Origin of the sequence: Salinilacihabitans rarus (assembly GCF_024296665.1) — an archaeon.
GTDB lineage: Archaea > Halobacteriota > Halobacteria > Halobacteriales > Natrialbaceae > Salinilacihabitans > Salinilacihabitans rarus.
Window position 1 is genome coordinate 1,161,068 of sequence record NZ_CP100762.1, and the last position, 55,547, is coordinate 1,216,614.

At 70.1% G+C, this 55,547-nt stretch carries 53 protein-coding genes and 1 tRNA gene (2 of these 54 running past the window's edge); 26 read left to right on the top strand and 28 right to left on the bottom strand.

Annotated features, from left to right (window positions below; genetic code table 11):
• On the bottom strand, positions 1 to 932 hold the 5' portion of the coding sequence (locus NKG98_RS06140; RefSeq protein ID WP_254768781.1) for a thiamine pyrophosphate-binding protein. The gene continues 784 nt to the left of window position 1, outside the view; only the first 932 of its 1,716 coding nucleotides appear in the window; its start codon is at positions 930 to 932; the stop codon falls past the left edge of the window.
• 102 nt (positions 933 to 1,034) lie between these two features.
• Here NKG98_RS06140 and NKG98_RS06145 point away from each other — a divergent pair, with 102 nt between their 5' ends.
• Positions 1,035 to 1,895, top strand: a complete 861-nt coding sequence (locus tag NKG98_RS06145; RefSeq protein WP_254768782.1) for a UbiA family prenyltransferase — start codon at positions 1,035 to 1,037, stop codon at positions 1,893 to 1,895.
• A 63-nt stretch (positions 1,896 to 1,958) separates the two neighbouring features.
• Here NKG98_RS06145 and NKG98_RS06150 read toward each other — a convergent pair whose 3' ends face one another.
• Positions 1,959 to 2,336 (bottom strand): DUF7344 domain-containing protein, encoded by a 378-nt coding sequence (locus NKG98_RS06150; protein WP_254768783.1) that lies wholly within the window; start codon positions 2,334 to 2,336, stop codon positions 1,959 to 1,961.
• Between the two features lie 154 nt (positions 2,337 to 2,490).
• Entirely contained in the window at positions 2,491 to 2,910 is a 420-nt protein-coding gene (locus NKG98_RS06155; RefSeq protein WP_254768784.1) for a histone acetyltransferase, read from the bottom strand.
• Positions 2,911 to 3,085: 175 nt separating this feature from the next.
• Here NKG98_RS06155 and NKG98_RS06160 point away from each other — a divergent pair, with 175 nt between their 5' ends.
• The 3 genes from NKG98_RS06160 (at position 3,086) to NKG98_RS06165 (ending at position 4,846) form a co-directional block, all read left to right on the top strand.
• A complete protein-coding gene (locus tag NKG98_RS06160; protein ID WP_254768785.1) occupies positions 3,086 to 3,304 on the top strand; it encodes a hypothetical protein in 219 nt (72 codons plus the stop codon).
• Positions 3,305 to 3,443: 139 nt separating this feature from the next.
• The gene (locus tag NKG98_RS19095; RefSeq protein WP_425504407.1) at positions 3,444 to 3,713 is read left to right on the top strand and encodes a DUF7344 domain-containing protein; all 270 of its coding nucleotides are present in this window, start codon (positions 3,444 to 3,446) and stop codon (positions 3,711 to 3,713) included.
• 314 nt (positions 3,714 to 4,027) lie between these two features.
• Positions 4,028 to 4,846: a TrmB family transcriptional regulator gene (locus NKG98_RS06165; protein ID WP_254768786.1), complete on the top strand. Its 819-nt coding sequence runs from the start codon at positions 4,028 to 4,030 to the stop codon at positions 4,844 to 4,846.
• Positions 4,847 to 4,972: 126 nt separating this feature from the next.
• Here the strand turns inward: NKG98_RS06165 and NKG98_RS06170 are convergent, their stop codons facing one another.
• Positions 4,973 to 5,587 (bottom strand): class I SAM-dependent methyltransferase, encoded by a 615-nt coding sequence (locus NKG98_RS06170; RefSeq protein WP_254768787.1) that lies wholly within the window; start codon positions 5,585 to 5,587, stop codon positions 4,973 to 4,975.
• Between the two features lie 9 nt (positions 5,588 to 5,596).
• Here NKG98_RS06170 and NKG98_RS06175 point away from each other — a divergent pair, with 9 nt between their 5' ends.
• The 4 genes from NKG98_RS06175 (at position 5,597) to NKG98_RS06190 (ending at position 7,434) form a co-directional block, all read left to right on the top strand.
• Positions 5,597 to 5,842: a hypothetical protein gene (locus tag NKG98_RS06175; RefSeq protein WP_254768788.1), complete on the top strand. Its 246-nt coding sequence runs from the start codon at positions 5,597 to 5,599 to the stop codon at positions 5,840 to 5,842.
• A 73-nt stretch (positions 5,843 to 5,915) separates the two neighbouring features.
• Complete coding sequence (locus NKG98_RS06180) at positions 5,916 to 6,620, top strand: SDR family oxidoreductase (RefSeq protein WP_254768789.1); 705 nt, start codon at positions 5,916 to 5,918, stop codon at positions 6,618 to 6,620.
• A gap of 153 nt (positions 6,621 to 6,773) precedes the next feature.
• Positions 6,774 to 7,268, top strand: a complete 495-nt coding sequence (locus NKG98_RS06185) for a type II toxin-antitoxin system death-on-curing family toxin (RefSeq protein WP_254768790.1) — start codon at positions 6,774 to 6,776, stop codon at positions 7,266 to 7,268.
• Positions 7,269 to 7,293: 25 nt separating this feature from the next.
• The gene (locus tag NKG98_RS06190) at positions 7,294 to 7,434 is read left to right on the top strand and encodes a hypothetical protein (RefSeq protein WP_006087969.1); all 141 of its coding nucleotides are present in this window, start codon (positions 7,294 to 7,296) and stop codon (positions 7,432 to 7,434) included.
• A gap of 21 nt (positions 7,435 to 7,455) precedes the next feature.
• Here NKG98_RS06190 and NKG98_RS06195 read toward each other — a convergent pair whose 3' ends face one another.
• On the bottom strand, positions 7,456 to 8,634 hold the full coding sequence (locus tag NKG98_RS06195; RefSeq protein WP_254768791.1) for a redox-regulated ATPase YchF: 1,179 nt from the start codon (positions 8,632 to 8,634) through the stop codon (positions 7,456 to 7,458).
• Between the two features lie 132 nt (positions 8,635 to 8,766).
• Between NKG98_RS06195 and NKG98_RS06200 the strand changes: the two genes are divergently transcribed.
• A complete protein-coding gene (locus NKG98_RS06200; protein WP_254768792.1) occupies positions 8,767 to 9,474 on the top strand; it encodes a DUF7344 domain-containing protein in 708 nt (235 codons plus the stop codon).
• 81 nt (positions 9,475 to 9,555) lie between these two features.
• Here the strand turns inward: NKG98_RS06200 and NKG98_RS06205 are convergent, their stop codons facing one another.
• Positions 9,556 to 10,287 (bottom strand): bifunctional helix-turn-helix transcriptional regulator/GNAT family N-acetyltransferase, encoded by a 732-nt coding sequence (locus NKG98_RS06205; protein ID WP_254768793.1) that lies wholly within the window; start codon positions 10,285 to 10,287, stop codon positions 9,556 to 9,558.
• A 153-nt stretch (positions 10,288 to 10,440) separates the two neighbouring features.
• Between NKG98_RS06205 and NKG98_RS06210 the strand changes: the two genes are divergently transcribed.
• The gene (locus NKG98_RS06210; RefSeq protein ID WP_254768794.1) at positions 10,441 to 10,887 is read left to right on the top strand and encodes a hypothetical protein; all 447 of its coding nucleotides are present in this window, start codon (positions 10,441 to 10,443) and stop codon (positions 10,885 to 10,887) included.
• A gap of 33 nt (positions 10,888 to 10,920) precedes the next feature.
• Here NKG98_RS06210 and NKG98_RS06215 read toward each other — a convergent pair whose 3' ends face one another.
• From NKG98_RS06215 to NKG98_RS06235, 5 genes are all read right to left on the bottom strand, one after another.
• Positions 10,921 to 11,280 (bottom strand): DUF8055 family protein, encoded by a 360-nt coding sequence (locus tag NKG98_RS06215; protein WP_254768795.1) that lies wholly within the window; start codon positions 11,278 to 11,280, stop codon positions 10,921 to 10,923.
• A 7-nt stretch (positions 11,281 to 11,287) separates the two neighbouring features.
• Positions 11,288 to 12,964 carry an FAD-dependent monooxygenase gene (locus NKG98_RS06220; protein ID WP_254768796.1) on the bottom strand — a complete coding sequence of 559 codons (1,677 nt, stop codon included), beginning with the start codon at positions 12,962 to 12,964 and terminating at the stop codon, positions 11,288 to 11,290.
• Positions 12,964 to 14,505 carry an electron transfer flavoprotein subunit alpha/FixB family protein gene (locus tag NKG98_RS06225; protein WP_254768797.1) on the bottom strand — a complete coding sequence of 514 codons (1,542 nt, stop codon included), beginning with the start codon at positions 14,503 to 14,505 and terminating at the stop codon, positions 12,964 to 12,966. Before NKG98_RS06225 ends, NKG98_RS06220 begins: the two co-directional genes overlap by 1 nt.
• 1 nt (position 14,506) lies before the next feature.
• Positions 14,507 to 15,370, bottom strand: coding sequence for an electron transfer flavoprotein subunit beta/FixA family protein (locus NKG98_RS06230; RefSeq protein WP_254768798.1), 864 nt, complete (start codon positions 15,368 to 15,370; stop codon positions 14,507 to 14,509).
• 109 nt (positions 15,371 to 15,479) lie between these two features.
• The gene (locus NKG98_RS06235) at positions 15,480 to 16,340 is read right to left on the bottom strand and encodes a polymer-forming cytoskeletal protein (protein ID WP_254768799.1); all 861 of its coding nucleotides are present in this window, start codon (positions 16,338 to 16,340) and stop codon (positions 15,480 to 15,482) included.
• 119 nt (positions 16,341 to 16,459) lie between these two features.
• On the opposite strand from NKG98_RS06235, the gene NKG98_RS06240 reads away from it, so the two are divergent.
• On the top strand, positions 16,460 to 16,657 hold the full coding sequence (locus NKG98_RS06240; RefSeq protein ID WP_254768800.1) for a DUF5800 family protein: 198 nt from the start codon (positions 16,460 to 16,462) through the stop codon (positions 16,655 to 16,657).
• A 4-nt stretch (positions 16,658 to 16,661) separates the two neighbouring features.
• Here NKG98_RS06240 and NKG98_RS06245 read toward each other — a convergent pair whose 3' ends face one another.
• The 3 genes from NKG98_RS06245 to NKG98_RS06255 all read right to left on the bottom strand — a co-directional run bounded on the left by NKG98_RS06245 (position 16,662) and on the right by NKG98_RS06255 (position 19,468).
• The gene (locus tag NKG98_RS06245) at positions 16,662 to 17,084 is read right to left on the bottom strand and encodes a VOC family protein (RefSeq protein ID WP_254768801.1); all 423 of its coding nucleotides are present in this window, start codon (positions 17,082 to 17,084) and stop codon (positions 16,662 to 16,664) included.
• Between the two features lie 78 nt (positions 17,085 to 17,162).
• Positions 17,163 to 17,693, bottom strand: a complete 531-nt coding sequence (locus NKG98_RS06250; RefSeq protein ID WP_254768802.1) for a DUF7097 family protein — start codon at positions 17,691 to 17,693, stop codon at positions 17,163 to 17,165.
• Positions 17,694 to 17,749: 56 nt separating this feature from the next.
• On the bottom strand, positions 17,750 to 19,468 hold the full coding sequence (locus NKG98_RS06255) for a hydroxysqualene dehydroxylase (protein WP_254768803.1): 1,719 nt from the start codon (positions 19,466 to 19,468) through the stop codon (positions 17,750 to 17,752).
• Positions 19,469 to 19,687: 219 nt separating this feature from the next.
• Here NKG98_RS06255 and NKG98_RS06260 point away from each other — a divergent pair, with 219 nt between their 5' ends.
• Both NKG98_RS06260 and NKG98_RS06265 read left to right on the top strand, forming a co-directional pair.
• A complete protein-coding gene (locus NKG98_RS06260; protein WP_254768804.1) occupies positions 19,688 to 19,849 on the top strand; it encodes a hypothetical protein in 162 nt (53 codons plus the stop codon).
• 33 nt (positions 19,850 to 19,882) lie between these two features.
• Positions 19,883 to 20,236, top strand: coding sequence for a DUF192 domain-containing protein (locus NKG98_RS06265; protein ID WP_254768805.1), 354 nt, complete (start codon positions 19,883 to 19,885; stop codon positions 20,234 to 20,236).
• Between the two features lie 4 nt (positions 20,237 to 20,240).
• Here the strand turns inward: NKG98_RS06265 and hpt are convergent, their stop codons facing one another.
• A complete protein-coding gene (gene hpt, locus NKG98_RS06270; RefSeq protein ID WP_254768806.1) occupies positions 20,241 to 20,789 on the bottom strand; it encodes a hypoxanthine/guanine phosphoribosyltransferase in 549 nt (182 codons plus the stop codon).
• Positions 20,790 to 21,009: 220 nt separating this feature from the next.
• Here hpt and NKG98_RS06275 point away from each other — a divergent pair, with 220 nt between their 5' ends.
• A complete protein-coding gene (locus NKG98_RS06275; protein ID WP_254768807.1) occupies positions 21,010 to 22,512 on the top strand; it encodes a (R)-citramalate synthase in 1,503 nt (500 codons plus the stop codon).
• 4 nt (positions 22,513 to 22,516) lie between these two features.
• On the opposite strand, the gene NKG98_RS06280 is transcribed toward NKG98_RS06275, so the two are convergent.
• The gene (locus tag NKG98_RS06280) at positions 22,517 to 22,711 is read right to left on the bottom strand and encodes a hypothetical protein (RefSeq protein WP_254768808.1); all 195 of its coding nucleotides are present in this window, start codon (positions 22,709 to 22,711) and stop codon (positions 22,517 to 22,519) included.
• A gap of 96 nt (positions 22,712 to 22,807) precedes the next feature.
• Here NKG98_RS06280 and NKG98_RS06285 point away from each other — a divergent pair, with 96 nt between their 5' ends.
• Complete coding sequence (locus NKG98_RS06285) at positions 22,808 to 23,050, top strand: hypothetical protein (protein WP_254768809.1); 243 nt, start codon at positions 22,808 to 22,810, stop codon at positions 23,048 to 23,050.
• 66 nt (positions 23,051 to 23,116) lie between these two features.
• Here the strand turns inward: NKG98_RS06285 and NKG98_RS06290 are convergent.
• Positions 23,117 to 23,201, bottom strand: a tRNA-Ser gene (locus NKG98_RS06290).
• 127 nt (positions 23,202 to 23,328) lie between these two features.
• Between NKG98_RS06290 and NKG98_RS06295 the strand changes: the two genes are divergently transcribed.
• A complete protein-coding gene (locus NKG98_RS06295; RefSeq protein WP_254768810.1) occupies positions 23,329 to 24,279 on the top strand; it encodes an AAA family ATPase in 951 nt (316 codons plus the stop codon).
• A 33-nt stretch (positions 24,280 to 24,312) separates the two neighbouring features.
• Here the strand turns inward: NKG98_RS06295 and NKG98_RS06300 are convergent, their stop codons facing one another.
• The 4 genes from NKG98_RS06300 to NKG98_RS06315 form a co-directional block, all read right to left on the bottom strand.
• Complete coding sequence (locus tag NKG98_RS06300; RefSeq protein ID WP_254768811.1) at positions 24,313 to 28,134, bottom strand: glycoside hydrolase family 97 N-terminal domain-containing protein; 3,822 nt, start codon at positions 28,132 to 28,134, stop codon at positions 24,313 to 24,315.
• 96 nt (positions 28,135 to 28,230) lie between these two features.
• Complete coding sequence (gene ppc / locus NKG98_RS06305) at positions 28,231 to 30,921, bottom strand: phosphoenolpyruvate carboxylase (RefSeq protein WP_254768812.1); 2,691 nt, start codon at positions 30,919 to 30,921, stop codon at positions 28,231 to 28,233.
• Between the two features lie 116 nt (positions 30,922 to 31,037).
• Positions 31,038 to 31,361, bottom strand: a complete 324-nt coding sequence (locus NKG98_RS06310) for a transcription factor S (protein WP_254768813.1) — start codon at positions 31,359 to 31,361, stop codon at positions 31,038 to 31,040.
• A gap of 62 nt (positions 31,362 to 31,423) precedes the next feature.
• The gene (locus NKG98_RS06315; protein ID WP_254768814.1) at positions 31,424 to 32,401 is read right to left on the bottom strand and encodes a beta-ribofuranosylaminobenzene 5'-phosphate synthase family protein; all 978 of its coding nucleotides are present in this window, start codon (positions 32,399 to 32,401) and stop codon (positions 31,424 to 31,426) included.
• Between the two features lie 110 nt (positions 32,402 to 32,511).
• On the opposite strand from NKG98_RS06315, the gene yqeC reads away from it, so the two are divergent.
• The 5 genes from yqeC (at position 32,512) to ilvD (ending at position 39,847) form a co-directional block, all read left to right on the top strand.
• Positions 32,512 to 33,255: a selenium cofactor biosynthesis protein YqeC gene (gene yqeC, locus NKG98_RS06320; RefSeq protein WP_254768815.1), complete on the top strand. Its 744-nt coding sequence runs from the start codon at positions 32,512 to 32,514 to the stop codon at positions 33,253 to 33,255.
• Between the two features lie 43 nt (positions 33,256 to 33,298).
• Positions 33,299 to 35,134: an aldehyde ferredoxin oxidoreductase family protein gene (locus NKG98_RS06325; RefSeq protein WP_254768816.1), complete on the top strand. Its 1,836-nt coding sequence runs from the start codon at positions 33,299 to 33,301 to the stop codon at positions 35,132 to 35,134.
• Between the two features lie 117 nt (positions 35,135 to 35,251).
• Positions 35,252 to 37,336: a formate dehydrogenase subunit alpha gene (gene fdhF / locus NKG98_RS06330; protein ID WP_254768817.1), complete on the top strand. Its 2,085-nt coding sequence runs from the start codon at positions 35,252 to 35,254 to the stop codon at positions 37,334 to 37,336.
• Positions 37,337 to 37,379: 43 nt separating this feature from the next.
• Positions 37,380 to 38,015 carry a molybdenum cofactor guanylyltransferase gene (gene mobA, locus NKG98_RS06335; RefSeq protein WP_254768818.1) on the top strand — a complete coding sequence of 212 codons (636 nt, stop codon included), beginning with the start codon at positions 37,380 to 37,382 and terminating at the stop codon, positions 38,013 to 38,015.
• Positions 38,016 to 38,107: 92 nt separating this feature from the next.
• A complete protein-coding gene (ilvD, locus tag NKG98_RS06340) occupies positions 38,108 to 39,847 on the top strand; it encodes a dihydroxy-acid dehydratase (RefSeq protein WP_254768819.1) in 1,740 nt (579 codons plus the stop codon).
• Position 39,848: 1 nt separating this feature from the next.
• Here the strand turns inward: ilvD and NKG98_RS06345 are convergent, their stop codons facing one another.
• Positions 39,849 to 41,387 carry a TrkH family potassium uptake protein gene (locus tag NKG98_RS06345; protein WP_254768820.1) on the bottom strand — a complete coding sequence of 513 codons (1,539 nt, stop codon included), beginning with the start codon at positions 41,385 to 41,387 and terminating at the stop codon, positions 39,849 to 39,851.
• A 531-nt stretch (positions 41,388 to 41,918) separates the two neighbouring features.
• Here NKG98_RS06345 and rdfA point away from each other — a divergent pair.
• The 3 genes from rdfA (at position 41,919) to gfo6 (ending at position 45,948) form a co-directional block, all read left to right on the top strand.
• Positions 41,919 to 42,527: a rod-determining factor RdfA gene (gene rdfA, locus NKG98_RS06350; protein ID WP_254768821.1), complete on the top strand. Its 609-nt coding sequence runs from the start codon at positions 41,919 to 41,921 to the stop codon at positions 42,525 to 42,527.
• A 66-nt stretch (positions 42,528 to 42,593) separates the two neighbouring features.
• Positions 42,594 to 44,540, top strand: coding sequence for an archaea-specific SMC-related protein (locus tag NKG98_RS06355; RefSeq protein WP_254768822.1), 1,947 nt, complete (start codon positions 42,594 to 42,596; stop codon positions 44,538 to 44,540).
• Positions 44,541 to 44,847: 307 nt separating this feature from the next.
• The gene (gene gfo6 / locus NKG98_RS06360) at positions 44,848 to 45,948 is read left to right on the top strand and encodes a D-xylose 1-dehydrogenase Gfo6 (protein WP_254768823.1); all 1,101 of its coding nucleotides are present in this window, start codon (positions 44,848 to 44,850) and stop codon (positions 45,946 to 45,948) included.
• 690 nt (positions 45,949 to 46,638) lie between these two features.
• On the opposite strand, the gene NKG98_RS06365 is transcribed toward gfo6, so the two are convergent.
• Together NKG98_RS06365 and NKG98_RS06370 are read right to left on the bottom strand one after the other, a co-directional pair.
• Positions 46,639 to 47,610 carry a deoxyhypusine synthase gene (locus NKG98_RS06365; RefSeq protein ID WP_254768824.1) on the bottom strand — a complete coding sequence of 324 codons (972 nt, stop codon included), beginning with the start codon at positions 47,608 to 47,610 and terminating at the stop codon, positions 46,639 to 46,641.
• A gap of 90 nt (positions 47,611 to 47,700) precedes the next feature.
• A complete protein-coding gene (locus NKG98_RS06370) occupies positions 47,701 to 48,498 on the bottom strand; it encodes an Nmad3 family putative nucleotide modification protein (RefSeq protein ID WP_254768825.1) in 798 nt (265 codons plus the stop codon).
• A 149-nt stretch (positions 48,499 to 48,647) separates the two neighbouring features.
• On the opposite strand from NKG98_RS06370, the gene NKG98_RS06375 reads away from it, so the two are divergent.
• Positions 48,648 to 50,708, top strand: coding sequence for a hypothetical protein (locus tag NKG98_RS06375; RefSeq protein WP_254768826.1), 2,061 nt, complete (start codon positions 48,648 to 48,650; stop codon positions 50,706 to 50,708).
• A 247-nt stretch (positions 50,709 to 50,955) separates the two neighbouring features.
• Here the strand turns inward: NKG98_RS06375 and NKG98_RS06380 are convergent, their stop codons facing one another.
• The 4 genes from NKG98_RS06380 to NKG98_RS06395 all read right to left on the bottom strand — a co-directional run bounded on the left by NKG98_RS06380 (position 50,956) and on the right by NKG98_RS06395 (position 54,734).
• Positions 50,956 to 52,038, bottom strand: a complete 1,083-nt coding sequence (locus tag NKG98_RS06380) for a Brp/Blh family beta-carotene 15,15'-dioxygenase (protein ID WP_254768827.1) — start codon at positions 52,036 to 52,038, stop codon at positions 50,956 to 50,958.
• The gene (locus NKG98_RS06385; RefSeq protein WP_254768828.1) at positions 52,028 to 52,810 is read right to left on the bottom strand and encodes a lycopene cyclase domain-containing protein; all 783 of its coding nucleotides are present in this window, start codon (positions 52,808 to 52,810) and stop codon (positions 52,028 to 52,030) included. Before NKG98_RS06385 ends, NKG98_RS06380 begins: the two co-directional genes overlap by 11 nt.
• 163 nt (positions 52,811 to 52,973) lie before the next feature.
• Positions 52,974 to 53,849, bottom strand: a complete 876-nt coding sequence (locus NKG98_RS06390) for a bacteriorhodopsin (protein WP_254768829.1) — start codon at positions 53,847 to 53,849, stop codon at positions 52,974 to 52,976.
• A 213-nt stretch (positions 53,850 to 54,062) separates the two neighbouring features.
• Positions 54,063 to 54,734, bottom strand: coding sequence for a bacteriorhodopsin (locus tag NKG98_RS06395; RefSeq protein WP_254769431.1), 672 nt, complete (start codon positions 54,732 to 54,734; stop codon positions 54,063 to 54,065).
• A 216-nt stretch (positions 54,735 to 54,950) separates the two neighbouring features.
• On the opposite strand from NKG98_RS06395, the gene NKG98_RS06400 reads away from it, so the two are divergent.
• A protein-coding gene (locus tag NKG98_RS06400; RefSeq protein WP_254768830.1) for a hypothetical protein crosses the window boundary here: on the top strand, positions 54,951 to 55,547 show its 5' portion. The gene runs 12 nt beyond the window's last position; 597 of the gene's 609 nt are visible here — the first part of the coding sequence; its start codon is at positions 54,951 to 54,953; its stop codon lies off the right edge, out of view.

The following is a 55,547-nucleotide window of genomic DNA, read 5'->3' on the forward strand; positions in this document are numbered from 1 at the left end:
CCCACCAGCGGTTCGTCGTGGGCGACGAGCGTCGTGTTCGTCGAGGTGCCGACGAAAAGCAGCGTGTCCGACGACATGAGCGTCGACGCCATCGCCTCGTCCGGCGGGATCGGCGAGAGCCACGCCTCGTGCGAGCGGGGGAAGTTCACCTCGCTCGCCATGATCTCCTCGTGGACGCGCAGTCCGGCCGCCTCCGCGAGGTCGACCGCGGCCTCGACGGCCTCGGTCCCGGCGCGGGCGACGCCGTCGCCCAGCACCATGGCGGGGCCGTCGGCCTCGACCAGCAGGTCCGCCGCGCGGTCGAGCGCCGACGGATCGCCCGCGCCCGCGGTAGGGATCGGCCCCAGTCGTTCGGGTTCGGCGTCGGTCTCGGCGGTCGTCACGTCGAGCGGGAGCGCGAGGAAGACCGGGCCGGTCGGCGGCGTCAGCGCGACCCGGAACGCCCGCCGGAGCATCGCTGGCAGCGCCTCGACGTCCAGAACCTCCGCGCTCCACTTCGTGAACGGCTCGGCGAGGTCGACGACGTCGCCCGAGAGGATCGGCTCCTCGTGGCGGAAGTCGGTGCGGTGGTTCCCGGTCGTCACGACCAGCGGCGCCCCGGCGACCATCGCGCCGTAGAGGTTGCCCAGCCCGTGGGCCAGCCCCGGCGCGAGGTGGAGGTTGACGACGCCGACGGGGTTGTGCGCGGTCGGGTCGCCGTCGCCGCCCAGCGCCCCCGCCTCGACCGCGCGGTAGCGGCGGGTGCTCGCGTAGCCGGCGGCCATCCCGACCGCGACGTCCTCGTGGAGCGCCAGCCGGTAGTCGACGTCGCTCCCGCCGAGTGCCTCCGTGATCGGCAACTCGGTCGTCCCGGGGTTGCCGAAGACGTACTCGACGCCGTAGGATTCGAGCGCCTCGACGAACAGGTCCGCGCCCGTACGTTGGGATTCCATGGCGCGTCGTGCGTTCCCGCGGGACAAGAATCTGTGGCCGGAGACCGCCCGCGCTCGGTTGCGCCCCGCAGTATTATACCTCGGTTCGTGGACACGCGAGGTATGGCCCTCGCGCGTCACGGGACCGGAATCGGGGCGACGCTGCGCGCGTACGCCTCGCAGGTCCACCCCGTGTTCATGACGCCGCCGCTGGCCGCCTCCCTGTTCGGCGCGGTCCTCGCCCGCGCGGTCGACCCCGGGGTCGCGGCGGTCCACGTCGCGGCCATCTTCGCCGCGGTCTACACCGCCCACCTCAAGGACGGCTACGTCGACTTCTACGTCCGCGACGAGGACGAGGACCACCCCCTCACCGCCCGGGGGTGTCGTGCGGGCCTCGCGGCCTCGACGGCGACCGTCGCCGTCTGCTGTGTCCTCCTGTTCGCGCTCGTCGACGCCGTCGCCGTCGCGCTCGTCCTCCCGACGTGGCTGATCGCCTACCACCACGCCCCGCAACTCGACACGAACCCGGTGACGGCGACGACGGGCTACCCCGCGGGCATCGCGCTGGCGATCCTCGGCGGCTTCTACGTTCAGGCCGGCGCGCTCGCGGCCGTCCCGGTCGGCTTCGCCGCCGTCTTCCTCGTCTTGCTCTCGGGCGTGAAGGTGATCGACGACGCCCAGGACTACGTCTACGACCGCTCGATCCGCAAGCGGACGGTCGCGGTGAGCGTCGGCCCCGCCCGGGCCCACGCGGTCGCCTACGGCCTCATGCTGACCGCGCTGTTCGCCGTCGTCGCGCTCGCCGTCGGCCGCGTCTTCCCGCCGACGACGGTGCTGGCGGCGCTGGCGTTCGCGGCCGTCGCCGCCGTCGCCCGTCGAGCCGATCCCGAGATCGCGACGATGCTGCTCGTCCGGGGATCGTACGTCTTCCTCGCCGTCCTCGTCGCCGCCGTCTGGTTCGAACCGCTCGCCGGGGTCGTCTGACCCGCCGGCGCGACCCGGCAGACTCGCCAGTCGGCGCCGCGGTGGCGTCGTCGAAAGGAGCGCTCAGTCGAGGTCGAGGTTCCGAAGCTCCTCGAGTTCCTCGGTCTGTCGGAACTGGTCGAGCAGGGACTCGACGTCCGAGAACCCCGCCGCCACGACGACGTCGCCGCTGCGCAGGTCGTACTCGACGATGCCGTAGTCGGCGAGCCGCGGGAGGTGGTTGTGGACCATCGAGACGTACACGAGCTGTCTGGCCTCCTCGTCGACGGCCGCGACCGGCACCCCACGTTCCCAGGCCGCGATCTGTGGTACGAGGGCGTCGAGGTTCGCGTGGCTCTCGCCGCGCCCGGCCAGCAGATACAGCAGGAACCGCCGCTGTGGCTCCGCGAGCAGGGTACAGGCGGCATCCATCCGCTCGGCGTGCCCGACTGACCGTTGCATACCTGAGGAGAGGTCACGGGGAGTATTAGGGGCTGGTGCCAAAACAGATAGGGCCGCAACACTCGTTTTCGAGGCGTACAGGTGGGAGAAACGAACGATCAAGGTTTCCGACATCGTCGCGAAATCGCGGTCCGATAGCCGCCGCGACCCGGCCTCACTCCGACGGGTAGCACTCCAGCGCGCGACACCGGCCGACCCACTCTTCGAGGTACGTCTCGTGGCTCACGACCCGGCCCGCGAACGCCATCGGGTCCGTCACGCCCGCGTCGAGACACCAGTCGACGCACCGCGCGTACACCGCGGCGGCGTCGACGTCCGTCTCGACGGTCGCGCGGAGCGCGTCGGCGCCACAGCAGGTCGCGACGAACGCCCGCGTGTGGCCGTCGATTGAGACGTACGGGGCGTCGACGCCGAGGTCGTCGATCGGCAACTCGTCGGCCGGGACGACCGAGACGGGGTCGTACTCGGGGTCGTCGGCGTCGAACCACGCGAGGACGCCGCGCAGTTTCTCGGCGCTGAGCAGCAACTGGCTGGGCTGGCAGTCGGCGACGGGGATGGTGACCGGTCGGGTCATCGCTCGTTACGGACGGGGCGTCGAGACGTTCGTCGGACGGGACAAAAACGCTGGGTGTTCCGTGGCGACGGCGCGCGTGCGGCCGAGTGCACACCCGTTCGGTCGGCGCGGGCGAGTCGAGGGCGCGATCGGTCAGTATGCCAACGGATATGACGGAGCACGCGTATGGTCGGACGTGATCGACGAGATGCGGTCGAGTCCGCTGTTCAGCGGTCAACGGTTGGTCGCGACCGTCGGCCTCGCGTTCGCCATCTCCCTCGTGGACGTGCGCTTCGTCAACCTCGCGGGGATCGAGACGGTCGCGGATCTGTTGGGCCGGACGGTCGTCCACGGACTGGGTTTCTACCTCGGTTTCACCGTCGCGGCGCTGTTCGACGCGGAGTGGCCCCTGTAAGTAGCGTGCGACCCGATCTCGGTCACGCCGCCTCCAGTCACTCGATTAATCACTACAGCGACGGAGCGTGAAAATGTTCACGACTTAAGAGAATGGGTAGCTAAATACGGGTAATGAGGAGCACCAAATGAATGACAAGATGTTTACTGCGTTGGCCCACGCGCAGCGACGCCAATTCTTATTCGACCTGTTAGACCACAACCCGCAAGAGACCTCGGGGCCATCTCCCAGTCCGCGGGGGGACGCCACACGGGACGAGGAACTGGTCAGTAAACATCACGTTCACCTCCCCAAACTGGCCGATTACGGCTACATCGAGTGGGACCGAGACGCTGGCCTCGTAACGAAAGGGCCGCAGTTCGACGAGATCCGGCCTCTTCTCGAGTTTCTGGATGGCCGCCGGGACTGATCTCCCGCGGTAGATCGGCGTCGAGAACCGGCTTTTCTCTCCCGTAGACCGGCGAAGCGCGCTCACAGTTCTCGCGTCGCGACGCGGCCGCCGCGTAGTAAATGGCATGCCCCATCGTGGTTGGGCCGTAATGGGACACGCCACCCTAACGAACCCGCCGGAGATTGAAATAGTTTGTGTGATGATCCGAGTGAAAAATTTTCGCGGGGAGACCGCTGACGGTCCGGAGCGGCCTGACACTGGCGAAACAGGAACCTTTTCCCGTTCACGGGCTATAGCACTCACGTTCGGATCGCCGGACGCGTGGTTGGGCCATGACACAGGATACGACTACCAGCGAGGCGGTGAGTCTGCTGCAAGAACTCGGGCTGCAAGAGTACGAATCGCGGTGCTTTCTGGCGTTGACACAGCTTCCAAGCGGGACGGCAAAGGAGATCCACGAAATCTCGGAGGTCCCGCGGACGCGGGTGTACGACGCCATCCGGGTGCTGGAGTCACAGGGGCTGGTCGAGGTCCAGCACTCGAGCCCACAGCAGTACCGCGCGGTCAGTATCGGCGAGGCGACTCGCACGCTCCGCCAGAAGTACTCCGATCGGATCGATACGCTCGAAACGCATCTCGAGGCGATCGAACACCGCGAAGTCGAGTCGGACAACGACCGGGTTCAGGAAGTGTGGTCGCTGGCCGGCAACGACGCGATCGACTCCCGGACGTTCGACCTGATCGACGGCGCGGACTCGGAGATCGCACTGCTCGTCGTGGACGAATCGCTCCTGTCGGAGCCGCTCTTCGAGAGCCTCCACGACGCCGTGGAACGGGAGCTCTCGATCGTTCTCGGCGGCCAGACGAAGCAGATCACGTCCCGGCTGGGGACGGAGCTCCCGAACATCACCACGTTCGAGACCGGATTGGACTGGCTCACGGGGCCGTGGTCCGATCACGAAGTGGCGATCAGCCGGATTCTGCTCGTCGACAAGGCGACGCTGTTGATCGGATCGTACTACCCGGACAGCAACGACAGCGCGGGGAAAGAACGGGCGGTCTACGCTACGGGCCTCGAAAACGGAGTCGTCGTCCTCCTTCGCCGACTGATCTCGTCGGGGTTGGCACCCGCCAGCGATCCGGGCAAGTGAGCGTCGGGCAGTCCTCGGCGTTCGCCCGGCGGCGACCGTCACGATTCCATCGATCACGACCCAGCGCGGCCTCCGGATGCTGTCACACGGCGTCTCGGTCGCGGTCGCCGCCGACCGAGTCGGCTCTCATCGGGTGGACGGCCACCGCGTTGCGGGATACGACTGGGTGCCGCCGTGGCTGTTGCGAGCGACGAGTTCGACGGTCGCCGATCGCCTCCCCTCCCGTTGCTCGCTCGACTCCTCGTAGTACAGCACGGTGAGATCGAGACACGCGCGGAGGAGTTCGTTCGCGCCGAACCGGTGGCGGTCGCTACTCGGTCCCACCTCCGCGGGCGGCTCCGACCGGAGGTGGTGCTGGTAGAACAGCAGGCCGCCGGGTCGCAGCGCCGCCTTGATGTCGTCCAGTCGGTCGAGCGTCCGGAAGAAACTGATCGTCACCAGGTCGTACCGCCCCTCCGGATAGTCGAACTGCGTCGCGTCGGCCTGTATCGGGTCGATCCGGTCGTCGACGCCTCGCTCTTCGGCGGTCTCGGTGGCGATGCGGAGCCCCTCGATGGACCGGTCGAGCGCGTCCACCTCGTATCCCTGCTCGGCGAGGAAGACCGCGTTCCGTCCCGTGCCGCAGGCGACGTCGAGCGCTCGTCCGCCGGCCGCCTCGTCGACGTACGCACGCAACACCGGGGAGGGGTCGGGATCGGTCGGATACTCGCCGGTGCGGAACCGCTCGTCCCACGTGGTCATACGTCCACGATGGGGCTCCACCTCCGTCAATGCGTCCCCGAGTCCCGTCCCGAACCCGACGACCGCCCGCGGGCACCCACGGCTATCGTACCGACCAGGTCCGCCCGGATCAGCTACGCCGCGATCAGTCCGGCCTCGATCTTCCCGTGGATGGCGACCGTCGGTGTGATGCGCTCGCTCGGCCTCTCGGCGTTCGCCGCGTATCTGCCGTACGGATTCGTACTCGCCGTCGAACGCGTCGCCTGCGGGCAGTAGTCGGAGACGACGTGTGACGGGTTCGGACACCTACTGAACCGAACTTTATGAACGCGGCCGCGTTCGTAGTCGTATGGCCGATACGAACGTCGCGATCGTGACGGCGGCGGGACGCGGTATCGGGGCGGCCTGTGCCCGGCGACTGAGCGAGGACGGATACACGCCGGTTCTGCTGTCGCGGTCGGGCAGCGCCGTCGAGGTCGCGACCGACCTCGGCGGGGACGGGTTCGAAGGCTCGGTGACCGACCCCGAGGACCTGGCCGCCCTCGTCGAGACGACGTACGAACGCTACGGGCGCATCGACGCCGTGGTGAACAACACGGGTCACCCGGCGACCGGCGACCTCCTCGAAATCTCCGACGAGGAGTGGCACGAGGGGTTGGACCTCGTGCTGTTGAACGCCGTCCGGATGGCCCGCCTCGTCACGCCCATCATGGAAGAACAGGGCCACGGGTCGATCGTGAACATCTCCACGTTCTCGGCGTTCGAACCGTCCGGCGAGTTTCCCGTCTCGTCGGTGCTTCGGGCCGGACTCGGGAGTTTCACCAAACTCTACGCGGATCGGTACGCGGCGAGCGGAATCCGGATGAACACGGTCCAGCCCGGATTCGTCGACAGTTACGACGTAGACGAGGAAACGAGGGAGCGAATCCCGATGGGACGGCCGGCACGAACCGCGGAGATCGCGGACGCGGTCGCGTACCTGCTCTCGCCCGCTTCGAGCTACGTCACCGGACAGAACGTCCGCGTCGACGGGGGGCTCACCGAGTCCGTGTAGACGCCGCAGGCTCGCCCAGTAACGTCAGTTCGTGCTCACGATCTTGATCACTACTTCTGAGTGCACACAGTGTACACAACGGATAAATTCAGACAAAATCCGTGGACTGCAATAGCAAGGATTACCTCGGATGCAGTCTGATCGAACGAACGAATGGCAGACTCGTTCTGGTATCCGTCAGTGGGCGACATTCTCGCCATCCACGACGACATCGTATCAGAGTATTCTGACACGCACGCTGGCGTCCAGAATCGTGGCGATATCGAGTTTGCCCTGAACTACATCGAGAGTGGGAGTTTCGGAACGGTACCCGAGACGATCCACGAAAAAGCGTTTCACCTCATCCGGCTGTTGGTGGCAAACCACCCGTTCGTCGACGCAAACAAGCGTAAGCGTACTGCACTCAACACGACGGTCGTGTTCTACGTTCTCAACGGGTATCGGTTCGCGTACGACAACGAAATCAGGACGATCCTCAAGCAGTTCGGCACCGATCAGGCAACCGTCGACGAAACGGAAACTCTCGAATACCTTCGGTCTCACACCGAAGAAATCGACCTCCCAGGCGAGATTGAACAGTGGCGCGACGACCTCATCCAATACGGACTGAACGAACTGACCGACGGCTCGTCTAACCCGAACGGTTAACCGCAGTCGGGACAATACGACAAATATGGCGACCGAGGAAGGTTCTGAGTCCGGGTCTCCGCTCGACGAAGTGATGGACGACATCCGACGGGAACTCGTCCAGCGGGTAGCAGCGGCTGACCGGGACGCGAATCGAGATATCTACGACGCGCTCGAAAACGAGTAACGCGCTCTAATTCCGGCTGTATCAGTTCGTGCTCACGATCTTGATCACGTCGCCCTCGTCGAGTTCGTAGCCCTCGGCGACCTCCCGGTTCGACTTCGCGTCGACGGCGTGGAGGTAGCCGTCGCCGATGTCGGAGTGGACCGCGTAGGCGAGGTCGACCGGCGTCGACCCCGCGGGCAGCAGGAAGGCGTCGGGGAGGACGTTGCCGCTGCCGTCGGACCACTTCGAGGCGTCCTCGACGGGGTAGGCCGTCAGGTGTGCGAGCAGGTCGTAGACCGCGTAGTTCAGCGCGGCCTGGACGCCGGTGCCGTCCCAGCGTTCCATCGTCTCCGCGAGCGCCGAGAGCGCCCCGCGCTGGGCGTCGCTGACGTCGCCGGTGATCTCGACGGTCGCGTCGCCCGGATCGTAGTCGACGAGGCCGTTCTCGGCGGCCCGCCGGAGCGCGAGTTCGCCCTCCGCGGTCGTCGGGACCACGGGCTTGTCGAGGTCGAGGAGGCGCTCGACGTTCTCCTCGGGGGCGACGTCGATCTTGTTGGCGGCGACGACGATCGGTTTCGTCCGCCGGCGTACCTCGCGGGCGAGCACCTCGCGGTCCGCGTCGGTCCACTGGATGGGGTCGTCGGGGTACTCGAGGCCGCGCAGCGTCGCCGCCACGTCCGCGGGGGAGGCGCCGAAGCCGGTCAGCATGTCCGCGAGCGCGTCGTCCAGATCGAACTCCGGCGAGCGGGACTTGCGCTCGACGGACTCCCAGTTGCGCTCGACGATGCCCGCGAGCCACATGTCCATCTCCTCCTCGACGAAGTCGACGTCCTCGATCGGGTCGTGTTCGCCGGCCTCGACCGGTTCGCCCTTCTCGTTCGTCGCGCCGGAGGCGTCGATGACGTTGATTATCGCGTCCGCGTTCGTCAGTTCGTCGAGGAACTGGTTGCCCAGTCCCTTCCCCTCGTGGGCGCCGGGCACCAGCCCCGCGACGTCGAGCAGTTCGATCGGGACGTACCGCTTGCCGTCCCGACAGTGCTCGGAGTTACACCGCTCGTCGCGTTCGAGACAGGGACACTCCGTGCGGGCGTGGCTCACCCCCCGGTTGGCGTCGATGGTGGTGAACGGGTAGTTGGCGACGTCCACCTCGGCCATCGTCGCCGCAGTGTAGAAGGTGGACTTGCCGGCGTTTGGCTTGCCGGCAAGCGCGATCGAGAGCATGAGTCCCCGTAGCGTCGGTCGAAAAAACTGTCTTTCGGTTCCGCGAACCCGGCGCCCGGATACCACGATACTTAGGCGGTGGCCTCATGCCCGCGGGCCGCCTCCCGGACGGTAACCGGTACCAAACAAACCATGAGCGCGAATTCCCACGTTTCGCCCCCACAGACGATCTTCGACGCGCTCGCGAACGGCCGCCGGCGGGCCCTGCTCTCGCTCCTCCGGGAGGTCGACGAGCCGATCCACGTCTCCCGCCTCGCGACCGCCATCGCCTGCCGCGAGGCGCCGACCGCACCGGACGACGCGCTCGACGCCCGCATCGAGGAGGTACTCACCAGCCTCCGGCACGTCCACGTGCCGCGGCTCCGCGAGGCCGGCCTGCTCGCGTACGACCGACGACGCGACACCGTCCGCCGGCGGTCGACCCGCTCGCGGACCGAGGACCGCCTCGTCGCCCACGCCACCGCCGGCGACGGCCGCCACGACGCGCTGCTCGACGCGATCGCACACCCGCGTCGTCGCGCCGTGCTGTCGGCGCTCGCGGACCGCACCGACCCCCTCCCGCGGGCCGACCTCGCGGCGCTCGTCGCCGCCCGCACGTCGGGGCGTGACCCCGACGCGGTCGCACCCGCCGACCGCGAGGCCGTCCTCGTCTCGCTACACCACGTCCACCTCCCGAAGCTCTCGGAGGTCGGCCTCGTCGCCGTTGACGGCGACCGGGTGCGGCTCTCGGGGGAGGCCCCGGTCGACGCCGCGTGTTTTCGGGCCGTCTGCGAGGTGATCGGCGTCGACCCGGCCGCGTTCGGACTCGGTCGCGACGTCGTCTCGGCGCCCGGAAACTGAGAGGCCCCACCGAAGGCGCGAGCGACGACCCGAAAGGCCAGCTACCGGGGGAGTACGAGGAACTGTTCGAACTCGCCGGACTCAGAGTTCGAGCGCCATCATCACTTCGTCGACGTACTCGCCGTCGATCTTGTAGTGGTCCTCGCGGACCGCCTCGATCTCCCAGCCGTGGCCTTCGAGGAAGCCGATCGCGTCCTCGTTCGTCGACGGGACGCTGTTGTAGACCTTCTCGTAGCCGTGCGAGCCGGCCCATCCGAGCCCGCGCGAGAGCAGGTGCGAGCCGATGCCGTAGCCGCGGTACTCATCTAGGACCCCGACGGTGAGTTCGGCGGTGTGGCTCAGTTTGTCGAGTTCGGGCGCGTTGAGGTGGACCCAGCCGACGACCTCGTCCTCGACGGTCGCGACGAAGAACACCCGCGACTCGATCTCGTTGTGTCGCAACAGCGCGTCCTGGTGGTCGACCTCGTCGGCGACGCTCTCGGCGACGATGTACCGCCGCTCCTCGGCGACCCGCCGGATCGCGCCGACGATGCCCGTCAGGTCCTCCTGACGGGCCGGCCGGATGTGGAACGCGACGTCGTCGCTGCGGTACTCCTCCGCCGCGCCGCCGTCGAGCGTGACACGGAGGGTCCCGCCCTCGGTGTCGATGCGGCCGTCGCGTTTGAGGATCGCCACGTGGTGGCGAAAACCCCCCGGATCGAGCCGTAACCGGTCGCGGACCTCCTCGGGGTCGACGGCCCCGTGTCGCTCGACGTACTCGTAGATCCGTCTGCGATCCTCGTGGCCGAACTCGAGTTCCTCGCCGAACATCATGGCACGTCATAACGCGCCACAGTATATAATGGTTGTTCGTGTCCGACCCGCCGGGCATAATGGACCCACAGGTGAACCCGGGGCGGTTTCGGCCGCCGCGCTAACTTCCGGATACGCGAGTCCCCGCGTGCCGGCCCGCGACTCGCGCCAGCCATGATCGGAACGAACGTGTTCGTCGCCGCGCTCGCCCTCCCCCTCGTCGTCGCGCTCGGCACGCTCGCCCACGAGGGCGCCCACGCGCTCGTGCTCCGGGTCGGCGGCGTCGCCTACGACGTCGCCTACCTGCCCGGCCGGGCCGAGGGCACCGTCGCCGCGCTGGCGAGGCGCCCGTGGGCGGCCGTCCGCCCCCGCCCCACCGGGCGGGAACCGCCGTGGGTCGTCCGACTGGCCGCGCTCGCGCCGCTGGCGCTCGCCGTTCCGATCTTCGGGGCCGGCGCGGCAGGCCTGCTGCCGGCCGACCGGCCCGTCGCGGCCGCGGTCGCCATCGGCTGGCTCGCCTGCGCGATTCCGAGCCCGCGGGACTTCTCTGTCGCCTTCCACGCCGGCAGACTCCTCGACGAGGCCCGCGGGGCGGCGGTCCGCACATCCCGCGCCGATTGACGGTCGTCGCACGGACCGCCACCCCGGAGAACGTCACGTCCGCGCCGGCACGCCCGTCAGCAACTGGCCGACGTCGTGGACGTTCCGGGTCTCGAGGAGGAGTTCCGCGGCCTCGCGGACGGTGAACTCGGCGTCGAGGTCGACGCCGTGGCAGGCCGCGTAACACTCGAACCAGGCGTTCATCGCGCGTTCGAGCGCGCGCAGTTCCGCCGGCGAGAAGCGGGTCATCCGCCCGCCGGTGCGGCCCTCGACGTAGAGCCAGATGGCCCGGCCCGCGCCCTCGCGGAGGTACTCGGTCGCCCGGTCGGGCGAGGCCGCGTCGGGGTCGACCGCCGCGCGCTCGCGCTCGGCGCGGCGTTCGAGGGCGGCGATCCGGGGGCCGTACCGGCTCACCGCGGTCTCACCCCTGGCGGAACTCGACGCCCTTGCCGCCGCGGGGGTGTTCCCACTCGGTGTCGGCGACGATGGCGCAGGTCCCACACTCGACGCAGGGCTGGGTGTCGAGGCTGACGAGCGTCTCCTCGTCGCCGTTGGTCTCGACGGTCTCGGCGCGGTAGCAGCCGCCGCCGAAGTCCTCGGCGCTGACGGGACAGGCGTAGACCGCCGCCCCGCTGGCCTCGAAGGACTCGTCGCGCAGTCGGATGTGCGGGTTGCCGACGTCGGTGTCGTAGGTGAGGTCGCCGATGCGCTCCTCGAGACTCGGCGGTTCGACGTCGTTCTCCCAGTGGACGGTCCGGCCGCGTTCCTCGCCGAGGATCGACGGGATGGTGACGTAGCCGGTGCGGGTGTCGGGCAGCATCGACACGAGGAACGGCGAGTTGTACGCCCGCCGGAGCAGACGGTCGGCGACCGCGTTGCCCACCGCGAGGCGGCCGACCGACGAGTCGAGGACGGTCTCGACGACGTTCGTCACGGCGTCGCGCTCGCCGACGGCGCTCGCGAGGTCGTACCGTCGGGGACGGAGTTTGGCCATCGTCCCCGACTTCCCGAGCATCTCGGCGTACTTGCGGCCCGCCGCGGACGGACCGGGGTTGTCGCGGGTGGCGGCGAACGCGTCGGCCGCGAGCGCGCCCGCCGTGACGGCGTGGTTCATTCCCTTGATGATCGGCCCCTGGGCCTGCATCTGGCCGCCGGCGTCGCCGACGAGCACCAGTCGGTCGCGGTAGGGCTCGCGGTGGGCGACCTTCTTCGAGTCCGGCACCAGTTTGGCTCCGTACTCCAGTTCGTCGTACTCGTCGCCGAGCCACTGTGCCATCAGCGGGTGGGTCAGCAGCGCGTCGAGCAGTTCGTGGGGTTCCGCGCGCTCCTCGACGAGGCTGTCGAGGTGGAAGACGGTCCCGATCGAGAGCGTGTCGGCGTTGGTGTAGAGGAAGCCGCCGCCGCGGACGTCCTCGAAGAGGTCGCCCGAGAACAGGTGGGCGACGCCCTCGTCGTCGCCGACCGCGAACCGGTCTTCGATCGTCTCGGGGTCCATCTCGACGACCGCCTTGACCCCCTGGAACCACTCGTCGGGCTCCTCCCAGTCCATCAGCCCCGCGTCGCGGGCGAGTTCGGAGTTGACGCCGTCGGCGGCGACGATCAGGTCCGCCCGGATCGGGTCGAGTTCGTCGCAGGTGACGCCGACGATCTCGCCGTTCTCCCGCAGGAGGCCGTTGACCCGAACGTCCGTCAGGACGCCCCCGCCCGTCTCGCTCGTCTTCTCGTGGACGCGCTCTTCGAGCCACGCGTCCATCTCCCGGCGCAAGACGGCGTCGCACCACTCGGTGTCGTGCTCGTGGAGGTCGGTCAGGTCGTAGGTTCTGACCTTCTCGCCCGCGACGTTGTGGATGTAGTAGTCCGTCACGGGCCGCTCGGCGGCCTCCTCGCGGAAGCCGTCGAAGAGGTCGTCGATCGTGTACGGCGCGGACTCCTCGGCGTAGATCAGCCCGCCGGAGACGTTCTTCGACCCGGCCTCGACGCCCCGTTCGAGCACGAGCGTCTCGACGCCGTGGTCGGCCAGCCGCGCCGCCGCGGCCGCCCCGCCGGGGCCACAGCCGACGACGACCGCCTCGAAGTGCTCGTAGCCGTCGGCCGCCATCAGTCGTCACCTCCGGTGGCGACGGCTTCGATGTCCAGTTCGTCCGACTCGATCGCCCGGGTCAGCCGGGGCAACACCTCGAAGAGGTCGCCCTCGACGAAGTAGTCCGAGAAGTCCCGGATGCGCGCGTCGGGGTCGGTGTTGATCGCGACGATGGTGTCGGACTCGTCCATCCCGACCTTGTGCTGGACGGCACCGGAGACGCCCGCGGCGACGTAGAGGTCGGGGGCGACGACCTGTCCGGTCTCGCCGATCTGGCGCTCCTCGCGGGTGTACCCCTCGACGTGGCCCTCGAACTGGTACGAGGAGGTGACGATGCCGCGGGTGATCCCGAGCGCGGCGTCGTCGAAGGCGTCGACGAGGTCGAGGCCGAGTTCGATCCCTTCCGTCGGGTCGCGGCCGATGCCCCGGCCGAGGCAGACGACCACCTCGTGGCCCGTGAGGTCGACGCCCGCCTCGAGCCGGTCGTGCTCGGTGATCTCGACGCGGAACCAGTCGTCCTCCAGTTCCATGTCGTGCTCGACGACCAGCCCCTCGCGGTCGGGGTCCGGTTCGGGGACGTCGAACGTCCCCGGGATGACGGAAGCTCCCTGCGGGTGGAAGTCCCGGTCGGGGTTGTCCAGACAGAGGATCGTCGAGTACTCGAACCCCGAGAAGTCCGGCCGCTTCATGTGCAAGACCTTCTCGAAGGTCTTCTTGACGCCGGGTTCGCCCGTCTTCACGGGATTCGAGACCTCCTCGTTCTCGATGAACAGGTCCGAACAGTCCGAAGCGAGCCCGGAGTCCAGTTCCGCCTGCACCTTCGCCGAGAGGTCCCGGCCGTTGTTCGTCGCCGGGAACAGGACGTAGCGGGGCTCGTCGTAGTCCCGCCAGTCGGTGCTCTCGATCGCCCCCTGCCCGCGGGCCATGTGCGCCGAAATCTCCGTGTAGGGCTTGTGGAGGAACCGCTCCAGCCGCGGGTCGTCGTGGTAGACCGCGACGTCGGCGCCGTAGGCGAGACACTCCTCGGCGAGGTCCTCGCAGTCGTCGCCCATCAGGAACGCGACGACGTCCTCCTCGTCGCCGTAGTCCTCGGCGTACCCGTCCATCAGTTCGCGGGCCTTCCCGAGCATCTCCTTCGAGACGTCGAGCAGTTCGCCCGCCTGGGTCTCACAGAACACCCACATGTCCTCGTAGTGGCCGCCCTCGAGCGCGCGGACGTGGCGCTTGTCGCGGGTGGGGTGGGAGAGCCCGTCGTCTTCCTCTTCGGGCGCTTCCTCGGCCTCGGCGTCCGCATCTTCGACCTCCTCGCCTTCGGCCTCCTCGCCCACGTCCTCTTTCGTCTCCTCGTACTCGCCTTCCGTCTCGGTTCCTTCCTCGACGCCCTCGCTCTCGGCCGCCTGGTCGAGCGCGTCGAGGCGCCGGTTGATCGCCTCGCGGGCCGTCTTGCGGTCCTTGCCGGCGCGTTCGGCTTCGAGGATCGAGTTCAGTTCGTCGGCGTCGTCGATCGTCTCCAGTTCCTCCGTGAGTTCGTCGACCGTGTGTTCCTCCGGATCCACCATCTCAGTCACCTCCCGCGAACGCGTGCATCTCTTCGAGTACCTCGTTCATCCCCTCGGTGTCGTCGGGGTCGACCATCGTGGCCTCGCGCTCCGAGGGCGCCTTCGGGATCGGGTCGACCGACGAGACGATCGTCGGCGACCCGTCCAGCCCGACGTAGTCGGGGTCGAGGTTCATGTCCTCGTGGTCCCACGTCGTCAGGTGCTCGTCGTGTGCTGCCGCCCGCCGCTCGGTCTCGGCGCGTAGCCGCTTGTGGGTCAGGCGGTGTTCGGCCCGCCGGTAGGTCGGCTCGAACTCGGGGTCCGCGATGACCATACAGGGCAGCGGCGCCTCGACCGTCTCGATCTCGTCGATATCGCCCTCGACGAGCCGCTTCGCCCGCAGGACGCGCTCGTCGGGGTCGATGTCCAGCGCGAGGACGTGGGTGACGATCGGCCACTCCAGCCCCCAGCAGGTCTGGGGGCCGGTGTGGCCCGTCTCCCCGTCGGCGGTCTTGAACCCCGCGAAGATCAGGTCGACCTCGGCGACCTCCGCCTCGTACTTCTCGACGGCCGAACAGAGCGTGATCGCCGTCGCCCACGTGTCCGAGGCGGCGAGTTCGCGGTCCGAGAGCAGGTAGCTGTCGTCGAGGTAGACCGACTCCATCGACTCCTGCAGCACCTCCGCGTACCCCGGCGGCCCCATGCTCATCCCGCTGACGTGGCCGCCGTGGCGCACCTTCGTCTGGAGTGCCGCCTCCAGTGCGAACCTGTCGTTCGGGTTCATCACCGTCGGCGTCTTCCCTCGCTCCAGGTGGCCGTCCTCGTCGAACGAGACCGCCCCCTCGGAGAAGTCGGGGACGCCCTTGGTCAGTACGACCGATCGCATACCTCCCTCCGGGTGCGTGATGTGATTGCGTGTGACATTCTCGTCTCTCCCTATCGCAACTATCGCTATTAAGGATGTGGGTAAAAATCGCCGGCGGCCGGCCGGGCGCTCACTCGGGGTCGCGCTCGGTCGTCCGCATCGTGACCTCGCCGGCGGCCCGGATGGTGCCGTCGACCTCGGCGCCGGGACCCAGTTCGAGGTCGGCACAGGAGATGTCCCCGATGATGCGCGTGTCCGCGCCGACGACGACCGAGCCCTCGCGGGTCGTCAGGTCGCCGTGGATGCGGGCCCCCTCGCCGACGACGACGTCCTCGCGGGCGCGGAGGCTGCCGAAGACGTTGCAGTCGGCGCCCACGTCGATCGTCTCCGCGCGGACGTTGCCGTGTAGCCGACAGCCGTCGCCGATCCGCGCCGGGGTCGAGACCCGCCAGGCGTCGTCGCTGACGGTCGCGTTGCGCGGGATCACGAGCGGTTCGGCGTCGACCTCGGACTCCGCGCCCTCGTCGACCACCTGCGAGAGCAACCGCTGGGCGGCGTCCTCCTCGCCGATCAACAGGAGGTGCTTGAGGTAGACGAACAGGAAGACGATCGTCGGCATCGGGTTGCGGATGACGATCCAGCCGTTGGCCTCGAACCCTTCCTCGACCTCGACGTCGTCGCCGATGTCGAGGTCGCCGGCGACCTTGAGTTCGCCGCCGACGCGGACGCGCTCGCCGAGGTAGGCGTCCTCGCCGACCAGCACGTTGTCGGCGACCTCACACCACATGTCGAGTCGACAGTCGCCGTCGGCCTCGATGCTGCCGTCGAAGCGGGCGCCCTCGCCGGCGAGGACGTTCCGCCCGCGGACGCCGAACTCGACCGTCGCGCGGCCGCCGACGAAGACGTCGCCGTCGGTCACGAGGTCGCGCTCCTCGGCTTTCGTTCCCGCGGGCACGACGAGTTCGTCGAGGGGGTCCCTGCTAAACGCCACACTCCGAGACAAAACAGGGCACTGGTAATAAACCTCGCGCGGCGTCAGACGGGCGGCTGACGGCGGCCCGGCCGGTGCCGTTCGCATCACTTTTCAATCGCCGAGGTGTCCGAACCGGTATGACCACGCTCGCGTTCGACGAGGACGGCGTCGACGTCGTCTACGAGGGCACGGAGTTTCGCCTCGAACGGAAACTGATCGAGGAGGCGACGGGGAAGTCCTACCACGACGTCACCGACCACGAGGTGCTGAAGATCGTCGCTCCCCAGCCCGACCTGCGCGGCGAGCCGCGTCGGGTGGGCGACATTCTGGACTGAGCCGTCACGGCGTCTCGGGATCGAACGGCCGCGACGCGCCGCCCCAGCGCTCGTCGCCGGTCGCGCGCGTGTCGAGGTAGACCTCGACGCCGTTGCCGTCGGGGTCGTCGAAGTACAGCGCCTCGCTGATGTCGTGGTCGACCGCCGTGACGGGGACGCCGTCGGCCCGGAGCCGCCGGTAGGTCGACCGGAGCGCCGCCGCGTCCTCGACCTCGAAGGCGACGTGGTAGAGCCCCGCGCTCCCGGGCGGGGCCGGCGTCGCGTCCCGGACCTCCCGGAGCGCGAGGTCGTGGTGGGCCTCGCCCCACGAGAGGAACGCGAAGCGATCGACGCGCTCCCTGACGTCGAGGTCGAGGTACGTCTCGTAGAAGTCGACGGCGCGGTCGAGGTCCGACACGGTGAGGTGGACGTGGCCGAGAGCGGGCATACCACAACGGTGGTCCCGCCCCGGCAAAAGCGACGCGCCCGGACGAGCGCGCCGGCGACTCGCGCGGCGGAGCCGTCGTCAGCCGCCGTCGTCGCCGTAGCGGTCGGCGGCCGACTCGAAGCCCATCTCGTCGAGTTCGCGCCCGCGGCGCTCCTCGAGGGCGGCGACCGCCTCCGGGTCGGGGGCGACGTCGTCGGTGATCCGCGCCCACGAGTCGTGGACCTTGGCGTGACACCACCGGCAGAGGTAGACCGTGATCTCGTGGCCGAGGGTCTCGCCGTCGCTCGCGTACGAGAGGTGGTGTTCCTCGAGCAGCGGGCGCTCGTCCGAGTGGCCCATCCGGCGTTCTTCGAGGCCACAGCGGACGCACTCGCGGTCGCGGTTGCGCGAGCGAAAGTGCGGGCAGTCGGCCCACTCCCAGTCGGAGTCGGGGTCGACGACCGGACACGCGTAGTCGTCGGCGGCGCGCTCGCGGGCGAACGCGGGGTCGTGGCCGTAGTGATCGAACGCGTACCGGCACCGGCCCTCGCCGGTGAGGTGGTCGCAGACCCCGGCGAACTCGTAGGGGTCGTCGACGCCCACCGGGGTGCCGCGGGGCGTCTTCTCCATGTTCGACGGGGAAAGGTTAGACGGGTTCGGATTTGAATCCACCGTCGGCGCTCGACTCACTCCCGCAGGCCGAGCACCCGGGCGACGGTCGCGAACCCCGTCCGCGGCCCCTCGGTCGCCCGCCTGTACCCCCGCCAGAGGGCCGGCGCGGCCGCCCCGGGATGGGGCAGGCCGAGGCGCCAGTGGAGGGCGTCCTGTCGCCGCGCGGGTTCGAACGCCCGCGGCAGGTCGAACTCCCACAGCCCCGGTGCCGCCGAGGGGTGGCCCTCCCGTTCGAGGATCGCGGTGACGGCCCGCCGCGCCGCCTCGCTGGCCGCCTCCATGCTCGCGAGGTCGGTGTGCGTGTGGACGTAGTCGGCGGCGACGGCGAGGTTCGGGACGGCGACGTCCGCCGGCGGCCGGTACTGCAGGGTGCCGACGGTGTTGACCAGCAGGGGCTCGCGGTTGGTCAGCCGACCCGCCGCCTCGTCGTACGCCAGCGCGGGGTCGACGAACCACTCGAGCAGGTTCTCGTCCGCGAGCGCCGCGTCCGCCGGGCCGCCGTCGAGGTGGGCTTTCAGTTGCGCCCAGACCTCGGCGGCGAGTTCCTCGCGGGTGCACTCGCGGGCGGGTTTCTCGTAGACGATTCCGGGCCGGTCCCACTCGGAAATGATGACCGAGAGGACGCCGCCGACGGCGCCGTCGCCGTCGTAGCGGTCGAACTCCTCCCAGAACTGCCGCTGGGAGATCGAGGTCAGCGCCCACGGCGAGTCGTAGTAGACGCCGTGGCCCTCCACCGTCGGGACGTCCTCGGCGAGGTAGAACTGGACGCCGTTCATCCACGCGGTGTCGATCCGGTCGAGGTCGGCGAGCGAGGGGGCGGTGGCCGCGATCTCGGGCGTGACGAGGCGGCGCGCAGCCTCGACGGGGACCGCGAGGACGTAGTAGTCGGACTCGACGCGTTCCTCGCGGCCGCCGCGCTCGACGCGGACGCCCGAGACGCGCCCCTCGCGCTCGTCGAACTCGACGGCCGTCACGGTCGCGTTCGCGTGCAGCGTCGCGCCGAGGCGTTCGACGTGGGCGACCCAGGGGTCGATCCAGGCGTCGTTGGTCGGCCCGTTGAGCAGGCGGTCGGCGTGGACCGAGTCGTCGAACAGTCCGCGGAGCATCTGGAGGTAGATCCGTCCGATGGTGCGGGTGCTTGCCACCTCGGGGCGCATCGCGACCAGCGACTGGGTGACCCCGTAGGCGAGGAACTTCCGGTAGGTGTCGGACATCTCCGCGGCGTTGACGAACTCCCACCACGGGAGGCGCTCGTACTCCTCGTCGAAGCGCGCCTCGCAACTGGTCAGCAGCGTCAGCAGGCGGTCGACGAAGAACGCCGACTCGTCGGGGGGCACCTGCGCGCCGCCGAAGATCGAACCGAGTCGCTCGCGCCACCCGGCGAGCGACCGCGGGCGGTCGGTGACCATGACCCGCGAGTCGCCCGTCGTGACGGCCTGTAGCATCTGCGTCGTCCGGACGAGGTTGTCCGCGACGGTCCGGCCGGAGTCGTCCGCGAGCGGCGTCCGCTCCATCGTGTCGATCACGTGGCGGTAGAAGCCGGGGAAGAACCGGAAGCCGTGCTCGGCGGGCAGCGCCGCCCCGCCGTCGAGGCGGGGGCCGGGGAGACTTCGGGCCTTCCCGCCGAAGCGGGGGTTTCGCTCGTAGACGGTCACGTCGAAGCCGCGTTCGGCGAGTTCGTGGGCCGCGGTGAGGCCGGCGACGCCGCCGCCGAGGATCGTCACTCGTGTCATGGCTGAAAGCGGGGTCGCCCGCTCGTAGGAACGGGAAGGGCGCGGTCGACTTTACCTTTGGCCCTCACGGGGGTCGACACGGCCGGTCCGCCGGGGCTGACGATTGCTACGCGGGCCACCGTTCAGTAATATACACATGTCTAGTCGAGGTTAATTTAGCTCTTTTCCGTTCACAAAGTATTTACCGGGACGGGATCGACCGTCGATCGAACCTCTGGAATGGCGCTACTGGCCGAACTGCTCGCGCGGGTCGTCGGCGGCGACGAGAGCGACCCGAAGCGGGTTCACTACGAGTGTCGGCGGTGCGGGAAGACGCTCTCGGCACAGGACGGCGAGTGTCCGGCCTGCGAGTCGGGGGAGGTCGTCGGCATCGAACTGTGAACCTTTTTGCCCCGGCCTCACCGAGTCGGGCGCGTGCGACTCGTCCACGAATCGGCCGACGGGGCGGCGGTGATCGCGTCGAACGTCGAGACCGCCGACACGCTCCGGCGTCAGGGGCGCGGACTGATGTTCCGTCGGTCGCTCCCCGACGACTACGCGCTCGCGTTCCGCTTCGGGTCCGTCCGGAGCCGCGGCATCCACACGCTGTTCGTCCTCGTCCCCATCGACGTCGTCTGGGTCGCCGACGGCGAGGTCAGCCGCGTCGAACGGCTCCGGCCGTGGCGGGGACTCGCCCGCGCCCGCGCGGACCTGATCGTCGAACTGCCGGCGGGGGCGGCCGACGGCGTCGAGGCCGGCGACCGCCTCGTCCTCGACGACGGGGCGTGAACCGTCAGTCGACGACCTCGACGGCCCCGTCCTCGACGCGCACCCGCAGCAGACTCGTCACTTCGTGGGGCAACTCGCCGGGGTCGGCGTCGACCCGTTCGAGGACGACGACCACGTCCGCGACTTCGGCGCCGGCCTCCGCGAGGGCGGCCGAGACCGCCCGGATCGTGCTCCCCGAGGAGAGGACGTCGTCGACGAGGACGACGCGGTCGCCGGCCTCGACGCCGTTCAGGTGGAAGTCGCTCTCGCCGTAGCCCGTCCGCTGGTGGACCGCGACCTCGTCGGGGAAGCCGTAGGATCGCTTGCGGACGACGACGAACGGAACGTCGGTCGACAGCGAGAGCGCCGTCGCGTGGTGGACCCCCATCGCCTCGGGGGCGACCAGCAGGTCGACGCCGTCGAAGTCGATCCGCTCGCGGACGGCGTCGACGACCTCGCGCAGGATCGCCGGCTCGACCGGCGGCACCCCGTCGGTGACGCCGTGGACGAAGTAGTCGTAGCCGTCGCGGGAGACCACGGGGGCGTCCCGGAGGGAGCGCCTGAGCTGGTCCATACGCGCGCTTCCACGGCCCGGTAGTTGGCTCTTGGCCCGGCCCGCCGGCAATATTCCCCCGGACCGCCGGGGTTAACCCCCGTGCGGGGTACGGTGGGAATACACATGGCACGAGATACGCCCGCTGTGGAGGATAGGGGAAGTCGCCGCGAGGCGGCTGGCCGAGAAATTCTCCGGCGATGAAGTACCCCCCACTGCGGTAGACGCGACCGTCCCCGGCGTGGACGGCGATCGAACGGTTCGACTTCTCGATACGACGTTACGGGACGGCGAGCAAGCCCCGGGCGTCTCGCTCTCGCCCGACGAGAAGGTCGACGTCGCCCGCGCCCTCGACCGCGCCGGCGTCGCCGTCGTCGAGGCGGGCAGCGCCTGCACCGGCGCCGGCGAACGCGAGGCCATCTCGCGCGTGACCGACCTCGACCTCGACGCCCGCGTGACGAGTTTCTGTCGCGGGCTCCGGGACGACGTCGACCTCGCGCTCGACTGCGACGTCGACGGCGTCCACCTCGTCGTCCCGGCGAGCGACCGCCACGTCGAGGGGAAAGTCGGCACGACCCGCGAGGAGGTCCTCGAGACGACCGCCGACCTCGTCGCGTACGCGAAAGCCCACGACCTCTGGGTCGAGGTCATCGGCGAGGACGGCTCGCGGGCCGACCTCGACTACCTCGAAGCGGTGATGGAGACGGCGCTGGACGCCGGCGCCGACCGGGCCTGCTTCGCCGACACCGTCGGCCACGCGGGGCCCGAACGCACCCACGAGGCGGTCGCCCGACTCGCCGAACTGGGGCCGGTCAGCGCCCACACCCACGACGACCTCGGCCTGGGCGTCACGAACGCGCTGGCCGCGGTCTCGGCGGGTGCCGACCTCGTCCACTGCACCGTCAACGGTCTCGGCGAGCGCGCCGGCAACGTCGCCCTGGAGGAGGTCGCCATCGCGCTGGCACACGTCTACGGCGTCGAGACGGTCGCTCTCGAAGAGCTGTACGACCTCGCCCAACTGGTCTCGCGGTCGACGGGCGTCCCGCTGGCGCCGAACAAGGCCGTCGTCGGCGAGAACGCCTTCACCCACGAGAGCGGCATCCACACCGACGGCACGCTCAAGGACGACCGGATGTACGAGCCGTACCCGCCCGAGACGGTCGGCCGGGAGCGACGGCTCGCGCTCGGCAAGCACGCCGGCCGCGCCGGCGTCCGGGCCGCACTCGCCGAGCACGGCGTCGACGCCGACGACGACGAACTGGCCGAGATCGCCGCCCGGGTGACCGAACTCGGCGACCGCGGCCGCCGGGTCACCGACGCCGACCTGCTCGCGATCGCGGAGGACGTCACCGGCGACGACCGCGAGCGGACCGTCGACCTGCTCGGACTGACCGCGACCAGCGGCGGGCCGGTGCCGACCGCGAGCGTCCGGCTCTCGGTCGCCGGCGAGGAGCGCGTGGCGTCGGGGACCGGTTCGGGGCCCGTCGACGCCGCCGTCTCCGCCGTCCGCGAGGCGCTGGGGTCGGCGGCCGACGCCGACCTCGAATCCTACCACGTCGACGCCGTCTCCGGCGGCACCGACGCCGTCGTCACCGTCGAGGTGACGATGCACCGCGACGACCGCAGCGTCACCGTCGCCCGCAGCGAGGCGGACATCACCCGCGCCAGCGTGCAGGCGATGGTCGACGCGCTGGACCGGCTGGTCGACCCCGATCGGGAGGTCCCGGCGCCGGCGGACGACTGACCGGCTAGTCGAGCCCGTGGTCGAGGACGCCCCACGGGTCGACGGCGTAAACGATCGCGAGGAACGTCGCCAGCACGACGACGAACAGCCGCGCGACCTCGCCGGCGGTCGACGGCACCGCCGGTTCGAGCGTCAGCGCCATCACGCCCGCGACCGCGAGCCAGAGCGTCGCGACGATCGCCCGTCTTCGAGGTTCCATGTCCGGCCGTTCGCCCCCGCCCCCCATCAACCCGCCGAGTTTCGCCGCCCGATCGAGCGGGGAAGACTCACGTAGTCTCGGCTACTACTCTCGCCCATGACCGACTGGCTCCGCCTCGGCGGCGTCGCCCTGCTCGCGCTGCTCGCCCTCTGGCTCGCGTTCCGCCTCGTCGCCCTCCTGTTTGCGGTCGTCACGTGGGTGGTCGGGGCCGCCGTCTCGCTCGCCGTCCTCGCGGTCGTCCTCTACCTCGGCTACCTGCTGCTCAAACGACTGCTCGGCGGCTCTGGCGGCTCTGGGCCGCGCTCGCGGTCGAAGGGACGCGAGCGGATCTACGAGTAGTCGGCAGGCGCGGTGTTCGCGGACGGAGCACGCTACGCGGTGCTCGCGGCGTCGTTCGCGGAAAAGCGCCGAGAGGGAGATTTGAACTCCCGAGTCCGTGAGGACAGCAGATTTCGAATCTGCCGCCTTGGCCGGGCTAGGCTATCTCGGCTCACCCCAACCTATCCGGGTGACGATTTTATCGGTTTCGATTCGTCCGCCGCGTGCGAACCATCCACGTTCGTCGAACCTGACAGGCGAGCGGAAGAACTATGGGAGGGGGACGCGACCGGCCTCGCATGGACGTCACCCAGGCGAGCGAGGAGTGTGAGGCCGTCCTCGACGCGATCGGCGAGGCGGTCATCTGCGACCGCGAGTTCCTCGAAACCGTCCTCGTCGGCGTCGTCGGCCGCGGCCACGTCCTGCTGGAGGACGTGCCCGGGACGGGCAAGACGCTGACCGCCCGCAGCGTCGCGAACGCCCTCGGCCTGTCGTTCTCGCGCATCCAGTTTACCCCCGACCTGCTGCCCTCCGACGTCACCGGGACGCACGTGTTCAACGAGCGCGAGCGCGAGTTCGAGTTCAACGAGGGACCGATCTTCGCCAACATCGTGCTGGCCGACGAGATCAACCGCGCGCCGCCGAAGACCCAGGCCGCCCTCCTGGAGGCCATGGAGGAAGGACAGGTCACCACGGACGGCGAGACGCGCGAACTCCCGAAGCCGTTCTTCGTCATCGCCACCCAGAACCCCGTCGAACAGGAGGGGACGTTCCCGCTGCCGGAGGCGCAGGTCGACCGCTTCCTCGTCAAGACCTCGATGGGCTACCCCGACGAGGAAGGCGAGACGGAACTGCTGCGCCGGCGCGCCGGCCGCGAGGCGATGAGCCCCACCGTCGAGCGCGTGCTCGAATCGGACGCCGTGGCCGACCTCCGGCGGGTCCCCGAGACGATCACCGTCGACGAGGACCTGCTGGAGTACGTCGTCGCGCTGGTCCGCGAGACGCGCTCTGACGGCCGCGTCGAGGTCGGCGTCTCCCCGCGTGGCACCCAGCGGCTGTTCGAGGCCGCCCGCGCCTACGCGACGATCACCGGCCGCGAGTACGTCACCCCCGACGACATCAAGCGCGTCGCCCAGCCAGTGCTCGCCCACCGCCTCGTGCTCACGCCCGACGCGACGGTCAACGAGGTCCGGAAGTCACAGATCGTCGAGACCGTCCTCGAATCGGTGCCGGTGCCGACCGTCGAGTGAAGGCGACGGGATCGAGCGCCCGCCTCGTGTCCGCTACAGCGGCGTGAACGGCACCGCCGCGAGCGAGTCGGCGTCGTAGGCGAGCGCCTCGGACTGGTCGACGCCCGCTGGCGTCACGAGGTCGACGATCCGCGGGGCGTTCTCGACCGCGCCCTCCGTCGCGCCGCCGAAGACGAAGGCGCCGGCCTCGACCCGAACGGGGCGGAACGCGCCGAAGTCCTCGGAGCCGACGACCGGCAGCACCTCGGCGGCCTCGAAGTCGACGTCCGCGAGCAGGTCCTTCCCGACCGACGCGACGACGGTGTCGCCCTCGAAGTCGACGAACGTCTCCGGCGTCCCGAGGTCGGTCCCCTCGGCGTCGACGACCCCCGAGTCGAAGCCGTTGACGTCGATCCGGTAGTGCCACTCCTCTTCGAACTCGACGGTGACGTTCAGGTCGCCGAGTTCGGTCGTCCGGCCGCCCTCCAGCGAGGGGTCGCGCAGGTAGAGGACGAAGTAGTGTGGCGAGAACTCGCCGCCGAAGGCGTCGTAGAGGCTCTCGACCTCGAAACTGAACAGGTACGACGCCTCGTCCTCGTAGACGCCGACCGAGCGGAGGTCGAACGCGCCCTCCCGGAACGCGTCGTCGGTCGGGTAGACGTACTCGCCGGGGCCGTGGTCGTCGCCGCTCGGGTCGTCGAGTTCGGCGACGACGTCCCCCGGCGCGACGGTGACGGTCTCGGCGGCGAGGACGGCGCCGTCCTCGGGGTCGCGGACCGCGACCTCGTACGTGCCGAGGGAGTCGAGCGTGTAGCTCAGCGCGACCGTCTCGTCGGTCGCCCCCGGCGGTAGTCGGACGTTGTCGACGACGGCGAGGTCGCCGTCGACTTCGATCTCGACCGTGGTGCCGCCGACGTAGTCCCCGTCGTTCGAGCCGGTGGCCGTGACGAACCGCTCGCCCAGCCCGGGTTCGGCCTCGACGTCGAATTCGAGGTCCTGCTCCGGGCGCTCGTAGGCGGGCAGGTCGCGTCGCTCCCGTCCCCGCGCCGGGCGGAGGCGGACGGCGGTCCCGCCGCTGGGAGCCGTCGACGCGAGCAGCGTCGTCCCCGGGTCGACGACCGCCTCGTCGATCCTGACGGCTTCGAGGTCGGCGTCGACCCCGCCGCCGATGCCGTCGGAGTAGATCTCGGCGACGTACTTCGGCCCCTTCGGGCCGTTCCCCGGGGCGTCCCCGGACTCGCCGGCCGCGAGGAACTCGAGGGGGACGTCGATCGCACGCCCGCCCTCGTCGGTCATCGCGCCGACGTACCACTCCTCGCCGGCCCGTCTGGCGACGACCGTGTAGTCGCCGATCGCCGAGTCGACGACCCGCGTCTCGTCCCAGCCGGCCGCCGGGACGGCCTCGATGAAGTCGAACTCGGGTACCGTCTCGAAGTTCTCGTTTTCGGGCTCGTAGCCCTCGTACTCGGCCGGCAGGGGCGACGGCTCGCCGTGCTCGGTCACCGCAACGGCGTTTACGTTGAAGCCGCCGACGTCGCCCTCGAACCCGTCCGAGTCGTCGTAGCGCAGTTCGACGGCGACCTCGTTGTCGCTCGCGTCGAGTTCGATCTCGGTCGTGAACACGGCCCAGTCGTCCCAGTACTCCGTGAACTCGGGCGTGATCGTCTCGGTCGCCTCGTTCACCCGCAGGGTCGCCCGCGGGCCGCCGGCGTCGATCACGCGTTCGGCGTTGTCCCGTGGCGCGCTCGCGTAGCGCAGGTGGAGGTCGTAGGTACCCGCCTCCGGGACGTCGCGGACGACGAACGAGACCGACGACCCGCTCGGCGCCCGGTTGGGGTCGACCGCGACGTAGTTCGTCCCGAAGGCGTCGCGCCACTCGTCCTCGGTGACGAGGCCGTCGACGTCGCCGGCGGCGGCGTGGAGGACCTCGCCGACCGCGAACGTCTCGTCGACGTAGGCCTCGATCCGGTCGGCGATCATCTGGAGGCCGCTGAGATACGTCGGGTACATCGCGAGCTGTTTCGCCCGCGTCGTCTGGACCTGCCCGCCCCGGTCGTCGGTGAACGTGAGGTCGAAGATGCCGGGCTGGAAGCTCGTCGGCCCGGCGAGCATCCGCGTGAACGGGAGCGTGACGTGGTGGTCCCGGCCGAGGGTCGACGCGAGGTAGCCGAAGCCGTCGAACTCCTGTGCCCGCACGACCTCGCGGTTGGCCACGTTGGGGTAGGTGCGGATCTCACCGGTGGGCTTGATCCCCTCGTGGATCTCGAGCAGCTTGCGGTTCGTCGCGGCCGCCCGGATGACCAGCCGGTGGTGGTTGACCGCAAGCTGGTTGTGCTGGTTGTGCGTCGGCTCGCGCCCGTCGTCGGCCTCGTCGAGGCCGAGCCCCGGGTCGGAGACGTAGCCGTTCTTGATCGAGCGGACCCCGAGGTCCTCGTACTCGGCGAAGACGTCGTCCTCGGTGATCTGGCGCTCGTAGTTCGGGAGCGCCCCGGCCGTCTCGTTGTGCATCGTCATCTCGACCGGCGCGTCGAGGTCGCGCCCGAACGCGGTGACCTCGCGGACGTCGAAGTCCGGGTAGGAGTCGTCGACGCCGAACTCCATGCCGGTGCCGTCGCCGGGGAAGGTGTCCCAGCCCTCGTTCCAGCCCTCGACGAGTACGCTGTCGACGCCGTTCTCGCTCGCGAACGCCATGTACCGCTTGGCGCGCTCGGTCCGGGCGCCGTGGACGTAGCCGGCCGCTTCCTCGGGGCTGGCGAACGCCTCGTCCGGCAGGTACTCCCACTCGGCGGAGCCGGCGATCATCGTCCACCAGACGCCGACGTACTTCCGGGGCTCGATCCAGTCGACGTCCGGTTCGCCGTCGACGCTCGGGAACGCCGACTCGTCGAGCGGGTCCGCGAGCAGCGGGAGCAACTGCGACTCGATCAGGTCGCCCGGGCGCGTCCCGACCTGAATCGTCCGCCACGGCGTCGCGTGTGGCGTCGCGAGCGACGCCTTCGTCCCGTCGGGCAGCGGCGTGAGTTCGACGTCGAGCGTCGTCCCGCCGGCCGACCGGGGCGCGAGCGTCGCCGACGCGTAGTCGTCGAGGTTCGCCTCGTGGACGCTCAGGTAGACGCCGTCGTCGGTCCGCACCGTAAGCGGCGTGTGCGCGCCGTCGCGGACGGGCGTGCCGGTCGGCCGCGTCTCGCGGGTGCCGGCCGGAATCTCGCTCAGCGGCGTCTCCGCGTACTCCTGTTCGAACCGCGGGTTGACCACCTCGTTGCGAATCCACCACGCCGTGTAGTCGCCGGCGAACGCGAACGCGGTGTTCTCCGAGGTGAGCACGGCCCGGTCGGCGTTGCTCGCGAAGCCGTCGCCGAGGACGAACCGGAAGCCCAGACCGTCGTCGAAGACCCTGATCTCGAGGTTCGCCGACCGGCCGGGGCCCTCGGCCTCCGCCAGCCCGAGGGTCAGCGACTCGTAGTCGGCCGCGACCCGGTCGAACTCGCCCCAGACCGGCTCCCACGTCTCGGTCTCGGACGCGCTTTCGCTCCCGGTCACTTCGATCGGCGATCCGTCGGCGCCGTCGGCCGAGGCGCCGAACGGCGGCTGGTTCCGGAAGTCGAAGCCGAGCGTCGACGGCTCGACGCACGTCGTCCCCTCGCAGGTGACGGCGTACGTCGGCGTCCCGTCCGAGACGTCGACCGTCACCGCGAGCGAGCCGTCGGGCGAGGCGACGCGCTGGACGTCGCCGTCGGCGGCGTTCGTCACCCGTGCCGCCATCTCCGCCGGGACCGGCCGCGCGTAGGCGGCCGCCGCCAGCGCCGACGCCGCCCCACCGAGGAACCGGCGCCGGTTCGACCGTCCGAACGTGTGGTGTGATTGTTCGTCACACATGGTCGCCAACGGACCACGCGGCGACAGGTAAAACTAGCGGACGTTTCGATCGGCAAACGGGACGGCCGCCGGCGTCCCGGGAGTCGTGGACGGGACCTACCCGGTGTTTTTCATCCCGGCGGCGATGCCCTTCACCGTCAGCCGCAGGGTCCGCTCCTCGACGTCGGTGCGGTGGGTCCGCCCGAGCAGATGCGTCTGCAGCAGGTTCAGCGGGTCGACGTAAGGGTTGCGCCGTTCGAGGTTCTCCCCGAGCCAGTCGCGGGTGTGCAGCGTCTCGCGCTGGCCGATCGTCGTCACGAGGTCGACCGCGCGCTCGTACTCCTCGCTCACCCGCGGGAAGAACGCCTCGCGCAGGTCCTCGTCGGCGAGGTCGGCGTACTCCGCGGCGATTTCGAGTTCGGTCCGCGACAGCGAGAGCGCGGCGTTGTCGAGCGTCGTCCGGAAGAACGCCCACTCGTCGTACATCTCCTGGAGGGTCTCCACCGAGCCGTCGTCTTCGAGGTAGGCGTCGATCCCCTCGGCGATTGCGTACCAGCCGGGCAGGATGCACCGCGCCTGCGTCCACGAGAACACCCACGGGATCGCCCGCAGGTCCTCGACGGTGCGCTCGCCGCTGCGGGAGGCGGGCCGCGAGCCGAGGTCCAGGTTCTCGATGACCGTGATCGGCGTCGCCTGCTCGAAGTACTGGACGAACCCCTCCGACTCGAGGAGGTCGCGGTACTCCCGGCGGGCGGCGTCGGCCATCGTCTCCATCGCGTCGAGCCACTCGTCGGGGACGTTCTCGCGGGGCTGTTCGAGCGCGCGCTTTCGCGCCCGGAGCTGGGCGTTGAGCATCTGCTCGATGTTGCGCTCGGCGATCCGGGGGTTGCCGTACTTCTCCGAGATGGCCTCGCCCTGCTCGGTGAACTTCACCTGCCCCGTCACCGTCGAGTTCGGCAGCGCGAGCAGCGCCTCGTTCATCGGACCGCCGCCACGGGAGATCGAACCGCCGCGACCGTGGAACAGCCGCATCTTCACGTCGTGGTCCTCACAGATCTCCGCGAGGCGTCGCTGGTTCTTGTACAGCGACCAGTTGGCGGCGAGGAACCCGTTCTCCTTGTTCGAGTCGGAGTAACCCAGCATGATCTCCTGGGTCCGCCCGCGGGCTTCGAGCGCCTGCGCGTAGGCCTCGTTCTCGAACAGCGTCCCCATGATCCGCCGGGCGCCCGAGAGGGCGTACTCGGTTTCGAGCAGCGGGACGACGTCGATACCCGCGTGCTCGGGCAGCGAGACGATGCCCGACTGGTCGGCCAGGAAGAGCACCTCGAGGACGTGGCTTGGCTCCTCGGTCATCGAGATGCAGTAGGTGTCCACCGCGTGGACGCCGTACTCGGCCTGCCAGTCCGCGAGGCTGGCGAACAGCCGCAACACGCGCGCGGTCCCCTCCGAGAGGTCCTCGCGGTCTTCGAGGTCGATCACCGGTCCGTCCTGGAGGATCGCGTCGGTCAGCAACTCGACGCGCTCGTCCTCCGACAGGGACTTGTAGTCGACCCCCTGGCGCTCCAGCGTCTCGGCGATGGCGTCGGTGTGTTTCTGGCGGTGGTCGCGCAGGTCGAGGCTCGCCAGCGAGAAGCCGAACGTCGCCACCTGCCGGCGGAGGGGGTCGACGTGGGCCTCGACGACCGTCTCCGCGCCGTTCTCCCGGAGGCTCGCGGCGATGAGGTCGAGGTCGGCGAGCAGTTCCTCGACGCCGTCGTAGCCGCCGGGACGGACGTCGCCGACCCGTTCGAGGCGCTCGCGCATGAGCTTGAGCTTCTGGCGGTAGGGTTCGCCGGGGTAACGCTCCTCGGCCGTGCGGGCGCTGCCGGGCAGGCGCTCGCGGTCCGCCTCCAGCGAGGCCGCGAACTCGCCGCCGGCGTCGATCCGGCTACCGTCCTGACTCAGGACGCCCGAGAGGCGCTTGAGTTCGTCCCGGTACTTCTCGATGACGACCTCGCGCTGGCGCGCCAGGGTGTTCGCGGTCACCTCGGGCGTGACGAACGGGTTGCCGTCGCGGTCGCTGCCGGCCCACGAGCGGAACTCGAAGAGTTTGGGGACGTCCAGATTCGCGCCGACCTCGTCTTCGAGGGCGTCGGCCAGTTCGTCGTAGACCTCGCCGACGACGTCGAACAGCGTGTTCTCGAGGTACCACTGGACGTTGCGGGCCTCGTCCTCGGGTTCTGGCTGGCGTTTCCGTACCTGCGGGGTCTGCCAGAGGCTCGTCACCTCGGCGTCGACGTCGCGCCAGACCTGCTCGCTCTCCTTGTCGGTCAGCAGGCGCTCGTCGAGCGTCTCGAGGTGGGTCGCGACCGCCCGGAGTTTGGCCTTGACCGTCTTCCGGCGGGCCTCGGTCGGGTGGGCGGTGAACGTCGGCTCGATGAGGACGTCCTCCAGGATGCGCTCGACGGTCTCGGTGTCCTCCTCGGCGAGTTCCGCGGCGGCCTGTTCGAGGCTGTCCTCCAGGGTCCCCTCCTGTGAGTCCGCGCGGATCGACCGGACGCGCTCGCGCTCCTCGGCGAGGTTGATCAACTCGAAGTAGGTCGTGAACGCGCGCGCGACGATCCGCTGCTGGTGAGGCGAGAGCCCCTCGAGTTCGCGGGCGAGCGGTTCGCGCGAGTCGATGTCGCCGGAGCGGTAGTCGATGGCGGCGGTGCGACACGACTCGACGGTCTCGAACGCCCGTCGGGACGTCTGCTCTTCCAGTACGTCCCCGAGCAGCGCCCCGAGTTCGCGGACGTCCTGTCTGACTCCCCTGTTGTGCAGTCGCATATCACGTTCCTACGCGCCCGACCGCAAAAATCCCCGCACCGTACGAATGTTTGCCTGACTCATCGTCTTTCGTGAACGTTGCGGCGGTCCGACGGCGGAGTCGATGGAGGAAAACGTCAGCTGTACTCCCGCCAGCGGTAACCGCACTCGGTACACTTGAAAAAGCGCGTCGGCGGCTCGTCGGCGGAGGCGGTCTGCTTGATCGTGTACCACGCCTCGCCGTTCCCACACTCCTCACAGCGGACGTCGGAGGTGATGGGCTTGCCCTCGAAGTTCGCCCCCTCGTCGGACTCGATCACGTCGTCGAACGTCTGCGATTCCGTGGTGACGAACTCGGCTTCCGCCTCGCGGTCGCGGTCGATGGCGGCCCCGCAGTTCGTACAGACCATGCGGTCGCCGTCGGCTTTCATCATCGAGCCGCAGTCGTCACAGAACTGCATGCCCGCGCGTACGATCCGCGACCGCAAAAACGAACCGCCGTGCGCTCGTGTCTCGTGTCGGCTCACCCGCGCTCGCGTACGTCCGCGCCGGCGGACGCCGGCGCCGAGAGGAGTACCTCGCCGGCACAGCCGAGGTCGTCGAGCGCGTCGGCGGCGGCCGCCCGCGCCTCCGCGGCGTGGTCGGCGTCGGTGAGGCCGTAGACGACGGGGCCCCACGAGGACTGGCCGACGCCCGAGACGACCGGACACGCCGAGAGCGCCTCGACGAGTTCGCCCGCCGGCGGGCGGAACAGCCCGCCCTGCGCGTCGGCGTACCACGCGCCGTTCTTGCGGCCGATCTCGGCGGCCGCGGCGCCGAACGCCTCCAGCCGTCCCTCCGCGGCGGCGGGCAACAGTTTCCGGGTGAGCGCGCCCGCTATCTCGTCGGCGACGGCGGGGTCGGCGTCCTCGACGACCGCGCGCATGCTCGCGTCCTCGTCCTCGCCGCTGCGGCCGGGGTCGGCCTCGGGGACGACGACGAGGAAGCGCCACGACGAGGGCAGGTCGTGGCGGGCGACGACCGGCGGCACCGTCCAGTCGCCCTCTCGCGGGGGTTCCGTGGTGAACCGGCCGGTCGGGTGGCCCGCGTCGACGACGAACCCGCCGGCCTCGAAGGTGGCGACGCCGACGCCGCTGCGCCCGCCGCGACCCAGCGCCGGCGCGCGCTCGCGGGCCCGCGGGTCGCGGCCGTGGGCGCGTGCGGTCGCCGCCAGCACCGCCAGCGCGAGTTGCGTCCCCGAGCCGAGACCGACGTGGCGCGGGAGCCGCCGGTCGAGCGAGACCGCGACGCCCGGCACGTCGAGGCGGTCGACGGCGCGGGCCGCGTACTCGCGGGCGAGCGGGTCGTCGGCCTCGACGCCGTCGGCGGGGTCGGCGCGGACGGTCACCCGGGGCTCCTCGAGGCCGACGCCGATCCCGCCGTAGAGCCGTTCGCGCGCGAGCGAGAGGTTCTGGAAGCCGACGTGCAGCCGCGCGCCCGCGCTGACCGTGACCGTCGCCATGGGACGGCGTAGGGGAAGCCCCGGGAAGGGGATTTCGGCGGTGGCAACGACTGACGGCGCCGGGGTCGACGACCGCCGGCGTTTTGCCCCCGTCGGCCGTAGGCGCCGGCATGGACCTCGTGACGGCCCTCGGCGCCGACGCCGGGACGACCTGCGTCGTCGGCGCCGGCGGGAAGAAGACGACGCTGTACGAACTGGCCGGACGGCTCGACCGCGCCGTCGTCACCTCGACGGTCCGGATCCCGATCTTCGACGAGCACGTCGCCGAGGTGCGGGTCGCGGCCGACCCCGTCGCTGCGGTGGCCGACGCGGAGTCGTGGCCGCTGGGGCTGGTCCCGTCCCGGGACCGCGAGGACCGGTACGCGGGCTACGACCCGGCGACCGTGGACCGACTCGCCCGCGAGGGCGACGCCGAGCACGTCCTCGTCAAGGCCGACGGCGCGCGGACGCGCCTGCTGAAAGCCCCCGGCGACGCCGAACCGCAGGTGCCGCGGGCGGCCGACGCCGTGCTGGCGATCGCGAGCGTCGACGCCGTCGGCCGCCCGCTGGCGGCGGCACACGTCCACCGCCCGGAGCGCGTCGCGGCCGTCACCGGCCGGTCGCTCGGGGAGCCGATCGAACCCGCCGACGTCGCGGCCGTCCTGACCAGCCCCGAGGGCGGCCTGAAGGGCGTACCGGAGGGGGCGACCTACGTCCCCGTGCTCAACGCAGTCGACGACGACGCCGCCCGCGAGGTCGCCCTCGACGTGGCAGACCGGATCCGCGACGCCGACGCGGCGGCGGCCGGCCGCGTCTCGCGGGTCGTCCTCGCGAGCATGATCGCGCCGGAGCCGCTGGTCGCGGTCGTCGACTGAGTCGACCACAACCGCTTTTCGGCCTCGGGCCGACCGATCAGCCATGGGACGAGCGCCCGCGCCCTCGCCGGCGCCCGACGTCGTGCGAGTCGACCTCGGAGACGGCTCGGTCGCCCGCGAGCCGATCCCGGAGCGTCGGCGCCGGCGGTTCCTCGGCGGGAAGGGGCTTGCCGCCCGCTACCTCTACGACGACGTCGGGCCGGGCGTCGACCCGCTCGCGCCGGGGAACGCCCTCCTGTTCGCCCTCGGCCCGCTCTCCGGGCTCGTCCCCGGCGAGCCGCGGGTCGCGGTCGTCACGAAGTCGCCGCTGACCGGCGCGTTCCTCGACTCCTACTGCGGCGGGACGGTCGCCGCGCGCCTCCCCGGCGCGCTCGGGGCGACCGTGCTGTCGATCACCGGGCGGGCGCCGGAGCCGACGGCGCTCGTACTCGACGCGGGCGAGGTCCGCCTCCGGAGCGCGACCGACCTGTGGGGCGCGGACGCCCGGGCGACCGACGAGGCGTTCCCGGACGCCGCGGTGGCGTGTGTCGGCCCGGCCGGCGAGAACCGCGTCCGGTACGCGACGATCGCCGCCGACGGCGGCGACCACCACGCCGGCCGCGGGGGCGCCGGCGCGGTGATGGGGGCAAAGCGGCTCAAGGCGCTCGTCGTCCGCGGCCCGCCGCCGGACGAGCGCCTCGCGGACGCCCCCGCCGCCGTCCGCGAGTTGCGCGCGCGCACCCGCCGCCGGTTCGCCGAGTCGGAGACGGGCCGGTGGCTCGGCGCGAGCGGGACGATGGAGACGATCGACGCCGCGGACGAGGCGGGCGTGTTGCCGACCCGGGGCTGGCGACGCGGCTCGTTCGAGGGCGCCTCTGACCTCGGCATCGACGCCGTCCGGGAGGCGAGCGCGGGCCGCGAACGGCCCGCCGACTCGACGCCCGGCGACTTCCGGGTCGCGGGCCGGGACGGCGAAGTGGTCCCCCGCGGGGGGACGCCCATCGCCCTCGGGGCCGGCCTCGGCATCGGCGAGTTCGACGCCGTGGTCGAACTCGGGGAGCGTTGCGACCGTCTCGGCCTCGACGTGATCGGCGCCGGGAACGCCGTCGGGTGGGCGCTCCGTGCCGCCGAGGAGGGGTCGCTCGACCCCGCGCTCCTCGACGGCGTCGCGGACGGGGCGACCTTCGGCGACCCCGAGACGGCGCGGGCGCTGATCGACGCGGTCGCGACACGGGAGGGGCGCCTCGGCGACGCGCTGGCCGACGGCGTCGCGGCGGCCGCGGACCGCCTCGGCGCGGCCGACCTCGCGCCGACGATCAAGGGGATGAGCCTCGCCTCGTACGACCCGCGGGGCTCGCCGGCGATGGCGCTGGCGTTCGCCACGAGCGACCGCGGCGCCTGCCACCGGCGTGCCCGCCCGGTCTTCCGGGAGGCGGTCGACGGCCGCGGCTGGTCCGACGCCGAGCGGGTCGCGACCGTGCGGGCCGAGCAGGACCGCCGGTCGGTCCGCTGGTCGCTGGTCGTCGACGACTTCGTCGGCGAGGTACTCGACGACGACCTCGTCGCGGCGTGGCTCGCGGCGGTCGGGGTCGACCCCGACGGCGACCTGCGGACGGTCGGCGAGCGAGTGTGGACGCTCACGCGCCTCGTCAACGTCCGGGAGGGGTTCGACCGCGCGGACGACTCGCTGCCGGCGCTGCTCACCGACGGGCGCGAGGACGGGACCGGGCGCGGCCTCGACGGCGAGGCGTTCGACCGGCTGCTGTCGGCGTACTACGCGGCGCGAGGCTGGAGCGAGGACGGGATGCCGACGGCCTCGCTGCTCGACCGGCTGGGGCTCGGGTCGGTCGTCGACGCGGCGACGCCGGTCGCCCGCGACCGGCCGGCGCGGGACGGCTGACGGCGCCCGAACCGGAACGTCAAACCCGCGATTCTGACCGCCTCAACCAGTCTCCGAGCCGGAGACTACCCTCCGTCCGACCAAAGACTCATGACGCTATTGAACCGTCTAGTACGTATGGGAGCAGACGAGCGCGGCGTACACACGATCTGTCCGTACTGCGGTGTCGGCTGCGGGCTCACGCTCCAGCCGGGCGACGAGGACGGCGAAGTCTCGTTCGCGCCGTGGTTCGACGCGCCGGTCAACGAGGGCCCCCTCTGCGTCAAGGGGAGCACCGCGACCGAGGTCGTCGACCACGAGGATCGGCTCACCGAACCGCTGATCAGGGAGGGCGACGAGTTCCGCGAGGCGACGTGGGAGGAGGCCCTCGGGCGCGTCGTCGACGAACTCGACCGCGTCCGCGAGACGTACGGGCCCGACGCGGCGGGCTTTTTCGCCTCCTCGAAGGTGACCAACGAGGAGAGCTACCTCGTCCAGAAGCTCGCACGCCGGTACGGGACCAACAACGTCGACAACTGCGCGCGGCTCTGTCACGCCTCGACGGTGTACACCCTCCGGAACAGCCTCGGCGCCGGCGCGATGACGAACAGCATGCAGGACCTGCGCGACGACGCCGACGTCTTCTGGATTCAGGGGGCGAACCCCGCCGAGCAGCACGTCATCGCCCACAGCAAGTACTTCCGGGCGGCCGCACGCGACGGCGCGACCGTCGTGCAGGTCGACCCGCACGTGAACAAGACGAGCGACGACGCCGACCTGCACCTGCAGCTCAAACCCGGCACGGACATCCCCCTGCTGAACGTCGTCCTGAAGACGATCATCGACGAGGGGCTGTACGACGAGGAGTTCGTCGAGGAGCGGACGCGGGGGTTCGACCACCTGCAGGCGACGCTCGCAGACCTCGACGTCGAGGCGGCGGCCGAGACGTGCGAGGTCCCCCTCGAAAAGATCCGGGAGGCCGCACGCATCTACGCGGAGGCCGACAGCGCCGCCATCTTCACGGGCATGGGGATGAGCCAGCACACCTGCGGCGTCGACAACGTCCAGAACGAGGTGAACCTCGCGCTGATCACGGGCAACCTCGGCCGCCCCGGCACCGGGGTGAACCCGCTGCGGGGCCAGAACAACGTCCAGGGGACCAGCGACGTGGGCGCGCTGCCGAACGTGTTGCCGGGCTACCTCGACGTCGAGGACGACGAGGCGCGCGCGTCCGTCGAGGAGGTCTGGGACTTCGAGGTTCCGTCCGAACCGGGGATGACGAGCGTCGAGATTTCGAACGCGCTCGGCGAGGACGTCCACGCGCTGTACGTCGTCGGCGAGAACCCGGTGATGAGCGAACCCGACGCCACCGCGGTCGAGCGCCGCATGGAGGACCTCGAATTCCTCGTCGTCCAGGACATCTTCATGACCGAGACGGCCGAGTTCGCCGACGTCGTCCTCCCGGCGACGTCGTGGGCCGAACGCGGCGGGACGGTGACCAACACCGACCGCCGGGTCCAGCGGATGCGCCCCGCCACGACGGTCCCGGGCAACACCCGCCACGACCTCGACATCCTCCGTGCGGTCGGCACGCGGCTGTTCGGCGAGGGGTTCGACTTCGACGGCCCCGAGGCGGTCTTCGAGGAACTCAGGCAGGTCGCGCCGATCTACCACGGGATCACCTACGAGCGCCTCGGCCACGAGGGCCTGCAGTGGCCCTGCTACGACGAGGACGACGAGGGCGACCTCTACCTCTACGCCGACTCCTTCGACACCGAGGACGGCCGCGGCGTGATCCGGGGCGTACGCCACCAGGATCCCGCCGAGGTCGAGGACGAGGCGTTCCCGCTGCGGCTCACCACGGCCCGCATCGAGGAACACTACAACACCGGGACGATGAGCACGCGGTCGCCGACGCTCGTGCGCCGCACCTCCGAGAACTTCGTCGACATCCACCCCGCCGACGCCGCCGAACGGGGGATCGAGGACGGCGACTACGTCGCGGTGCGGACGCGCCGCGGCGAGATCGTTCTGGAGGCGAACGTCACCGAGGACATCGCTGAGGGGTCGATCTGGACGACGCCGCACTTCTCGGACGCTCGCGCGAACACCCTCACCAACGACGTGCTCGACCCGCTCGCGAAGATTCCGGAGTACAAGGCCGCGACGGCGGAGGTCGAGCCGATCGAGGGCGGCGAGGAGGCCGGCACGGCCGACGACTGAGAGAGGAACGCAGTTATATCGCGGGCGGCCGTACAGCCGCGCCGTGCCCACCCACCGATCGCTCGCGGGGGTCGTCCTCGCGGGCGGCTACTCGACCCGGTTCGGCGAGCGCGACAAGGCGGTCGCCGACCTCGCCGGCACGCCGATGATCCGCCGGGTCGTCGACCGCGTGGGCGAGGTGACCGACGCGGTCGTCGTCAACTGCCGCGAGGAGCAACGCGACCCGATCGCGGCGGCCCTGGACGGATGCGAGCCGACGGTCCGGTACGCGCTCGACCCGGTCCCCGACCGCGGCCCCGTCGCCGGCATCCGGACCGGCCTCTCGGCGACCGACCGGGAGTACGCCGCCGTCGTCGCCTGCGACATGCCGTTCGTCGACCCCGCGCTGCTCGACCGGCTGTTCGAGCGCGCCCGCGCGGCGGACGCCGACGCCGCGGTGGTTCGCCTCGACGACGGCTGGCTCCAGACCACGCAGGCCGTCTACCGGCGCGAGCCGATGCGGCGGGCCTGCGCGACGGCACTGGCCGAGGACGGGCGGATCGTGACGGCGCTCGCGGAGATCGACCCCGTCGTCCTCGAAGGCGACGACCTCGACGGTCTCGACGGCCGGACGTTCGAGAGCGTCGACACGGAGGCGGCCCTCGCCGAGGCGGAGGCCCGACTCGGGGCGGTCGAGTGAGCCGGCGGCCGAAGCCGTTCGGCCGATCCGGGATCGCCAGCAACGATTGACCCGGAGGGGTGACTTATGCCCCCCGGGGCCCACCTGCGACTATGAGCGAAGACAGCGAGTTCGACCACGGGAAGGACGAACGGTTGCCGAGCCGGGACGTGACCGAGGGGGCCGAGAAGGCCCCCCACCGGGCGATGTTCCGGGCGATGGGCTTCGACGACGAGGACCTCTCCTCGCCGATGATCGGCGTGGCCAACCCGGCCGCCGACGTCACCCCCTGTAACGTCCACCTCGACGACGTCGCCGAGGCGGCGATCGAGGGCACGGACGAGGCCGGCGGGATGCCCATCGAGTTCGGCACCATCACCATCTCCGACGCCATCTCGATGGGGACCGAGGGGATGAAAGCCTCGCTGATCTCCCGCGAGGTGATCGCCGACAGCGTCGAACTCGTCGCCTTCGGCGAGCGCGTCGACGGCCTCGTCACCGTCGCGGGCTGTGACAAGAACCTCCCCGGGATGATGATGGCCGCCATCCGGACCGACCTGCCCTCCGTCTTTCTCTACGGCGGGTCGATCATGCCGGGCCAGCACGAGGGCCGCGACGTCACCATCGTCCAGGTGTTCGAGGGCGTCGGCGCCTACGGGGCCGGCGAGATGGACGCCGAGGAACTCGACGAACTCGAACGAAACGCCTGCCCCGGCGCCGGTTCCTGTGGCGGGATGTTCACCGCGAACACGATGGCCTCCATCTCGGAGGCGCTGGGTCTCGCGCCGCTTGGCAGCGCCGCCCCGCCGGCCGAACACCACGAGCGTTACGCGGTCGCCCGCGAGGCCGGCGAACTCGCCGTCGAGGTCGTCGAGGCGCAGCGTCGCCCCTCCGATATTCTCTCCCGGCAGTCGTTCGAGAACGCCATCGCGCTCCAGACCGCCATCGGCGGCTCCACGAACGGCGTGCTCCACCTGCTGGCGCTCGCCCGCGAGGCCGGCGTCGACCTCGAAATCGAGGACTTCGACGAGGTCTCGAAGCGGACGCCGAAGATCGCCGACATGCAACCCGGCGGCGACAGCGTGATGAACGACCTCCACGAACTCGGCGGCGTGCCGATCGTGATCCGCCGTCTGCTCGACGCCGGCCTGTTCCACGGCGACGCGACGACCGTCACGGGTCGGACGATCGAGGAGGAACTCCGACACCTGGAGGAAGAACACGGGCTCCCGGACGACGACGAGATCGACGCCGACTTCCTCTATCCCGTCGACGACCCGAAAGAAGAGGAGGGCGCGATCAAGATCCTCTCGGGCAACCTCGCGCCCGACGGCGCGGTGCTCAAGGCCACCGGCGAGGACCAGTTCCACCACGAGGGGCCCGCGCGCATCTTCGAGAACGAGGAGGACGCGATGCGCTACGTACAGGAGGGGCACGTCGAGTCCGGCGACGTGATCGTCATCCGCAACGAGGGGCCCCGCGGCGGCCCCGGGATGCGCGAGATGCTCGGCGTCACCGCGGCCGTCGTCGGCGCCGGCCACGAGGACGACGTCGCGCTCGTCACCGACGGCCGCTTCTCGGGGGGGACCCGCGGGCCGATGATCGGCCACGTCGCCCCCGAGGCGTTCGTCGGCGGCCCCATCGGCCTGCTGGAGGACGGCGACGAGGTCACCGTCGACGTCCCCGAGCGTACCCTCGCGGTCGACCTCGACGAGGACGAACTCGCCGCGCGCCGCGAGGAGTGGGACCGGCCCGACCCGGCCTACGAGGGCGGCGTGCTCGCGAAGTACGGCCGCGACTTCGACTCGGCGGCCGACGGCGCCGTGACGAACCCTGGCGTCACGCGCGACTAGGCTATCGACGCCAGAAACCGCCGGTGAACAGCACGAGGACGGGGACGATTTCGAGGCGGCCGATCCACATCAGGAACACCATCAGCAGCTTCGACGTGCTCGGGAAGTCGTTGTAGTTCCCGAAGGGGCCGAGCGAGCCGAACCCCGGACCGATGTTGCCGATCGTGGCGAGGCTCGCGCTGATCGCTTCGAGGGTAGAGAGCGGGTAGCCGATCCGGGCGGCGTCGAGGGCGATGACCACGGTCGAGACGCCGAAGACGAGCAGGTACATGAAGGTGAAGCCGAGGACGCCGCGGATCGCCGTCTCGTCGACGACGTTGCCGGCGAGCCGGATCGGCTTGACCGCCTCCGGGTGGGCCGCGACGAACAGCTCCCGACGGAGGGTCTTGAGCACGATCACCCACCGGATCACCTTGACGCCGCCGCCGGTCGAGCCGGCGGAGCCGCCGACGAACATCGCGAACAGGAGCACGAGTTTGCCCGTCTCGCTCCACTCGACGAAGTTGCTGGTCGCGTAGCCGGTCGAGGTCAGCAGCGAGACGATCTGGAAGGCGGCCTGTCGCAGCGAGTTCTCCGTGACGCCGCCGGTCGTTCCGCCGAGGTCGCCAAGCGGGGGTGCCACGCCGCCGTAGAGCAACGCGGCGAGGATCGCGGTCAGGACGGCCATCGCGCCCGCGTAGCTGCGGAACTCGGTGTTCTGGACGATCCGGCGCGTCTCGCCGGAGAACAGGTACCAGAACAGCGCGAAGTTGGTCCCCGCGATCACCATGAAGGGGATGACCACCCACTGGACGGCCGCCGAGAACGCCGCGATGCTGTCGCCCTCCGGCGAGAACCCGCCGGTGGGGAGGGTCGTGAAGCCGTGGGCGACCGCGTTGTAGAAGGTCATGTTCTCCGCGAGTCCCGCGAGGTGGAGGCCGTAGAGCAGGAAGACGTAGAGGACGGTGAACCCGAAGTAGACGAGCCAGAGGATGCGGGCGGTTTCGGCGATCCGCGGCGTGAGCTTCTGCAGTTGTGGTCCCGGCGCCTCCGACTCGATCAACTGGGCGCCGTTGACCGCGAGTTCGGGCAGGATGGCGACCATCAGGACGATGATCCCCATGCCGCCGAGCCACTGGGTGAGCTGGCGCCACATGAGCAGGGCGTGGGAGTGGCGCTCGAACGAGATCTCCTCCATCACGGTCGCCCCGGTCGTCGTGAACCCGGACATCGACTCGAACAGGGCGTTGGCCGGGTCCCCCAGCGCGGATTCGGTCCCGTAGCCCGCCAGCAGGAAGGGGATCGCACCGACGAGCGCCACCGCGAACCACGCGAGCGCGACGAGTAACATCGCCTCGCGCGGTTGCAGGTCCGGCTCGCTCTCGAGGCGTTCGAGGGCGGCCCCGACCCCCACCGTCAGCACGATCGAGACGGCGAAGACGAGGACGTCCTCGCCGTAGACGAGACCGACGGCCAGCGGCACGAACAGGGTAAGCGAGAGGTACTTCAGGACGGTCCCCGTGAGGGCGACGCTGGCCCGCCAGTTCACGCGGACCCTCATCGGCCCCGCCTCCCGGTCTCCAGTCCCGACGTCATTCTTCGATGCATTCGGTGACTGCCTCGCGGTATGAATCCATCGACACGTACCGACCCGTCCGCCACGCGACCGCTGGGCCACCCTCGGCGCCACCGTTCGAATCCCTCTCCCAAATATAGGAATTTATAGAGTATGGGGGAATGGTAAGAATACATATACTACGAGCCAGAGTCGAGAGCGTCACGGATTCGAGCGGGAACCGCCCGGCTCGGCCGTCGGCTCGCGCCACGGCTGGCCTCGTCTCGTCGCTTTGCGGTCGTCTCGGTCGGCTACAGCCGACCGACTCGCTCCCTTCCTCTCGCCGCGGCGCGCCGGTGAGCGCCCGGTCCGATTCGATCCGGGGCCCGGCGGTCGTCGTCATATAAGTTCACAGCCATGATACGGTATCTGTAACGGACCTACGTCGGACCCGCCGGCCGACCCCGGCAGCGCCCCCCGCTCGCGGCGCGTCGCCGGTGCGAAACATTTGTAGCGGTCTCGTCTGTTTGAGTGGGTATGGCGGACGAATCGGGGCGACGGCGGCGCACGAAAGTCGAGCGGGTGATCGACGCGTACGACCTCGACGGGTGGGGCGAGCGACTCGAGGCCGCGTGGCTCGGCGAGGGGCGCGAGCGGACGAGTCTCCGGGACCTCGCGCGGGAGTTCAACCTCGCCGTGCTCCGGGCGGCGCTGCGCGAGGCCGGCGAGTCACCGATCGACGCGGACGTCGAGAGCACCTACCGGATCCTCACCGACGACGACGTCAGCCGATCGGACGAAGTGCGAAAGCGCCGCGAACTCGAACGCGCGGGCGTCGACGTCGACGGCGTCCTGTCGGACGTCGTCACCCACCAGGCGATCCACACCTACCTGACGGACGTCCGCGGGGCGGAACTCGACCGCGACGAGGAGGACCGACTCGACCGCAAGCGGGAGACGATCCAGCGCCTCGCGACCCGGACGCAGGTCGTCACCGCCTCGACGCTCGACGAACTCGTCCAGGCGGACCTGCTGACCGAGCGCAACTACGACGTCTTCGTCGACGTTCGGGCCGTCTGCGGTCGGTGCGGAACCGACTACGCCGTCGACGACCTCGTCGAGCGCGGCGGTTGCGACTGCGAGTGACCGCGGCCACCGCCCCCGGACGCTCGACGTGACACTATTTAGGCCGGGACACCAATTGTCGAACGAATGCCTTCGCTCAACGCGGTCGACTCACCGGTCGAGGTAGTCGCCGAGAACGTCGGCGGCATCGACAGTACGGACGTGACGCTCCGTCCGGGGGTGAACGTCCTGTCGGGGCGAAACGCGACGAACCGCACCTCGTTCCTGCAGGCGATCATGGCGGCCCTCGGGAGCCGTCGCCCCTCCCTGAAGGGAGACGCCGAGGAGGGCCGCGTCGAACTCACGTTCGACGGCGAGCGATACACGCGGACGCTCACCCGCCGCGACGAGACGGTCGCCTTCGACGGCGATCCGTACCTCGACGACCCCGAACTCGCCGACCTCTTCGCGTTCCTGCTCGAATCGAACGAGGCGCGGCGGGCCGTCCGCCGGGGCGACGACCTCCGCGAACTCATCATGCGGCCGATCGACACCGACGAGATTCAGGCCGAGATCACGATGCTCGAAGCGGAGAAACGCGACGTCGACGAGCGCCTCGCGGACCTCGAAGGGCTAGAGGAGGAACTCCCCGCCCTCGAGGAGCGACGGACCGCCGTCGAGGCCGACCTCGCCGAGCGCGAGGAGCGTCTCGACGAACTGGAGGCGGCGCTCGAACGGGCGGACGCGGACGTCGAGCGGAGCCGTCGGGCGAAACGAGAACTGGAGGAGACGTTCGCCGACCTCCGGGGGGCACGAGAGGCCCTCGAAGACGTCGAGTTCGACCTCGAGACGGAACGGGAGAGCCGCGACGAACTCGAACGCGAGCGCGAGCGACTGCGGGACGAACTCGAGGGGACCGACGCGGACGAACCGGAGTCGCCGGAGCGGCTCGAAGGTCGGGTCCGGGAGCTTCGCGAGCGAAAACGGTCGCTCGAGTCGACGCTGAACGAACTGCGCAGCGTCATCCGGTTCAACGAGGACCAGCTGGCCGACGGCGGCCCCGACTTCGGCGAGACGCTCGATCAGGGCGGCGACGGCGACGTCACGGACCGGCTCGTCGCCGACGCCGACGAGACCGTCTGCTGGACCTGCGGCTCGACCGTCCGGCGCGAGCGGATCGAGACGACCCTCGATCGGCTCCAGGACCTCCACCAGGAGAAACTGGCCGAGCGCAACGACCTCCAGGAGCGGATCGACGAACTCGCGCGCCGGCAGGCGGAGATCGAGGAGCGGACCGAGCGGATCGAGCGCCTCCGGACGCGGCTGGCCGACGTGGAAACCGAACTCGCCGAGCGCGAGAAGCGCATCGAGGAACTCGAAGCCGAGCGCGAGGAGCGCGAGGAGCGCGTCGAGGAACTCGAAGCGCAGACGGACTCGTTCGAGCGCGCCGACTACGGCGAGGTGCTCGACCTCCACCGGGAGGCCAACCGGCTCGAACTCGAGATCGGTGACCTCGAAGACGAGCGCGAGGAGATCGAAGACCGGATCGAGGAGATCGAGACGCGCCTCGATGAGCGAAGCGACCTCGAAGACCGACGCGAGGGGATTCGCGAGGAACTGACCGAGCTTCGGACCCGCGTCGACCGCATCGAGGCGGACGCCGTCGAGGCGTTCAACGACCACATGGAGTCGATCCTCGCGATCCTCGAGTACGAGAACATCGATCGCATCTGGATCGAGCGCCACGAGACGACCGTCCGCGAGGGCCGCCGGACGACCTCCCGGTCGGCGTTCGACCTCCACGTCGTCCGGACGGCCGACGACGGGACGACCTACGAGGACCGCGTCGAACACCTCTCCGAGAGCGAACGCGAGGTGACGGGCCTCGTCTTCGCGCTCGCGGGCTATCTGGTCCACGAGGTCCACGAGGTCGTACCGTTCATGCTGCTCGACTCGCTGGAGGCGATCGACGCCGACCGGATCGCCGCGCTCGTCGAGTACTTCGAGTCCTACGCCGACTGCCTCGTCGTCGCCCTCCTCCACGAGGACGCACAGGCGCTCCCGGACTCCTACGCGTACGTCACCGACATCTGATTCCCGCACTCGTCGACCCACGGTTTCCGGCCCGAACCGAGACCACGGCCGAGCGCCGCCTCCGGACCATTACACCGCTACGGACGTAATTAGAACGCGCCGGAGCGGGTTCGGTCCGTCGGACGGGCCCCGTGCTGGCCGTATTCGGAACCGACCGGCCGGGCGTCGAACTGACACGAACTGTTTAGTGCGAACCGGTCCCATCACACGCCATGCGAATCACCGACTCCGAACCGTTCGAGGGACCGTCCCGGAGGCGCTTCCCGGCGCCGGCGACGAGCGGCGGGGCCGACGCGAGGTGGTGTCTGTGACGGAAACGCCCACCGCCGGACTCGAATCGCTGCTCGACGGCTACGCGTACCGCGCGTGGCGGACCGCCGACGAGGACGCGGGCCCGGTCCGCTTCGCGCTGATCGGCCTCGGCTGGTGGACGACCGACCAGGTGTTGCCCGCCCTCGAAGACGCGGCCCTGAGCGAGGCGACGGTCCTCGTCAGCGGGTCGGCCGAGAAGGCCGAGCGCATCGCGGCCGACTGGGAGAGCGTCGAGCGCGCCGTGACGTACGACGAGTTCCACGCCGGCGAGGCGGCCGACGCCTACGACGCGATCTACGTCTGCACGCCGAACGCCTACCACCTCGAGTACGCGGAGACGGCCGCCGACCTCGGGAAGGCGGTGCTCTGCGAGAAGCCGATGGAGGCGACCGTCGAGCGCGCCGCGCGGATGGTCGAGGCCTGCGAGGACGCCGACGTCCCGCTGATGGTCGGCTACCGGATGCAGACCGACCCCCTCGTCCGCCACGCGCGCGAGTTGATCCGCGCCGGCGCGATCGGCGAGCCGGTCCACGCCCTCGGGAACAACTCGCAGACGCTGCTGGACATCATCCCGAACCCCGACCAGTGGCGCCTCGACCCCGACCTGACGGGGTACGGGACGTCGGTGATGGACCTCGGCATCTACCCGCTGAACACGACCCGGTTCCTGCTGGACGCCGACCCGGTCCGCGCGCGGGCCGCGATGGACTCGCGCCACGAGGCGTTCGACGAGGTCCCCGACGAGCGGTCGGCGTTCACCGTCACGCTCGACGACGGGACGTTGCTCACGGCGACCGCGAGCCAGAACGCCCACGGCGCCACGAGCCTCCGGATCGTCGGCACCGACGGGGAACTGCTCTTCGAGCCGGCGTTTCACATGGAGACCGCCCTGCGGATCCGCCGGGGCGACGACGAGGTGACGGTGGAGCCGGACCAGGCGAACCAGATGACCGAACTGTTCGACTACTTCGCCGACCGACTCCTCGCCGACGCCGACGTCGGCGCCGACGGCCGTCACGGCCTGCTCGACATAGAGGCGATCCGGGCGGTCCACGAGGCGGCCGAGACGGGGTCGGCCGTCGACGTCGGCCGGTAACGGTCGCCGGCACGGCCCCGGTCGACTCGCTCGCGGTGACCGACAGGCTCGCGAGCGCGGCCGCCGGCGCGGCGAGCGTCGCGGTTTTTTGGCCGTACCTGACAGCACCGGAGCATGCATTCGAATCGGATAGGTCTCTGGGCCGTCGATCTCCGGTCTCGTCACCAGATTACGGCGGGAGACGCAGTTTTCGGGCCAATAGCGGCCACTCAGCGGGTGTCGACGGGGGCGTCAGCGCCACGGCCCCGCGCCGGTGTCGGGACTTTCCGTGTCCCTCCCCCACCGCACACTTCGCCGCCGTCGGCCGCACGAACCCGTCGATTCCGGAGCCAGACGGGCGGAACTGCGACGGTACGCTCCCGGTCAGCGCGTCAGCTCGAATCGGTCGTCGAACCGATAGCTCGACGAATCTATCCGAACGATTTTGTTTCTCTTTGGACGAGGGTTCGGCAACCCCGGAGAGGTGACGGGTATCGGACCGCCTCGTTCGAGTGTCCGAACGGAACCGGCGTGCGTGCCCGTCCAACCGGCACGATCCGTTGCCGAAGCGGCGGCCGACGTGGACGGACCCGTCGAGGACGCGCCGGCGACGGTCGACGACCGGCGGGCACGGGGCGTCACTGCACCGGCCCGCCGACCGGAGTCGGTACCCGGGGCGAGTGCGAGGCGGACCCGCGTGCCGTTCCGGCGCTACGACGTGAACGCGCCCGCGATCAGGAGCGGGAACACGAGCGTCGCCTCCGCTTCGACGAGCGTGTAGTTGTCCTCGCGTTCTTTGATCTTGCCCCACGAGACCGCCTCGTTCGGCGGGGCCCCGGACAGCGAGCCGTCGCCCTCGACGCCCGTCGAGATGTAGACGACGTAGTCCGCGCCGCCGCGGAACAGGTTGGTCATGATCGCGTGGTGTTTGGGCACGCCGCCGCCCACGGCGATCAACCCGGTCGTGTCGGCCAGCAGCGACCGCTCGATGAGCGAGTCGTAGTCGTCGAGAATCTCGATGCCGACCTCCGAGTCGTGTCCCCGACGGTAGTAGTAGAGGAAGTTGCCGACCTCCGCGTCAGTGAGCGCCGGACAGTAAACCGGAACGTCGTTGTCCGCGGCCTGCTTCAGCACCGAATCCTCGTCGTCCAGCGTCTCCCCGAGTTCCCGTGCGAACGCCGTCGGCGTTCGGACCTTCTCCTCCGCGAAGAAGTCGTCGAAGAAGTCGTAGAGGTACTCCTCCAGCCAGACGTACCGGTCCGAAGGGACGAAGATGTTCCCGAGTCGGTTGACGCCGCGTTCCCTGAGCGCCGCCTCGTCGGCGTCCCACTCGCCCATCTTGAACGGCTTGGCCGTTTTGATGACGTCCTCGGTCAGCGAACCGGCCGTCGTGATGAGCACGTCGACGTACCCCTCGCGAACGAGGTACGCGACGGCCTCCCGGAGCCCGGACGAGACGATGTTCGACGTGAGCGTGAGGTAGATCGTCGCGTCGTCCGCCTGCATCCGTTCGGCGATGTCGATCGCTTCGGCGAGCTGTGTCGCCTGAAAGCCCGTCGTCGCGTAGGCGTCCAGCATCTCGTCGAACTCGAACGAGCCACGGAAATCGTAGCCACGAACGTCGGGCCCCGATACCTCCTCGTCGCTCCCGGGGACGACGTGTTCTCTGGAGTCTTCGTCCATACCCCCGGTTTCTGCCGACCGGTTTTGAACTGCTCGAATCGGGCGTCGAACGGGGTGTTCTATCGAACGTGAACGCGGGGCTGACGCCCGTTACCGACCCGCCCGCTCGCCGGGGACGCCCACCAGGTCGCGAAACGCGGCGCCCGATAGCTCACAGCGGTAGGCCGGCTTGAACATCATGTTCGCCCCGCCGGCGGTCACCGACCACGCCTCGGCGATCCCCTCGCGGAGGTAGTACTGCGGGCGCTCGTTGCCCTCCCTGACGTAGTAGTCGCTCAAACGGATCGGGTCGCGCTCGAACAGGCCGCCGGGTTCGCGCCCGTCGACGATCACGACCGTCTCGTCCGCGAGGTAGAGGTCGCCGTCCCGCGCGCGTTTCGCGTGGGCGTTCTCGGCGTGGCGTTCCAGCAGCCGTTCGCGTTCGGCGGCGGGGGTGTCGGGGCCGACCGTCGCGACCTCGTTCACGGTGAAGTAGCCGATCAGGTATCGATGGGCGCGCTCGCCGCCCGGACGGCGCAGCCCCGCGTAGAAGCCGACGACGTCGCCCGGTTCGAGTGCCCGCAGCCGCGAGACGTAGCCGCTCGTGCGGTGTTCGCCGTAGGTCAGCGCCTCGAAGTTGGGATCGCGGTGCAGCGGCCACGACGCGAGGGCGTCGCCGGCGACGACGCGGTCGCCGTCGTGGATCGGCCGGGGTCTGATCCGGTTCGTCAGATCCGCCGCGGTCCGGTCGTCGTACCGCAGCGACCACGAGCCCAGCGTCTCGGTCTCGCGCGTGTCGCGGGTCTTCTCGGGGATCGGGACGTACTCGAAGGTCCCGTCGTCGTACAGCGGGCCGAGCGCGCCGAGGTTGGTGCTGTCGGCGCCGACGCCGGCGAGGACGACCGTCATGGGAGGGAGGTTCGCGTCGGCGACGAAAAGCCGTCCGATCGAGTCCGGACGGAGCCGTCGAGGCGGCCGGAAGGGCGTCGCGAGCCATCGGCGATGCCCGGGCGATCTAGCCGATAGGATAATACGTCCGGTCGCCCCTACTCCGGCGTATGGCGGCCGAGAGCGACGGGAAGTCCCGGATCTCGTTCGTCCCGAACGGGAACGCCCTCGACGTTCGCGACGACCTCGAGAGCCGCGCGCTCAGGCTGACGTTCGACGAACCGCCGTCCCCGCGACCGGCGCTCCCCGAGTTGCTTCCGGCGCCGGTCGACGACGCGGTATCGGTCGGGGCCTCGACGATGCGCGTCCACGACCACGACGGGTCGTACCTGTGGAACGAGACCGGCGATCACATCGGAGAGTTCGCCGAGGAACCCCGCGAACTCCCGCGTGGAACGTACTACGTCCAGATCGCCGGGCCAGTGACGGCGTACCTCCGGCTCGCCAACACCGCGTTCTCCGCCGCGTACGAGCGCCGGGACGCGGACGGAAACGTCCTCGGGTTCGAGTTCGACGAGTCGACGGAACTCACCGTCGGGGCGCGGTCGATCCACGCGCGACCGGAGGCGACGATCACCGTCCCCGACGCTCCCGAGGCGATCGCGACCGCGACGTCGTACCTCGGTTCCTCGATCAAGGAGTTCACCTGCGAGCGCTCGTGGCCGAGCGTCCGCGGGCACCCGCCGGCGATCGAGCGGGGCGACCGCCTCGAAGTGCCGCCGGCGCTGTCGACTCCCGAGACGGGCGTGACGATCACCGTCCCCGCGACCGTCGCGGACGTCTACCGCGTCGCTCCCCTCGCGTTCTACCTCGGGGCGACGGTCGAGACGGGCGACCGCCCCGCACTCCGCCTCGAGAACGGGCACGTCGAACCGCTCGAAACGTCGCGTCGGTCGCTCGAGGCGACGGTCGAGGACCTCCTCGGACGGTGTCTCCTGCTGGACTCGCTGGTCCGCGTCGGGGGGTACTTCTCGAACCCGCGGTACGAGTACGAGCACCTCGGCGCCGACCTGCCGTTCTACCCGCCGAACCTCTACGACGTCCCCCTCCCGGATCAGTTACTGGAGTACCTCGAAGTCCCGTCGAACCTCCTCGAACCGTACCGGCCGTGCTGGCCCGCGATCGGCGTCCTGCGGCCCGATCCCGCGGACGTCGAACTCCTCCCGTACCTGCTCGATCGGCTCGCGCCCGTCCGCGTCGCCGACGGCTCCACGTCCGACCCGGGTTCGGCGACGCCGAGCCCGCGTCGGTCCGAGGTGGTCGGATACGCCGACCGCGCGCCGCCGGCCGGGACGTGGCTGCTCCCCGAGGCGTTCGAGAACGCACTCGACCACCGGGTGCCGGATCGAACGGACGCGCGGGTCGTCTACGTCACGGCCGACGCCGACCGCGCCGAGCGCGTCCGGACGCTCGCGGCCGACCTCGACGGCGACGCCGTCTCGGTCGTCGAGGCGACGACGGCCGCGGAGTTGCGACGCACCTTCGCCGCGCGAACGCACTTCCTGTACTGTGACGTCCCCGTCACCTCGTCGGGGTTTTCCCTCCCGGAGGCGACGCTCCCGCCGCGCTCGATCGAGGACCTCGGCGCGCGGGCGATCGCGACCCGCGGCCCGGCGGGCGTCGACGCCTGCTCGGCCGCGATCGAACGCGGCGCCCACGCCGGCCTGACGACGGAACGGCCCCTGCCGGCGCGGGAGACCGTCCGGCTGTTCACGTACCTCCTCGAGGGGTTCTCGGTCGTCCGGAGCGTCCGCCTCGCGGAAGTCGGCCTCGCGGCGACCCCGCAGTTCGTCGGCGACGTCACGCGGCCCGTCGTCCGCTACGACGTCGGCTCGCCGGTCGTGGCGGAGGTCGAGTCGGTCGGGTCGGACGAGCACGCCCTCTCGATCTGGTTCCAGCCGGCCGTGCTCTACCCCCTCGGCAGCGTCTCGCGATTGGCCGACGACGTCGTCGGCGGCGACTACCAGCTAGTCGGGGCGGTCACCCGCCGGCGGGGCCGGTTCACGACCGACGACGTGCTCGCCCTGCTCGCGGACGACTCCTGCGTGGTCCGCGTCGACGGTCGCGTCTGTCACGACGACGTCGCCGACCCCGAGGCGTTCCTGCAGGACGCGATCGGTCGCACCCGCGTCGACGTCGGCGACGCCCGCGCGTCCGACGACGGCCGCTGACGGCGCGGCCCGCGCCTCGCCGCGCGTCCCGCTCCCCGGTACGTGTTCGTCTGGATGGGCCGTGAAAGCAACCGCGGGGTCGGCGGCGAACCGGTCGACGCGGAGTCGGTGACCTCGCCCCGGCGAGGTGACGGGCGCGACGCTCGGGACCTGCGACACCCAGCGGGACGGCGAGTTGCCCGTGACCGTCGAGAGCGGGGCCGACCCGGTCAGCGCCACGGCGGAGGTGTCCCCGCGGAGCGGCCGTTCAGGCCGACGGCGACCAGAGCCGCTGTTCCCGGTCGAGCAGCGTCGTGACGACGACGTGCGGGAGCGTCAGCACGGCGATCGCGACCAGGTAGAGCGCGATCAGGTCGGGGACGGTTCCGGGCGTCCGCGGTGCGGAGAGCCAGATCCCCGCGAACACCGCCAGCCCGCCCGCGGTCGGGAGCGCCGCGTCCCGGGCGAACCGGCGGCACGCGGCGCCGAACGCCCCGCGATCGAGCGCCGCGCCGGCGACGGGGTCGACGAGCATCGTTCGGAGGACGTGCCGGAGGGAGTGCCAGAAGCAAAAGTAGAGCCCGATCGCGAGGATCGGGGGCACGACGGCGAAGTACGCGACGAGACCCAGGGTTTCGACCAGGTCGACCGCCCACGGGCCGCGGGCCCGACCCCGACTCCCGTCCTCACGGCCCGCCCCGACGAAGCCGAGGGTCAGCGCGAGCGCGACCGCCGCGCCGACGCCGACCGCGACGGCCGCCCGGACCGGCGGGGCGAACGCCGGTTCGAGCGCGGCGGCCGCGCCGGGGTCGAACGAGCCGACGAGCGTCTCCGCGACGAAGGCGTACTGTGCCGGGAACGCGACCAGCGGGACGAGCATCGGGAGCGCGCCGCGGACGACGAGGGTGAGCAGCCGACGCGTCCGCGTCTCGAGGTGGTCGGCGCCGGCGAGGGCGACGAGCGCGTAGACGTCGCCCTGCCCCCAGTGGACGAGCGTGACGAGAATAAACAGGACGAACGCGACGACGGGGGCGAGAAACCAGACGACGGCGTAGGCGCCGCCGACGATCAGGTAGAGGAGGCCGACGAGCGCGAGCGAGCGCGGGGTGACGGGGTCCCCCCGGGCCCGGGGCAACGCGAGGTGGTCGACGGCCCCGTGGGGCAGTCCGAGGACGACGACGCTGAGCACCAGCGGGACGTACTGGTAGACGAGCGGCGGCGGGCCGGCGACGGCCGCGAGCGTCAGGGCGGCGGCGACGACGAGCGGTCCACAGCCGAGGGCGAGTCGGACGGCCACCCGTCCGGGATCGTCGCCCGCACCGGCGCCGCGAGCGAGCGTCTCACCGCTCATCGGAGGACGGGGAGATACGGGCCTGCACGCCGGCGAGCGTCGGGAGTTCGTCGGCGCGGCCGAGCACCCACGCGTACATGACGAGCCCCTGGACGACGAAGGCGTTGGTCACGAGGAAGAACAGCGCCTCCTCGACGGGCAGTCCCAGCGGGGCGTAGCCGACCGTGTGCGCGTCCGAGATGATCCAGACGCCCAGCTCGATCGCGAGCCAGTCGACGAGCCAGAGGTAGCCCGTCGGGGCGGCGACCGCGACGAGCACCGGGCGACGGGCGTCCCAGAGGTACGTGAGGCCGAACCCCCACTGAATCGCGAGGATCGGGCCGGCCCAGAGCAACAGCCACCCGAGGTAGTACGTCGAGGTGTCGCCCGTCAGGACCCAGCCGACGCCGGCAATCCCCACGCCGCCGGCGACGCCGACCAGTCGGTGAGCGAGGGGGATCGCCAGCGGTCGATCGACGCTCACCGGAATCTGGAACAGCCAGAACGCCGCCAGAATCGGCTGGAGGACGAAAAACAGGTACTCCTCGATCGGGGTGTGCCAGACGGTCGCGACGACCGCGCCCTCGCCGTACCACCAGACCCCCTCGGGGATCAGGTGGTTCGTCAGCGGCGTCGTGTAGACGAGCGCGAGGCCGATCACGATCACGAGTCCGGACAGCGGGCGAACGCCCCACCGCGCCCGGTCGCGCCGGTAGGCGAGCCACCCCAGCAGCAGGATCGGCGGCAGAACGAACGCCAGATGGACGTCGAGGTACGTGAGTGGAGCCGTCATGTGGGTATCAGCTGGTACTGTCGATCCTCCGTCACGAGCCAGAAGTTCCGTGCCCACCGTACGGACAGCAGCCACAAAGCCCCGAATCCATACTGGTTAGGACCGGCCGCGTGGGGTCGGCACCCGTAGCGAGTCGAGCGGGAACGCGAGTTATCGCGGCCTCTCAGTCGTCCGTCGGCGTGATCCCGGGTACGGTGGCCCCGTAATCCGCCCCGCCGGTGATCGAGTCCGGTTCCCGGGCGACGTAGGACATGGCGACGAACGTCACGACGTACTTCGTGATGACGTCGAGGATGCTGTACCCCCACGAGGTGATCGCGACGTCCAGGACGGCGAATCCTTCGACTCCGAGCGCCCAGAGGATCGGGTAGCCGAACCAGCCGACGACGGTGAGGATCTTGAGCGTGCGAAACAGGTCACCCGTCCCTGTCCGTCTGGCCTCGGCGGTCCAGTCGACGAGGATGACGTAGACGATCACGAGGAAGAAGATCGATCCCAGCACGAACCACCACCAGCGCAGCAACAGCGAGGACGTCGTCAGCGCGGCCGCGAGGCCGGTCACGCACATCGCGATGGTGAACGCACAGGTGGTGAGGATCTTCGTCCAGTTCGATCCCGCGATCATCCCGAGGCCGAGCAGGATGAACGGCGTGGAGAACGTCCACGTGAGGTATCGCCCCCACATCGTCAGAACGCCGTCCTGTCCGGCCGTGGTCGCCCCCGCCGCCGGATGGCCCGGCGGCATCTCGACGACGCTCAGCGTCAGCGCCGACGTGAGTCCGGTGTAACTCGATATCGAGACGACCGAGATCAACATCAACGCGATCGTGATCGCCTTCGATCTGGGGTCGGTCAGGTTCCGACCGAGGTAGGCGATCCCGAGGATCGTCACTCCGGCGAGTGCGATGTTGACCACGAACGACGCCGCGAGCAAGGTATTGTCACCGCCGAAGACGTACTCGAACAGCGTCGCATCGGTCGCCCCGTTCTGGAGGACGACGCCTCGCGTGTGGAAAACGAACGCAGCTAGTGACGGCATCGATACGGGTTACGTCAGTCTCCTAATACATAAACGGGTTTCCGTCCCGGGACGGAGAGTCACGTCCGCTGAACCGTACGGGCGCGCAAACGGGGTGACGGGCGCGTAGGCGGTGTCGACGAGCGGCGGGAGAAACGAGTCCGTCCGAGCGCGGGCCGACGGCGCGACCGATCGTCGCGAATCCGGTCAGCGGGGGTACGGCCGGGCTCGTCCTCAGGCCGGCGCCGCGGTCGGCGCGACGGCCCGCTCGAGGACGGAGCGGCTCCGCAGCAGGACTACCCCGAACCCGACCTTTGCCGCGAGGTCGAGGACCATGAACGCGGCGGTCTCCCAGTACAGCGGGAGGATGCCGAACGTCCCTTCGGTCCCGAGGATCCAGACGACGGGGTAGAGCAGCCACAGCACGATGACCAGGTTGCGGAGGGTGCCGAACAGCGACGCGACCTCGGGCGACTTCGCCCGCGCGCTCTCGGAGAGAGTCCCCACGAGGAAGTACAGCAGGACGAGCAGGGCGGCCGTGCTGACCCCCCACCACGCGATGCGGGTCGCGGGAGTCTGCGAGAACGTCGCGATCACGCCGGTGCCGATCATGAACACGTCGAGGCCGATCAGCGTCGCGATGGTGTTGCGGTTAGCCCCCGCCAACAGCGCGAGGTCGAGCAGCAACAGCGGCGTCGTGAAGATCCAGTCGGCGTACCGCGCCCAGTAGATCGTGAGCGCCTCGTCGCCGACGGTCACCTCGGTGACGCCGAACCCCGTCGCCATCGCGAAGTACATCGCCGCCGCGATGGTCGTGATGAATATCGTGATGATGTAGAACTCCTGCATCTTCGGGTCGCGGACGCCGCGTCCGCGACCGATGAAGTAGAGCGTTCCGATGGTCATCCCGATCGTGCCGATCCACAGCCAGAGGGCCTCGGACCCTACCAGTTCTGACATGGGAGAGGCTAGCGCAGAACAATAGATACGAGTTCTCCCTAACAGAAATAATCTCTAGACGGACGTGTCTGTCCGGAAATCCGATATCGAGCCCGGAATCGGAGCGTATATGCCGGTTCCGTGTCGACTCACCCACGTCGCGGATCGAACGCCACCACACCGATGACCTCCACCGAACCGGACGATCCGATCGCGGACGCGCTCCTCGGCGACTCGACGTACGAACGCCTTCGGGTACAACGCTACGCGCTGATCAAGCGGCGGATTCCCCAGAAACTCGTCTGGCAGAGCGGCCTGCTCCTCGCGCTGGCGCTCGTCGTCCCGCTCGCCGCGACCTACCCGGCCGCGGTGCGGGCCGCCTTTCCGGGCGGCGATCCGCTGTGGTCGTCGCCGCTCGTCGTCTGGGCCGGCGTGTACGCCGGGGGGATCGAACTGGGAACCGCGGCGTGTCTCGTCGCGGTGGCCGTCGTCCGCCGTCGTCGCGAGCCGCAGCTGTCGGAAGCCGAGGCGCGCACGCTGTTGAACGTCGAGGACGTCGCGTCGATGTTCGGTCTGGCGACGGGCGGGTTCGCCGTCCTGCTCACGGTCGGGTTCTTCGCGCTCGGCCACGCCGGGCCCGAGACGTTCGCAGCGGTCGTCGAGTCCGCCCCGCGAAACCCGTTCCAGCCGACCGGCGTCCCGGTCCCCGTGATCGCGGTCGGCGCGGGGGCGGCGGTGAGCGCCCTCGTCGTCTACTCGGTCGGCCGGCATCTCGACCCG

Coding starts and splice junctions, on each gene's coding strand:
- NKG98_RS06260 (WP_254768804.1), top strand. CDS start 19,688: ATGGCGCTACTGGCCGAACTGCTCGCGCGGGTCGTCGGCGGCGACGAG.
- NKG98_RS06315 (WP_254768814.1), bottom strand. CDS start 32,401: ATGGCGACGGTCACGGTCAGCGCGGGCGCGCGGCTGCACGTCGGCTTC.
- NKG98_RS06185 (WP_254768790.1), top strand. CDS start 6,774: ATGGCAGACTCGTTCTGGTATCCGTCAGTGGGCGACATTCTCGCCATC.
- NKG98_RS06325 (WP_254768816.1), top strand. CDS start 33,299: ATGGGACGAGCGCCCGCGCCCTCGCCGGCGCCCGACGTCGTGCGAGTC.
- NKG98_RS06195 (WP_254768791.1), bottom strand. CDS start 8,634: ATGCTCTCGATCGCGCTTGCCGGCAAGCCAAACGCCGGCAAGTCCACC.
- NKG98_RS06355 (WP_254768822.1), top strand. CDS start 42,594: ATGCCTTCGCTCAACGCGGTCGACTCACCGGTCGAGGTAGTCGCCGAG.
- NKG98_RS06390 (WP_254768829.1), bottom strand. CDS start 53,849: ATGCCGTCACTAGCTGCGTTCGTTTTCCACACGCGAGGCGTCGTCCTC.
- NKG98_RS06180 (WP_254768789.1), top strand. CDS start 5,916: ATGGCCGATACGAACGTCGCGATCGTGACGGCGGCGGGACGCGGTATC.
- NKG98_RS06375 (WP_254768826.1), top strand. CDS start 48,648: ATGGCGGCCGAGAGCGACGGGAAGTCCCGGATCTCGTTCGTCCCGAAC.
- NKG98_RS06220 (WP_254768796.1), bottom strand. CDS start 12,964: ATGGCGGCCGACGGCTACGAGCACTTCGAGGCGGTCGTCGTCGGCTGT.
- NKG98_RS06175 (WP_254768788.1), top strand. CDS start 5,597: ATGGGGCTCCACCTCCGTCAATGCGTCCCCGAGTCCCGTCCCGAACCC.
- ppc (WP_254768812.1), bottom strand. CDS start 30,921: ATGCGACTGCACAACAGGGGAGTCAGACAGGACGTCCGCGAACTCGGG.
- NKG98_RS06295 (WP_254768810.1), top strand. CDS start 23,329: ATGGACGTCACCCAGGCGAGCGAGGAGTGTGAGGCCGTCCTCGACGCG.
- NKG98_RS06170 (WP_254768787.1), bottom strand. CDS start 5,587: ATGACCACGTGGGACGAGCGGTTCCGCACCGGCGAGTATCCGACCGAT.
- NKG98_RS06370 (WP_254768825.1), bottom strand. CDS start 48,498: ATGACGGTCGTCCTCGCCGGCGTCGGCGCCGACAGCACCAACCTCGGC.
- fdhF (WP_254768817.1), top strand. CDS start 35,252: ATGGGAGCAGACGAGCGCGGCGTACACACGATCTGTCCGTACTGCGGT.
- NKG98_RS06245 (WP_254768801.1), bottom strand. CDS start 17,084: ATGCCCGCTCTCGGCCACGTCCACCTCACCGTGTCGGACCTCGACCGC.
- rdfA (WP_254768821.1), top strand. CDS start 41,919: ATGGCGGACGAATCGGGGCGACGGCGGCGCACGAAAGTCGAGCGGGTG.
- NKG98_RS06395 (WP_254769431.1), bottom strand. CDS start 54,734: ATGACCATCGGAACGCTCTACTTCATCGGTCGCGGACGCGGCGTCCGC.
- NKG98_RS06150 (WP_254768783.1), bottom strand. CDS start 2,336: ATGCAACGGTCAGTCGGGCACGCCGAGCGGATGGATGCCGCCTGTACC.
- NKG98_RS06210 (WP_254768794.1), top strand. CDS start 10,441: ATGATCGGAACGAACGTGTTCGTCGCCGCGCTCGCCCTCCCCCTCGTC.
- NKG98_RS06285 (WP_254768809.1), top strand. CDS start 22,808: ATGACCGACTGGCTCCGCCTCGGCGGCGTCGCCCTGCTCGCGCTGCTC.
- NKG98_RS06280 (WP_254768808.1), bottom strand. CDS start 22,711: ATGGAACCTCGAAGACGGGCGATCGTCGCGACGCTCTGGCTCGCGGTC.
- NKG98_RS06380 (WP_254768827.1), bottom strand. CDS start 52,038: ATGAGCGGTGAGACGCTCGCTCGCGGCGCCGGTGCGGGCGACGATCCC.
- NKG98_RS06205 (WP_254768793.1), bottom strand. CDS start 10,287: ATGATGTTCGGCGAGGAACTCGAGTTCGGCCACGAGGATCGCAGACGG.
- NKG98_RS06145 (WP_254768782.1), top strand. CDS start 1,035: ATGGCCCTCGCGCGTCACGGGACCGGAATCGGGGCGACGCTGCGCGCG.
- NKG98_RS06165 (WP_254768786.1), top strand. CDS start 4,028: ATGACACAGGATACGACTACCAGCGAGGCGGTGAGTCTGCTGCAAGAA.
- NKG98_RS06300 (WP_254768811.1), bottom strand. CDS start 28,134: ATGTGTGACGAACAATCACACCACACGTTCGGACGGTCGAACCGGCGC.
- hpt (WP_254768806.1), bottom strand. CDS start 20,789: ATGGACCAGCTCAGGCGCTCCCTCCGGGACGCCCCCGTGGTCTCCCGC.
- yqeC (WP_254768815.1), top strand. CDS start 32,512: ATGGACCTCGTGACGGCCCTCGGCGCCGACGCCGGGACGACCTGCGTC.
- NKG98_RS06250 (WP_254768802.1), bottom strand. CDS start 17,693: ATGGAGAAGACGCCCCGCGGCACCCCGGTGGGCGTCGACGACCCCTAC.
- NKG98_RS06385 (WP_254768828.1), bottom strand. CDS start 52,810: ATGACGGCTCCACTCACGTACCTCGACGTCCATCTGGCGTTCGTTCTG.
- NKG98_RS06310 (WP_254768813.1), bottom strand. CDS start 31,361: ATGCAGTTCTGTGACGACTGCGGCTCGATGATGAAAGCCGACGGCGAC.
- NKG98_RS06155 (WP_254768784.1), bottom strand. CDS start 2,910: ATGACCCGACCGGTCACCATCCCCGTCGCCGACTGCCAGCCCAGCCAG.
- NKG98_RS19095 (WP_425504407.1), top strand. CDS start 3,444: ATGTTTACTGCGTTGGCCCACGCGCAGCGACGCCAATTCTTATTCGAC.
- NKG98_RS06230 (WP_254768798.1), bottom strand. CDS start 15,370: ATGCGATCGGTCGTACTGACCAAGGGCGTCCCCGACTTCTCCGAGGGG.
- NKG98_RS06255 (WP_254768803.1), bottom strand. CDS start 19,468: ATGACACGAGTGACGATCCTCGGCGGCGGCGTCGCCGGCCTCACCGCG.
- ilvD (WP_254768819.1), top strand. CDS start 38,108: ATGAGCGAAGACAGCGAGTTCGACCACGGGAAGGACGAACGGTTGCCG.
- NKG98_RS06345 (WP_254768820.1), bottom strand. CDS start 41,387: ATGAGGGTCCGCGTGAACTGGCGGGCCAGCGTCGCCCTCACGGGGACC.
- NKG98_RS06240 (WP_254768800.1), top strand. CDS start 16,460: ATGACCACGCTCGCGTTCGACGAGGACGGCGTCGACGTCGTCTACGAG.
- NKG98_RS06365 (WP_254768824.1), bottom strand. CDS start 47,610: ATGGACGAAGACTCCAGAGAACACGTCGTCCCCGGGAGCGACGAGGAG.
- NKG98_RS06200 (WP_254768792.1), top strand. CDS start 8,767: ATGAGCGCGAATTCCCACGTTTCGCCCCCACAGACGATCTTCGACGCG.
- NKG98_RS06190 (WP_006087969.1), top strand. CDS start 7,294: ATGGCGACCGAGGAAGGTTCTGAGTCCGGGTCTCCGCTCGACGAAGTG.
- NKG98_RS06225 (WP_254768797.1), bottom strand. CDS start 14,505: ATGGTGGATCCGGAGGAACACACGGTCGACGAACTCACGGAGGAACTG.